General features: G+C 72.1%; 44 protein-coding genes and 2 pseudogenes. 29 read left to right on the plus strand and 17 right to left on the minus strand.

Going from position 1 to position 49,115, the window contains the following annotated elements; genetic code table 11:
• Positions 1–72: 72 nt before the first annotated feature.
• Positions 73–1,278, plus strand: a complete 1,206-nt coding sequence (locus tag PV350_RS12440; RefSeq protein WP_500333773.1) for a glycoside hydrolase family 10-like protein — start codon at positions 73–75, stop codon at positions 1,276–1,278.
• A gap of 76 nt (positions 1,279–1,354) precedes the next feature.
• Here the strand turns inward: PV350_RS12440 and PV350_RS12445 are convergent, their stop codons facing one another.
• The 4 genes and pseudogenes from PV350_RS12445 to PV350_RS12460 form a co-directional block, all read right to left on the minus strand.
• Positions 1,355–1,558 (minus strand): DUF1918 domain-containing protein, encoded by a 204-nt coding sequence (locus PV350_RS12445; protein WP_499510881.1) that lies wholly within the window; start codon positions 1,556–1,558, stop codon positions 1,355–1,357.
• Positions 1,559–1,653: 95 nt separating this feature from the next.
• Positions 1,654–2,397 carry a nucleotidyltransferase domain-containing protein gene (locus tag PV350_RS12450; RefSeq protein WP_499510880.1) on the minus strand — a complete coding sequence of 248 codons (744 nt, stop codon included), beginning with the start codon at positions 2,395–2,397 and terminating at the stop codon, positions 1,654–1,656.
• Positions 2,398–2,429: 32 nt separating this feature from the next.
• A pseudogene (locus tag PV350_RS12455) lies at positions 2,430–3,888 on the minus strand (aldehyde dehydrogenase family protein).
• 427 nt (positions 3,889–4,315) lie between these two features.
• Positions 4,316–4,711, minus strand: coding sequence for a DUF5997 family protein (locus PV350_RS12460; RefSeq protein WP_499510878.1), 396 nt, complete (start codon positions 4,709–4,711; stop codon positions 4,316–4,318).
• A gap of 59 nt (positions 4,712–4,770) precedes the next feature.
• Here PV350_RS12460 and PV350_RS12465 point away from each other — a divergent pair, with 59 nt between their 5' ends.
• Entirely contained in the window at positions 4,771–5,529 is a 759-nt protein-coding gene (locus PV350_RS12465) for a LysR family transcriptional regulator substrate-binding protein (protein ID WP_500333750.1), read from the plus strand.
• Positions 5,530–5,937: 408 nt separating this feature from the next.
• Here the strand turns inward: PV350_RS12465 and PV350_RS12470 are convergent, their stop codons facing one another.
• Positions 5,938–6,315, minus strand: coding sequence for a nuclear transport factor 2 family protein (locus PV350_RS12470; protein WP_499510876.1), 378 nt, complete (start codon positions 6,313–6,315; stop codon positions 5,938–5,940).
• Between the two features lie 329 nt (positions 6,316–6,644).
• On the opposite strand from PV350_RS12470, the gene PV350_RS12475 reads away from it, so the two are divergent.
• The 5 genes from PV350_RS12475 (at position 6,645) to PV350_RS12495 (ending at position 11,511) form a co-directional block, all read left to right on the plus strand.
• Complete coding sequence (locus tag PV350_RS12475; RefSeq protein ID WP_499510875.1) at positions 6,645–7,487, plus strand: alpha/beta fold hydrolase; 843 nt, start codon at positions 6,645–6,647, stop codon at positions 7,485–7,487.
• A gap of 208 nt (positions 7,488–7,695) precedes the next feature.
• Positions 7,696–9,243: an MFS transporter gene (locus PV350_RS12480; protein ID WP_500333752.1), complete on the plus strand. Its 1,548-nt coding sequence runs from the start codon at positions 7,696–7,698 to the stop codon at positions 9,241–9,243.
• Between the two features lie 166 nt (positions 9,244–9,409).
• Positions 9,410–9,811, plus strand: a complete 402-nt coding sequence (locus tag PV350_RS12485) for a MerR family transcriptional regulator (protein ID WP_499510873.1) — start codon at positions 9,410–9,412, stop codon at positions 9,809–9,811.
• A gap of 75 nt (positions 9,812–9,886) precedes the next feature.
• Positions 9,887–10,636, plus strand: a complete 750-nt coding sequence (locus PV350_RS12490) for an SDR family NAD(P)-dependent oxidoreductase (protein WP_499510872.1) — start codon at positions 9,887–9,889, stop codon at positions 10,634–10,636.
• A 545-nt stretch (positions 10,637–11,181) separates the two neighbouring features.
• Complete coding sequence (locus PV350_RS12495) at positions 11,182–11,511, plus strand: winged helix-turn-helix transcriptional regulator (RefSeq protein WP_499516775.1); 330 nt, start codon at positions 11,182–11,184, stop codon at positions 11,509–11,511.
• Positions 11,512–11,742: 231 nt separating this feature from the next.
• On the opposite strand, the gene PV350_RS12500 is transcribed toward PV350_RS12495, so the two are convergent.
• Complete coding sequence (locus PV350_RS12500) at positions 11,743–12,333, minus strand: TetR/AcrR family transcriptional regulator (protein WP_499510871.1); 591 nt, start codon at positions 12,331–12,333, stop codon at positions 11,743–11,745.
• A 315-nt stretch (positions 12,334–12,648) separates the two neighbouring features.
• On the opposite strand from PV350_RS12500, the gene PV350_RS12505 reads away from it, so the two are divergent.
• Positions 12,649–13,242 carry a TetR family transcriptional regulator gene (locus PV350_RS12505; RefSeq protein ID WP_499510870.1) on the plus strand — a complete coding sequence of 198 codons (594 nt, stop codon included), beginning with the start codon at positions 12,649–12,651 and terminating at the stop codon, positions 13,240–13,242.
• A gap of 207 nt (positions 13,243–13,449) precedes the next feature.
• Here PV350_RS12505 and PV350_RS12510 read toward each other — a convergent pair whose 3' ends face one another.
• The gene (locus PV350_RS12510; protein ID WP_499510869.1) at positions 13,450–14,292 is read right to left on the minus strand and encodes an alpha/beta fold hydrolase; all 843 of its coding nucleotides are present in this window, start codon (positions 14,290–14,292) and stop codon (positions 13,450–13,452) included.
• A 517-nt stretch (positions 14,293–14,809) separates the two neighbouring features.
• On the opposite strand from PV350_RS12510, the gene PV350_RS12515 reads away from it, so the two are divergent.
• The 7 genes from PV350_RS12515 to PV350_RS12545 all read left to right on the plus strand — a co-directional run bounded on the left by PV350_RS12515 (position 14,810) and on the right by PV350_RS12545 (position 20,787).
• The gene (locus PV350_RS12515) at positions 14,810–15,415 is read left to right on the plus strand and encodes a class I SAM-dependent methyltransferase (protein WP_499516774.1); all 606 of its coding nucleotides are present in this window, start codon (positions 14,810–14,812) and stop codon (positions 15,413–15,415) included.
• A 323-nt stretch (positions 15,416–15,738) separates the two neighbouring features.
• Complete coding sequence (argC, locus tag PV350_RS12520; protein WP_500333755.1) at positions 15,739–16,767, plus strand: N-acetyl-gamma-glutamyl-phosphate reductase; 1,029 nt, start codon at positions 15,739–15,741, stop codon at positions 16,765–16,767.
• A complete protein-coding gene (locus tag PV350_RS12525; RefSeq protein WP_499510867.1) occupies positions 16,764–16,952 on the plus strand; it encodes a hypothetical protein in 189 nt (62 codons plus the stop codon). The genes argC and PV350_RS12525 overlap by 4 nt, the downstream gene beginning before the upstream one ends.
• A complete protein-coding gene (argJ, locus tag PV350_RS12530; RefSeq protein WP_499510866.1) occupies positions 16,949–18,100 on the plus strand; it encodes a bifunctional glutamate N-acetyltransferase/amino-acid acetyltransferase ArgJ in 1,152 nt (383 codons plus the stop codon). The genes PV350_RS12525 and argJ overlap by 4 nt, the downstream gene beginning before the upstream one ends.
• A complete protein-coding gene (argB, locus tag PV350_RS12535) occupies positions 18,097–19,029 on the plus strand; it encodes an acetylglutamate kinase (RefSeq protein ID WP_499510865.1) in 933 nt (310 codons plus the stop codon). The genes argJ and argB overlap by 4 nt, the downstream gene beginning before the upstream one ends.
• Positions 19,026–20,243, plus strand: a complete 1,218-nt coding sequence (locus PV350_RS12540) for an acetylornithine transaminase (RefSeq protein ID WP_500333757.1) — start codon at positions 19,026–19,028, stop codon at positions 20,241–20,243. The genes argB and PV350_RS12540 overlap by 4 nt, the downstream gene beginning before the upstream one ends.
• A 7-nt stretch (positions 20,244–20,250) precedes the next feature.
• A complete protein-coding gene (locus PV350_RS12545; protein ID WP_499510863.1) occupies positions 20,251–20,787 on the plus strand; it encodes an arginine repressor in 537 nt (178 codons plus the stop codon).
• Between the two features lie 18 nt (positions 20,788–20,805).
• Here the strand turns inward: PV350_RS12545 and PV350_RS12550 are convergent, their stop codons facing one another.
• From PV350_RS12550 to PV350_RS12565, 4 genes are read right to left on the minus strand one after another with little or no spacing between them, the layout of a single operon-like run.
• Positions 20,806–21,585: an SDR family oxidoreductase gene (locus PV350_RS12550; protein ID WP_499510862.1), complete on the minus strand. Its 780-nt coding sequence runs from the start codon at positions 21,583–21,585 to the stop codon at positions 20,806–20,808.
• 34 nt (positions 21,586–21,619) lie between these two features.
• Entirely contained in the window at positions 21,620–22,396 is a 777-nt protein-coding gene (locus PV350_RS12555; protein ID WP_499510861.1) for an FAD:protein FMN transferase, read from the minus strand.
• A 2-nt stretch (positions 22,397–22,398) separates the two neighbouring features.
• Complete coding sequence (locus tag PV350_RS12560) at positions 22,399–22,935, minus strand: FMN-binding protein (RefSeq protein WP_499510860.1); 537 nt, start codon at positions 22,933–22,935, stop codon at positions 22,399–22,401.
• Positions 22,936–22,942: 7 nt separating this feature from the next.
• Positions 22,943–24,328 carry a ferredoxin reductase family protein gene (locus PV350_RS12565; protein ID WP_499510859.1) on the minus strand — a complete coding sequence of 462 codons (1,386 nt, stop codon included), beginning with the start codon at positions 24,326–24,328 and terminating at the stop codon, positions 22,943–22,945.
• Between the two features lie 281 nt (positions 24,329–24,609).
• Here PV350_RS12565 and PV350_RS12570 point away from each other — a divergent pair, with 281 nt between their 5' ends.
• The 4 genes from PV350_RS12570 (at position 24,610) to PV350_RS12585 (ending at position 29,423) form a co-directional block, all read left to right on the plus strand.
• The gene (locus PV350_RS12570) at positions 24,610–25,803 is read left to right on the plus strand and encodes an argininosuccinate synthase (RefSeq protein ID WP_499510858.1); all 1,194 of its coding nucleotides are present in this window, start codon (positions 24,610–24,612) and stop codon (positions 25,801–25,803) included.
• A 90-nt stretch (positions 25,804–25,893) separates the two neighbouring features.
• Positions 25,894–27,321: an argininosuccinate lyase gene (gene argH / locus PV350_RS12575; protein WP_499510857.1), complete on the plus strand. Its 1,428-nt coding sequence runs from the start codon at positions 25,894–25,896 to the stop codon at positions 27,319–27,321.
• Positions 27,322–27,420: 99 nt separating this feature from the next.
• Positions 27,421–27,978: a TetR/AcrR family transcriptional regulator gene (locus PV350_RS12580; protein ID WP_500333759.1), complete on the plus strand. Its 558-nt coding sequence runs from the start codon at positions 27,421–27,423 to the stop codon at positions 27,976–27,978.
• A complete protein-coding gene (locus tag PV350_RS12585; RefSeq protein ID WP_500333761.1) occupies positions 27,975–29,423 on the plus strand; it encodes an MFS transporter in 1,449 nt (482 codons plus the stop codon). The genes PV350_RS12580 and PV350_RS12585 overlap by 4 nt, the downstream gene beginning before the upstream one ends.
• Before the next feature lie 39 nt (positions 29,424–29,462).
• Here PV350_RS12585 and PV350_RS12590 read toward each other — a convergent pair whose 3' ends face one another.
• Positions 29,463–30,137, minus strand: coding sequence for a hypothetical protein (locus tag PV350_RS12590; RefSeq protein ID WP_499510854.1), 675 nt, complete (start codon positions 30,135–30,137; stop codon positions 29,463–29,465).
• 209 nt (positions 30,138–30,346) lie between these two features.
• On the opposite strand from PV350_RS12590, the gene PV350_RS12595 reads away from it, so the two are divergent.
• Entirely contained in the window at positions 30,347–34,765 is a 4,419-nt protein-coding gene (locus tag PV350_RS12595) for a tetratricopeptide repeat protein (protein ID WP_500333763.1), read from the plus strand.
• A gap of 85 nt (positions 34,766–34,850) precedes the next feature.
• Here PV350_RS12595 and PV350_RS12600 read toward each other — a convergent pair whose 3' ends face one another.
• The gene (locus tag PV350_RS12600; RefSeq protein ID WP_499516773.1) at positions 34,851–35,507 is read right to left on the minus strand and encodes a lysophospholipid acyltransferase family protein; all 657 of its coding nucleotides are present in this window, start codon (positions 35,505–35,507) and stop codon (positions 34,851–34,853) included.
• Positions 35,508–35,808: 301 nt separating this feature from the next.
• Here PV350_RS12600 and PV350_RS12605 point away from each other — a divergent pair, with 301 nt between their 5' ends.
• The 3 genes from PV350_RS12605 to PV350_RS12615 all read left to right on the plus strand — a co-directional run bounded on the left by PV350_RS12605 (position 35,809) and on the right by PV350_RS12615 (position 38,249).
• Positions 35,809–37,002 carry a glycerophosphodiester phosphodiesterase gene (locus tag PV350_RS12605; RefSeq protein ID WP_500333764.1) on the plus strand — a complete coding sequence of 398 codons (1,194 nt, stop codon included), beginning with the start codon at positions 35,809–35,811 and terminating at the stop codon, positions 37,000–37,002.
• An 89-nt stretch (positions 37,003–37,091) separates the two neighbouring features.
• Positions 37,092–37,616 carry a sigma-70 family RNA polymerase sigma factor gene (locus PV350_RS12610; RefSeq protein ID WP_499510851.1) on the plus strand — a complete coding sequence of 175 codons (525 nt, stop codon included), beginning with the start codon at positions 37,092–37,094 and terminating at the stop codon, positions 37,614–37,616.
• A 123-nt stretch (positions 37,617–37,739) separates the two neighbouring features.
• The gene (locus PV350_RS12615; RefSeq protein ID WP_499510850.1) at positions 37,740–38,249 is read left to right on the plus strand and encodes a GNAT family N-acetyltransferase; all 510 of its coding nucleotides are present in this window, start codon (positions 37,740–37,742) and stop codon (positions 38,247–38,249) included.
• A gap of 7 nt (positions 38,250–38,256) precedes the next feature.
• On the opposite strand, the gene PV350_RS12620 is transcribed toward PV350_RS12615, so the two are convergent.
• Together PV350_RS12620 and PV350_RS12625 are read right to left on the minus strand one after the other, a co-directional pair.
• Positions 38,257–38,706 carry a hypothetical protein gene (locus tag PV350_RS12620; protein ID WP_499510849.1) on the minus strand — a complete coding sequence of 150 codons (450 nt, stop codon included), beginning with the start codon at positions 38,704–38,706 and terminating at the stop codon, positions 38,257–38,259.
• A complete protein-coding gene (locus PV350_RS12625; RefSeq protein WP_500333767.1) occupies positions 38,699–39,067 on the minus strand; it encodes a hypothetical protein in 369 nt (122 codons plus the stop codon). Before PV350_RS12625 ends, PV350_RS12620 begins: the two co-directional genes overlap by 8 nt.
• 452 nt (positions 39,068–39,519) lie before the next feature.
• Between PV350_RS12625 and PV350_RS12630 the strand changes: the two genes are divergently transcribed.
• The 3 genes from PV350_RS12630 to PV350_RS12640 are packed head-to-tail and all read left to right on the plus strand — an operon-like array spanning position 39,520 to position 42,141.
• Positions 39,520–40,557, plus strand: a complete 1,038-nt coding sequence (locus PV350_RS12630) for a methionine ABC transporter ATP-binding protein (RefSeq protein WP_500333769.1) — start codon at positions 39,520–39,522, stop codon at positions 40,555–40,557.
• Entirely contained in the window at positions 40,554–41,273 is a 720-nt protein-coding gene (locus tag PV350_RS12635) for a methionine ABC transporter permease (protein WP_499510846.1), read from the plus strand. Before PV350_RS12630 ends, PV350_RS12635 begins: the two co-directional genes overlap by 4 nt.
• A 37-nt stretch (positions 41,274–41,310) precedes the next feature.
• Entirely contained in the window at positions 41,311–42,141 is an 831-nt protein-coding gene (locus PV350_RS12640) for a MetQ/NlpA family ABC transporter substrate-binding protein (RefSeq protein WP_499510845.1), read from the plus strand.
• Positions 42,142–42,180: 39 nt separating this feature from the next.
• On the opposite strand, the pseudogene PV350_RS12645 reads toward PV350_RS12640, so the two are convergent.
• Both PV350_RS12645 and PV350_RS12650 read right to left on the minus strand, forming a co-directional pair.
• A pseudogene (locus PV350_RS12645) lies at positions 42,181–42,552 on the minus strand (MmcQ/YjbR family DNA-binding protein); the annotation flags it as partial.
• Positions 42,553–42,591: 39 nt separating this feature from the next.
• The gene (locus PV350_RS12650; RefSeq protein WP_500322380.1) at positions 42,592–43,359 is read right to left on the minus strand and encodes a class I SAM-dependent methyltransferase; all 768 of its coding nucleotides are present in this window, start codon (positions 43,357–43,359) and stop codon (positions 42,592–42,594) included.
• Between the two features lie 212 nt (positions 43,360–43,571).
• On the opposite strand from PV350_RS12650, the gene PV350_RS12655 reads away from it, so the two are divergent.
• From PV350_RS12655 to cobT, 3 genes are all read left to right on the plus strand, one after another.
• Positions 43,572–44,207 (plus strand): GNAT family N-acetyltransferase, encoded by a 636-nt coding sequence (locus tag PV350_RS12655; RefSeq protein ID WP_499510843.1) that lies wholly within the window; start codon positions 43,572–43,574, stop codon positions 44,205–44,207.
• Positions 44,208–44,307: 100 nt separating this feature from the next.
• Positions 44,308–45,531 (plus strand): precorrin-6y C5,15-methyltransferase (decarboxylating) subunit CbiE, encoded by a 1,224-nt coding sequence (gene cbiE / locus PV350_RS12660; protein WP_499510842.1) that lies wholly within the window; start codon positions 44,308–44,310, stop codon positions 45,529–45,531.
• A 251-nt stretch (positions 45,532–45,782) separates the two neighbouring features.
• Positions 45,783–48,947, plus strand: coding sequence for a nicotinate-nucleotide--dimethylbenzimidazole phosphoribosyltransferase (cobT, locus tag PV350_RS12665; protein ID WP_500333771.1), 3,165 nt, complete (start codon positions 45,783–45,785; stop codon positions 48,945–48,947).
• Positions 48,948–49,115 lie beyond the last annotated feature (168 nt).

Genomic DNA, 49,115 nt, shown 5'->3' on the forward strand with positions numbered 1-49,115 from the left:
CGTCCCCTCCGCCGCCCTCGCGTCCTCGCCGCGGGCGAGGTCGCGAGGGCGGCGGAGGGGACGGCCGGGGCGGTGGCCGGGGCGGCGACGGGCCCGGCCGGGGCGGCGACGGGCCCGGCCGGGGCGGCGACGGGCGGACCCGGCGCGCCGGGGCAGTTCCGCGGCATGTGGCTGGCGACGGTCGCCAACCGCGACTGGCCCTCGGCCCGCGGGCTGTCGGCCCGTCAGCAGCACGACGAACTCCTCGGCTACCTGGACCTCGCCGTCGAGCGGCGCCTCAACGCGGTCGTCATGCAGGTCCGGCCGACCGCCGACGCGCTGTGGCCGTCCCCGTACGAGCCCTGGTCGGAGTTCCTGACCGGTGTCCAGGGGCGGGATCCCGGCTGGGACCCGCTCGGCACGGCCGTGGCGGAGGCGCACGCACGCGGGCTGGAACTGCACGCCTGGTTCAACCCGTTCCGCGTCGCCACCCACGACGACCCGGAACGGCTCTCCCCGGACCACCCGGCCCGGGTCAACCCCGACTGGCTCGTCGCCTACGGCGGGAAGCTCTATTACAACCCGGGGATCCCCCAGGTGCGGCGCTTCGTGCAGGACGCCATGCTCGACGCCGTCCGCCGCTACCCCGTCGACGGGGTGCACTGGGACGACTACTTCTACCCCTATCCGGTCGCCGGCCGGCACTTCGCCGACGACGACGCCTTCACCCGCTACGGGGAGGGCTTCGACGACCTCGCGTCCTGGCGGCGTGGCAACATCGACCTGCTCGTCAGCGAGACCGCCGCCCGCATCCGGGCGCTCCGCCCCGCCGCCCGCTTCGGCGTCAGCCCCTTCGCCGTCTGGCGCAACCGCCGCACGGACCCGCGCGGCTCCGACACCCGCGGCGGGGTCCAGACGTACGACGACCTCTACGCCGACACGCGCGGCTGGGTCCGCAAGGGCTGGATCGACTACATCGTCCCGCAGGTGTACTGGCACATCGGCTTCGACGTCGCCGACTACGCCACGCTCGTGCCCTGGTGGGCCCAGGTCGTCGACGGCACCCGCGTCCAGCTCTACATCGGTGAGGCCCTGTACCGCGCGGGCGCCGCGGGCGAGGCCAAGCCCTGGCAGGACCCGGCCGAACTCTCCCGCCACCTCGAACTGGACCGGAAGCATCCCCAGGTGCTCGGCAACGTCTTCTTCTCCGCCAAGGAGGTCGCCGCCGACCCCATCGGGGCGATGTCCCGGGTCGTCGCCGACCACTACACGACGCGGGTCCGCACGCCCCGCCCCTGACCGGGGGCGCCATCGAGCGGGACCGCGGCCGCGTGGTGCGACGGCCGCGGTCCGGCACGATCCGGTGCGGAACGGTTCAGCGGGTCGGGGTCGCGCCCCGCCCGTGCTCCACCGTCGAGTCCGGTCCGGGGGACAGGATGCACTCGTGCCCGTCGTCGTACCGGACCCGGTACGGCGGCTCGCCCTCCTGCCCCATGACCTCGACGATCTCGGCCACCTTGTCGTGCTGGCCGACTACCCGCCCGTGCTGCCTGACCCGGTCACCCTTGTTCGCGTGCATCGGTAGACCTCCTGAGAACTCGGCGGTCCGCAGCCTTGCCCCTCCAGTCTAGGTTCGGGCGTCCGCTCCGCACCCTCTGGAACCCGGCCCGGGGCTCAGTCCGGCCGCAGGCCGAGTTCCGCCAGCATGCGCGGGTCGGGGGTGCGCCGGTAACCCGCCCACAGCGGGCCGCCACAGGCGTGCAGCACCGCGTCGACCGCCGCGGCGAAGGGCTCGCGCGGGCCGCCGCGGACGAGATCCCGGTAACCGCCGAGCAGGAGCCCCGCGAGCTCGGGCTCGGCCTCGCGCAGCCTGCGGGGCAGCCACTTGCCGCCACCGCGCCAGTGGCCGCGCGTGGCGAGCAGCAGCTCGGCGGAGCGGTCCAGCAGGGCGGCGGCCACGGCGAGGAGCTCCTCCTCGTCCCGGGCGCCGAGGAGGTCGTCGCGCAGGTCGGTGACGGCGTAGCGCCGGTGGTCGCGCTCGGCGTCCGGGACGGCGGGCGGGCCGGCGGCCAGGATGCGCTCCGCTGTGTCGCGCAGCCGGGCGGCGGTGCCGTCGCGGTCGAGCAGGACGACGCCCCGCGCGCACATGAACGCCATCGTGCCGCTGCCGCGGTCGCGGTCCCACCCCATGAAGGCACGCGCCGACTCGGAGGTGTGCACGAAGAGCTCGACCGGCCAGGAGCCCCAGGTGAACGATTCCGCGTGGCACCCGGCGGGCGGATCGAGGACGACGACCACGTCCAGGTCGGACGTCGCCGTCCCCTCACCGCGGGCCGTGGACCCGCCCAGGAAGCCGCCGAGGGCGTCGGGGAAGCGTTCTGCGAGCAGGGCGCGGGCCGCGCCGACCGGATCGTCCATGGCCGGACCCTACGCCCCGCTCGGCACGGGGTTCAGAACGGGTAGTGCGCCTGCTGCGTGGCCAGGGTGACCCAGCGGGTGTTGGAGAACGCCTCCAGGCCCCAGCGGCCGCCGAAGCGGCCGTAGCCGGAGGCCTTGAAGCCGCCGAACGGCGCCTGGTCGCCCGCCGGCTGCGCACCGGCATCGTGCACGTCAACGACCAGTCCGTGGCGGACGAACCGCGAGCCCGTGCGTGCCGTTCTCGGTGATGACGCCCGCGGTCAGACCGTGGTCGGTGTCGTTGGCCAGGGCCACGGCCTCGTCGTCGTCGGCGAAGGAGACCACGGTGACGACGGGGCCGAAGGCCTCCCCGTAGTAGACCTCCGCGTCCTTGGGCACGTCCCGCAGCACGGTGGCCGGGTGCACCGCGCCGTCCGGCTCACCGCCGCCGGTCAGCACGGTGGCGCCCTTGGCGACCGCGTCCCGCACCAGCTCCGCGACGCGCCGCGCGGAGGCGGAGCTCACCAGCGGGCCGATCACGGTGTGCGGGTGCGAGGGGTCGCCCGAGGGCAGCGTGCCGACCTTGGCGGCGAACTTGGCCGTGAACTCCTCGGCGAGGCTCTCGTGGACGAGGATCCGGTCGCCGGACATGCAGATCTGCCCGGAGTTGAGGAAGACGCCGAAGACGGCGGCGTCGACGGCGTAGTCCACGTCGGCGTCGTCCAGCACGACGATCGCGTTCTTGCCGCCGAGCTCCAGCACGGCGGGCTTGAGGTGGCGCGCGGCATGGGTGCCGATGATCCGCCCGACCTCGGTCGACCCGGTGAAGTTGACGATGCGGACCCTCGGGTCGGCGATGAGGGCCTCGGCGACCTCCGCCGCGTCCTCACGGGCGTTGGTCACCACGTTCAGCACCCCGTCGGGCAGCCCGGCCTCGCGCAGCACGTCCGCGACGAACAGGCCGCAGGCCACCGGGGCGTCCTCGCTCGGCTTCACCACCACCGTGTTGCCCGCCGCCAGCGGCGCGGCGACCGCGCGGACACCCAGGATGAGCGGGGCGTTCCACGGCGCGAAGGCGCCCACGACGCCGACCGGCTCGCGCACCGCCATGCCGAGGACGCCCTCCTCCTGCGCGCTCAGCACCTCACCGCGCGGCGCGGTGACGGCGGCGGCCACCTCGCGCAGGATGTTGGCGGCCAGCCCGACGTTGAAGTACGCCCAGGGGCGCGTGCCGCCGGCCTCGTGCGCCATGATCTCGGCGGCCTGCTCGGTGCGGGCCTCCAGCAGGTCGGCCGCTGTCAGGAAGATCTTGCGCCGTGCGAACGGGCTGAGCGCCGCCCACTCCGGGAACGCGGCCTCGGCCGCGTCCACCGCCCGGGTGATGTCCTCGGCATCCCCGGCGGCCACGGTCGCGTACACCTCCCCGGTGAAGGGGCTCACGTCCTCGGCCGTGCGTCCGGAGACGGCCGGGACGTCCTTGCCGCCGATCAGCAGTTCGCGGGTGATGGTCATGGCAGCCCCTGTCTGGCACGCGAACGCCTTCGTTCGCACAGTGAACTATCGTTCATTGAACGTTTGAGCACTGAGTCTGCGACGCACCCACCGCGCTGTCAACGGACCGGAACGTGCTTTGTGAGGGTGGCCGGAGCCCGCCCGCGCCGGGGTCCGGCCTTCGCTCCGCGAGGCCGCGGTGGCCTGCGCCCGGCCCGCCGGAAGGCCGGGACGGCGCTCGGGCCGCGGCTCCGGAAGGTGGGTCCCCGGCGCTTCGTGAACCCGACGCGGGGGGAGACGGCGCCTGCGAGGGCGCCGGTCGGCCGCCTGGCGGACGGCGCCGGTACCCCCAACGGTGCCCAAGCCGTCGGTGGGTCCGGGTGGCGTGCCGGAACGACGCCGCCCCGCGCGGTGGGCGCGGGGCGGCGTACGGCGGCGAGAGGGGGCGTCAGGCGTCGGCGCCGTCGGCGCGCTCCGCGTCGCGCTCCTTGAGGCGGGCGGCCTCCTTGCGGACCTCGGCCTGGGTGGCGCGCTCCTTCTGCAGCCACTCGGGCTCTTCCTGCTTCAGGGCCTCGATCTGCTCCGTGGTGAGCGCCTCGGTGACCCCGCCGCGGGCGAGGCCGGAGTTGGAGATGCCCAGCTTCGCCGCCACCACCGGGCGCGGGTGCGGGCCGTTGCGGCGCAGCTCCCGGAGCCACTCGGGCGGGTCGGCCTGCAGCGCGTTCAGCTCGTCGCGCGACACGACGCCCTCCCGGAACTCGGCGGGGGTGGCCTCGAGGTACACACCCAGCTTCTTCGCCGCCGTGGCGGGCTTCATGGTCTGGGCGGATTGGTGCGACGTCATGCCCCAAGGATATCGATCGCGGGAGCGGTCCCCGACCGGCGCCGGGGTAGCCTGGCCGGATGACCGGCTCGGAAGCTCCCCCCTCGTTCCGCCTCGCCTACGTCCCGGGCGTGACCCCCGCCAAATGGGTGCGGATCTGGCAGGAGCGGCTGCCGGACGTCCCGCTCGAGCTCGTCATGGTCACGGCCGCCGAGGTCCCCGGGATGCTCCGCGGCCTCGACGCGGACGCGGGCTTCGTACGGCTGCCGATCGACCGGACGGACCTCAGCGCCATCCCCCTCTACACGGAGACGACGGTCGTCGTCGTCCCCAAGGACCACCTCGTGGCGGCCGCCGAGGAGGTGTCGCTGGCGGACCTGGCCGACGACGTGGTGTTCCACCCCCTCGACGACACCCTGGAGTGGGAGCAACTCCCCGGGCGGCCCGCGATCGAGCGCCCGGCCACGACCGCGGACGCGGTCGAGCTCGTCGCGGCGGGCGTGGGGGTGCTCGTCGTGCCGCAGTCGCTGGCGCGTCTGCACCACCGCCGCGACCTCACCTACCGCACGGTCGTCGACGCCCCGCAGTCGCGGGTCGCCCTGTCGTGGCGCGAGGACACCACGACCGACCGGGTCGAGGACTTCATCGGCATCGTGCGCGGCCGCACCGTCAACAGCACCCGCGGTCGTACCCAGGCCCAGGCCCAGCCGCAGCCGAAGAAGCAGCGCCCCGAGGAGGGGGCGGCGCGGCGCAAGCCCGCGGCGGGCAGGTCGTCCGGCCGTACGTCCGCCAAGACCCCCCGCCCCGCGAAGCGCGGCAAGCCCCGCCGCCGGTCGTAGACGCGGTGAGGGCGGGCACGGACGATACGGCCCGGATCCCGCCGGAGCGGGGAGGCGCCGGGCCGGGCTCCGTCGCCCCGGCGGGCTGACCTGCGGAAAGTTCGCCCAGTGTCCGGAACCCTGAATGATCGTCTCGGTCGGCGTGTCAGGCCGGGGCCGCCAGCCTTCGCTCCGCAGATGGTGTTCTCTCCTTCGGGTCGGGGTTCTGTCGCACGCTTCACGGTTCCGGGCTCGTGGACGCCGCGCGCCCTGGTGCCGGGCGCGACGGTGGACCGCGCCGGCGAAGCCCAGCAGGGCGGTCTCACCCTGGTCCGCTGCCGTATGACAACGGCGAAGGGCCGCATCTCGCCCCCGGACCACCGAGTGGGAGTACGGCCCTTCGGGACGTAGGTCTGGCCGGCGTAGTGCCTACTGGCCGAAGACGACGTCGGACGGGCCGTTGTAGGCGTTCATGTGAGTGATCAGCCCGGACTCGTCGAACTCCATGACGTCTACCGACCGGACCTCGACGGGTGCGCCGTCGACGACGGCCCTGACGGTGAAGGCCATTGCCGCCGCGGAGCCGTGCGACGTACGGATCGGGGTGTCCAAGGTGAACGTCGACCCTGCAGGCACCTGGTCGAACATCTTGGGCAGGCGCTCGGCGGCATCGGCGACGCCGGTGCCGACAGGGTCCTCCAGCGTGGCGCCGTCCGCGAACAAGGCGACGGCGCCGGCGACGTCGTGGTTGTTGAGCGCGTCCAGATACCTCTGCAGGGCTGCGCGCATGTGCTCTTCGGTGGGCATGGTGCCTCTCCCTGGAACTCGTGTGGTCAAGTGCGAGTGAGCCTCGCCTTCAGCATCCTAACCGAGATTCAAACCTTGTTTGCAGGTTAGAGCTGCAATGGCTAGGCTGACACTCAGTATCAAGTAGGGTTGCCGGTGTCGCTCAGGGGTTTCCAGGTCAGGCCACGTCGCGGACGCGGCGAGGAATCCGGGCGGCAGCACCTGGCACGAAGACGCCGGGTCGTCGCCAGTGCGACGGACCGCCCAGGCAGTGGCATCGGCAGCAGAGCCGCGTCGTGCACGTCCTCAACCTCCGGCACGTTGCCGGGATCACAACAGGAGAACCAACCATGCTCGAAGGATTCGAACACGGCTACGCCGAGGTCAACGGAACCCGTCTTCACTACGTCATCGGCGGTGAAGGCGAACCCCTCGTCCTCATGGAGGGATGGCCCCGCACGACACACGCTCTTCGCGGGGTCATGGCCCCGCTGGCCCAGCACTTCCGTGTCATCGCCGTGGACATCCGGGGCATGGGCGAATCGGACAAGCCTGCCGACGGCTACGACAAGAAGAACATGGCCAAGGACGTCCACGAACTGGTCCGCAGCCTGGGATATGAGCAGGTCAACATAGCCGGCGGAGACATGGGCTCCACGGTCGCCTACAGCTTCGCTGCCAACCACCCCGAGGCCACCAAGAAGCTGGCCGTCTGGGAAGGTGCCACCTTCACTCCTGCCCACCTCGGGATCCCCGCATTCCCCCAGCCGGGCGGATGGAACCCCTGGTGGTACTCGCTGAGCCACATCGACGAACTGCCCGCGAAGCTCCTCGCCGGACGATTCCGGCACGTGATCGACTGGGCCATCGACCACTTCGCGGTCCACCCCGAGAAGATCAGCGAGGAAGACCGGGCCGTCTACGCGGCGGCCTACGACGACCCCGACGCGATCAGGGCGGCTTTCGCCTGGTACGGCGCGATCCACCAGGACCTGGCCGACAACGAGACCTACTCCAAGCTCACCATGCCTGTCCTGGCACTCGGCGGCCCGCTCGTCATCGGCGCCATCGAGGGAGCGGTGAAGGAACTCGCCATCGACACCCGCTTCGTCACCGTCCAGGACACCGGCCATTACATGGCAGAGGAGCAGCCCGAAACCCTTGCCGCCGAACTCCACAAATTCTTCGCCTGACAGCCGTTCCTACCCTGCGCGGCAGGACGGACCGGGCCGGGGTTCGCAGACCGGGGACCGTCGCTCCGGAGGATCCGCGGCACCCCTGACCACAGGCCAATGAGCCGGGGGCCGCGACACGGTCCCCTCTCCCGGACATCCGTGCGCACCCGCCCCTTCCGGCTCCAGCAGTTTCCTTCCGCAACGAAGTCCCGAAGTGGGTACTCCCATGTCACATGCAGTTACCAAGGCTCCCCGAGCCGCCGCGCCGAGCGGCAGTGACGCCGACCGCTGGAAGGCGCTGATCTTCATCGCGCTCGCCCAGCTGATGGTCATCCTCGACGCCACGATCGTGAACATCGCGCTGCCCTCAGCCCAGGGCGACCTGGGGATATCGGACGGCAACCGGCAGTGGGTCATCACGGCCTACGCTCTTGCCTTCGGCGGCCTGCTCCTCTTCGGCGGCCGTATCGCCGACCTGTGGGGCCGCAAGCGCGCCTTCGTGTTCGGCCTGATCGGCTTCGCCCTCGCCTCCGTGCTCGGCGGGGCGGCTACCTCGGGCCCGATGATGTTCGGCGCTCGTGCTCTGCAGGGCGTCTTCGGTGCCCTGCTGGCCCCCGCCGCGCTCTCCCTGCTCTCGGTGATGTTCACCGACGCCAAGGAGCGCGCCAAGGCGTTCGGCATCTTCGGCGCCATCTCCGGTGGTGGCAGCGCGGTCGGCCTGCTCCTCGGCGGTTTCCTCACGGAGTACCTGGACTGGCGCTGGACGTTCTTCGTCAACGTCCCCTTCGCCGTCGTCGCCTGCGCAGGTGCCTACTTCGTCATCCGTGAGCCCGAGGGCGGCAGCAACCGCTCCCCTCTGGACATGCCCGGAGTCGTCCTTTCTGCCCTTGGCCTGGTCTCCCTCGTCTACGGTTTCACCCGCGCCGAGTCCGCCGGCTGGGGCGACGCCGTCACCATCTCGATGTTCGTGGCGGCCCTGGTGTCGCTGAGCGCTTTCACGCTGATCGAGTCCAAGGTCAGGGCGCCACTGCTGCCACTGCGCGTGGTCACTGACCGCAACCGGGGTGCCGTCTACATCTCGCTCGGCCTCGCTGTCATCGGCCTGTTCGGCCTGTCCCTCTTCCTGACCTACTACCTGCAGGTCGTGAAGGGCTACACCCCGATCAAGACTGGTTTCGCGTTCATCCCCATGGTGGCCGGCATGATCACGGGTTCGACCCAAATCGGCGCCCGCCTGATGACCCGCGTCCGGCCCCGTCTGCTCATGGGCCCCGGCTTCCTGGTCGCCGGCATCGGCATGCTGCTGCTCACCCGGTTGGAGACCGGATCGACGTATGCCGCTCTGCTGCTGCCTGCGACAGTCTTGCTCGGCCTCGGCATCGGTACGGCGTTCATGCCCGCCATGTCCCTCGCCACACAGGGCATCCAGCCTCAAGACGCCGGCGTCGCCTCCGCCATGGTCAACACCTCGCAGCAGGTCGGCGGCGCGATCGGCACAGCCCTGCTGAACACGATCGCCGCCTCCGCAACGACATCGTTCGTCAAGGACCACGCTGCCAGCGCAACCTCAAAACCGCAGGCGCAACTGGTCCAGCTCCAGGGCATGGTGCACGGCTACACCTCGGCGATCTGGTTTGCCGTCGGCATCCTGGCGCTCGCCTCACTGATCGCCTTCGCTTTCGTCAATGCCAACCGTCCGGGCTCCGCCTCGGCTTCTTCCGGTGACGGCGAGGACGCGCAGGATCAGCTCGTGGTGCCGGTCGTCGCGCACTGACCACCGGCCACTGGCTCAGCGGACGGCCGCCGCGTAGTCGCACTCGGGCAGGCGCTGTGATGGGCGAGCGCCGTGGAGGGCAGCCCGAAAGGGAATCCTGAGTTCGCGCAGGAAACGCTTTTGGCCATGCTGCCGGAACAGCGCATCTGGAGAGACGATCACCGTGATGACGATCGGCGAACTTGCCGAAAAAGCAGGAGTTACGCCACGCATGCTCCGCTATTACGAACAGCAAGGGCTGCTCACTCCGGGGCGTGGAAGCAACAGCTACCGGCTGTACGAGGATACGGCCGTGGAGCTGGTAGTGCAGATACGCGAGCTCATTGAGTCAGGACTTCCGTCGCGTCTTCTGCGCACCGTGCTGCCCTGGCTCGGACACCAGGATTGCAATGCTCAGGTCACCTGCGATGCCCTGAGCCACGAAGAGTTTGCCGCGCTGCGGGAGCACATCCGCAGCATAGACCGCCGCATCGAGGTGCTGTCACGCAACCGCACCGCCATCAGGGATTATCTCCGCCTCATGAGCGCGGACACGCGTGGTGACGGACGTCACAGCGGTCAAACTTGACCTTGACACTAGCGTCAATCTTTAGCCTCCAATGAGTACGCGCAAGCCATTTGAATTGCATAAGGAGATATCGTCATGCCCAAGGCATTGACAGGACGGACCGCGCTCGTGACCGGAGGGTCGCGCGGTATCGGTGCCGAGATCGCCCGTGGCCTGGCGCGCGAGGGGGCAAGTGTTGCCATCACTTACCGAAAGTCGCGCGAGCAGGCCGAAGGCGTCGTCGCCGAACTGGTTGCCCTGGGGGTGAAGGCATTCGCTCTGCAGGCGGACCAGTCCGCTCCCCAGGAAGCAGCGGCCGCCGTCCACCAGGCCGCCGAGCAGTTCGGCGGACGAATTGACGTCCTGGTGAACTCCGCCGGAATCGCCGTCACCGGCGGAGTCGGTCAGTTGGACGACCTCGAAGGAATCCAGCAGATGATGGCCACCAATATCATGGGAACCATCGCCACGACGCATACCGCGGCTCGCTATCTGTCCGACGGCGGGCGGGTCATCTTGCTGGGAAGCATCGTCGCCCACCGGATCGTCGTTCCTGGCGCTGCGGAGTACGCGGCCAGCAAGGCCGCGATCGACATGCTGGGACGCGGGTGGGCGCGTGACTTCGGCCCGCGTGGCATCACCGTCAACGTCATTCAGCCCGGAGCGACCGACACCGACATGAATCCTGCGGACGGCCCGTTCGCCGCAGCCCAGGTGGCAATGACGCCCCTCGGCCGCTTCGGTACGACCGACGACATCGCCAAGGCGGTCGTCTTCCTCGCGAGCGGGAACGCCGCGTTCATCACGGGCGCGCGATTGACCGTCGACGGCGGAGCCAGCATCTAGCCCGGGAGCAGCAAGCCCAGCGTGCGGGGCTCCGGTGCCCCAAGGACGGCCCATGGCACCGGAGTCCCGCCGTAGCCGAGTCTGTCCATACATCCGTCCTCGGCCTGCTCCAGGCCCAGCGCGACGACTTCGGCGCCCACACCTACCGCCACAACATCCCGACGTCCCACAAGGGCCACTCCGCGAGTGGCCTCCCGGACCGGGGCCGCATGAGCGGAGACGGCCCCGATCGCGCTCATCCCGTGGGGACGAGGATGCGGCGCGACCCCGGGTCCGGCGGCCGGAAGACCCCGCGCCGCCGGACCCGAGGACATCGGTGAAGCCAGGCCGGCGACTGCACTCCGCGGCCGACCGGCCACGCCCGGCCTGGTCACCGGCAAGCGCAACACCACCTACTCGCACTGCAGCGAGCTGAGCGCGTCCGACATGCGACGGCCCGCACGCTCTCGTACTCCGTCAACAGCACGCTCACTTGCAGGAAGGCATACGTCGTGGGACACACGGAGCGCACCGCGCATCAGTGCGCGGCTGTCAGCTCGGGCCTGATGCGCAGCTTCGAGCTACTCGGAAAACGATGGAACGGGCTGATCATGGCGGCACTCATGCAGCACCCTGCACACTTCGCTGCGTTGCGCCGTTCGATCCCCGGCATCAGCGAGCGCATGCTCTCCGACCGGCTCACCGAGCTCGGAGAGGCGGGCTTGCTCGTCCGCGAGGTCGACCCTGGTCCCCCGCTACACGTGAGCTACCGACTTACCCAGGCCGGCGAAGCACTCCGTCCGGCCCTTCGGGAACTGCGCTCCTGGGCGAAGGAGTATCTGTTCGACGATGAGGACGCCGCCCGAGCCGACGGCGAACTGGCCCTTTGCCGCTGACCGGCGCGACGACAGGACGCCGCTCTCGCAGCGATACGCCACGTCGTCCCGGTCCTCCGGCGCCGTGGAAGCGCCCGCACCCGCGCCAAGGGCCAAGGCCGTCGGGCGAGGGCGGCCTCTGCGGCTGGGGGGGCGATCAACACCGTGGTGGCGCTGGCCGCGACGGTGTTGGCCATCGCGGAGGCGACACCGGCGTTACGCGGCTTGCTGGGAAGGGGTCACTTCACAGTGTCACGCGGAGGTGAGCGCTGCGAAGGCGTCGTCGGTGAGGGTGTCGAGCGCGACTCGTGTGTCGACCTCGACCCATTGCTCCAACGCGACCGTCACGCACTCCATGGCTGCCGCAACACGCACGTGCGCGGCCAGGGGGGACATGCCCTCGGAGGCGGAACGCTCGACGAGTACTTCTGCCAGGGCGGGGCGCCAGCCGAGCTGCTTCTCTCGGAGGCGGGCAACGAGCGCGGGTGTGTTCTGTACCAGGCGCAGCAGCGCGAGTGTGTCGGCGGGATTCTTGTCGAAGTACTTGATGGCGGGATCGACAGCCCGCCGTAGCGACGTCCAGCTGTCCTCGTCGGCGGGCCGGGTCCGCAGGGCGTCGGCCATTTGGTCGCCGAGGGGATCGAAGCCGCTGAGGACGACCTCCTCCTTGGTCCCGAAGTAGCGGAGGAAGGTGCTGCGGGACACCCCGGCCGCCGCGGCCAGGTCGTCGAAGGTCACCTTCTCGAAGGATTCGCGGTGGAACAGGCGGAACGCCACCTGGGCCAGCTCGCTACGAACGGCATTGCGCGCGATGTCCCGTGTCTTTGCCCGCGTCGTATCCATCCCACCATCGTACTTCACAACAGCCACTCGCTTGCCAGACTGGACCTTGATGGCTTGACTGATACTTAGTCGCAGATACGGGCATGGGTTTTTCCTGTGCATTTGCGGTTGCCTGTTTGTGGGTGACGCCCGCGCTTTCCTGGGACCCCTCGGTGAACATGAGGTCCTCCCGCAGGTCGGTTCCGGAGGCGGGGTGTCGCCGGTGACAACCGCCGGCTTCCCGGATCGCCAAAATTGAGTGTGATACTGAGCGTCAAAATAGCTATTGGAGGGCACACTTGCAAGTGAGTGGCTGCCGCGGGCTAAAATCATCACGTGAACACGACACGGGACATCGCGCGCAACGCTGTTCGCCTCGAGCTGGCCGAGGTGGCGATCGGGTTGTTCTGCAGCCGCGGCTTCGAGGAGGCCACCTTCGACGATCTGGCCGCGGCGGCCTGCGTGTCCCGCAGCACCTTTCTGCGCTACTTCGGGACCAAGGAGGACGTCGTCCTCAGCGTCCTGGACCCCTTGGGTGATCTGATGTCCGAGGAATTGCGTTCGCGGCCCGCCGACGAAGAGGAGTGGACGTCGCTGCGACGGGCCGTCGATCCCGCCATCGAGTACTTCTCCCGCAACCCCGCCGACAGTCTCGTGCTGCTTCGCCTCACTCAGACCACACCTGCCCTGGCCGGTCGCCTGTGCGAGAAGCAGGCCAACTGGCGCCCGGCCCTGGCGGAGATCCTTGCCGCACGCACATCCCCAGGGAACGCGACGCTCCTGGCCTCGCACGTGCGCGCAGCGGCCGCCCTGCACTGCCTGGGCATCGCGGCAGAGCATTGGACCAACGCCGAAGCGCGCCTCCCCCTCGGAACCCTCGTCGATCAAGCCTTCGCCACCTTCACTGCTCCGCGCCCTGTCACGGCGTGAACTCTCGGGACGCCGCAACGTTGCCGTGCAGGCGGCGAGGGGTCATGGCGCCGGCCGATCCGCTCCGTGGCCAACAGCGGGCCGACCAACGCCGGACCCTGGAAGCCATCGCGTGGAAGTACCGTGCCTGCTCACCCCGGCGGGAGCTCCCAGACTGTCGAGTCGTCCTCGCGGTGCCCGGGAGCACCGCGAGGACGAATCCGGTTGTCAGCCGAAGAACTTCTGCAGTTCGGCGGCGAGTGCCTCCGGCTGCTCCTCTGCCAGGTAGTGGCCGGTGTCCTCGATGGTGACGAAGCGGGTGTCGGTGGCCCTGGCCCGCACTGCCCCCTCGATGGCGCCGATGACAAGCGGGCCGCCCAGTCCGAGGACGGGCATGGTCAACTTCGGGTAGGTTTCGCCGTCGGCGAGATCCTGATGGATCGCGGCGTACGTGGCGAAGGACGCCCTCACCGCTTCGGGGTCGTCGTACGCCGCCGCGTAAATGGCGCGGTCCTCCTCGCTGATCTTCTCGGGGTGGACCGCGAAGTGGTCGATCGCCCAGTCGATCACGTGCCGGAACCGCCCCGCGAGGAGCTTCGCGGGCAGGTCCTCGACGTGGCTCAGCGAGTACCACCAGGCGTTCCACCCACCCGGCTGAGGGAAGGCGGTGATGGCGAGGTGGTCCGACGTGAACGTCGCCCCCTCCCACACCGCCAGCTTCTTGGTCGCCTCCGGGTAGTTCGCGGCGAAGCTGTAGGCGACGGTTGAGCCCATGTCTCCGCCGGCGATGTTGATCTGCTCGTATCCCAGGCCGCGAACGAGTTCGTAGACGTCCTTCGCCATGTTCTTCTTGTCGTAGCCGCCAGCGGGCTTGTCCGATCCGCCCATACCGCGGTAATCGACGGCGATGACCCGGAAGTGCCGGGCCAAGGGGGCCATGATCCCCTTGAGGGCGTGCGTGGTGCGGGGCCAACCCTCCATCAGGACGAGCGGCTCCCCTTCGCCGCCGATGACGTAGTGAAGGCGGGTTCCGTTCACCTCGGCGTAGCCGTCTTCGAATCCTTCAAGCATGGTCGGTTCTCCTGTCGTGGTACCGGCAATGTGCCGAGAAGGTGATAAATGCGCTGATAAGACGCTGCCGAGCACGGACTTCCGGCAGTGCGGTTGACGTGCAGCCGACCTGGCTGCGCGGCCTTGGGGGCAGGCGGCATCGGTACCGACGTGGCCCCGGTGTCGCTGGCTGCGGCCCTTGATCGTTCGCTGCGCCCGCGGAGTGGCGCGGTATCGCATGGCGACACTGGCGTCGACTGGGAAGCTCGATGGGAACCGACTCCCTCATCTGACGCTGAGTGTCACTATAGCCATCAAGACACAATGTTGTAAATGGGTGCCGGATGCAGGCTAAGATACCCATCGAGAGTCTTACTCTCACATGATCGCTTGAGTCTCAAGAAGGGGCGACATGCCTACCGAAGAGCCGTACCCGGACGCGCTCAACGGGACTTCGCCGCGGGAACTCGGCGTCGGCTTTCCCTGGCATTCGAGGGCGATGGCAGAGCGATCGTTCCGCTTCATTAGCCTTGCCGTCATGAATCGCTGGGAAGAGCTGACGGGTGGGAGCTCCGGAGAGGACTACGCCGCGCGTCTTGCGGTCGTGGCCGACAGCGGCAAGGACATGCATGGTGAGGCGCGATTCTGCGCCGCGCTCGTGCCCGCGGGAGCGCGGGTGCTGGACGCCGGGTGCGGTACCGGACGGGTCATGATCCGGCTCGCGGAGCTCGGGTATGACTGTGTCGGGGTGGACCTCGACGAGTCCATGCTGGCGGTGGCCCGCAGGGAAGCGCCGGAGCTGACGTGGATCCGGGCCGACTTGACCGATTTCGCCCCGGCTGATGTTCATGCCGCTGCGGGCTTCGACCTCGTGGTCGCCGCCGGCAACATCTTCCCGCTTCTCGCCACCGGTACCGAAGCGGCGGCCGTCAGCCGACTGGCCGCGGTGCTGCGCCCGGGAGGTCTGTTCGTCTCCGGATTTGGCTTGGACGAGGGCCACCTGCCGGTGCCGCCGAGCATCACGCTGCCGGAGTACGACACCTACTGCGCTGCGGCGAGCCTCGCCTTCGTCGACCGCTTCGCCACCTGGGACGCCGACCCTTATGAGGGCGGTGGCTACGCAGTCAGCGTCCACCGGCGCTGAAAGCTCCCGGAGATGTCGGTGGTGCACAATCCGGCGTTGCCCCGCGCCGGTGGTGGTGGCCGGTCCGGATGGCGACTTGCCGTGGCCCTGATCCTCACCGGATAGGACACGGTCCGGGGCGAGCGCCTGTGCCCAGTGTTCCCGGCCACACGAGTCGTCTCGGCATGTTCACGTGGTAGTGCCGGGTTCGGAGTGAGGGCCAACTATCGTCCTGACGGGCCAGGCATAGATCCTCGGCACGGGCGGCGGGGCCGGAACGGGCGGAAATGCTTTGCATAAAACTTCCGGGCGCCGTATAGTCATGCCATCGAAGAGGAGGGTCCATGGCATTCCGGGCAGCGGTGGCGGGAGCAAGCGGGTACGCGGGCGGGGAGATCCTGCGCCTGTTGCTGAACCACCCCGAGATCGAGATCGGCGCGCTCACCGGGAACACCAACGCCGGGCAGCGCCTTGGCGGCCTGCAGCCGCATCTGCTGCCGCTGGCCGACCGCGTCCTGGAGGCGACCGACGTGGAGGCGCTGGCCGGACACGACGTCGTCTTCCTCGCGCTGCCGCACGGGCAGTCGGCCGCCGTCGCCGAGCAGCTCGGTGACACGGCCCTCGTCGTCGACTGCGGCGCCGACTTCCGGCTCGAGGACGCCGCGGACTGGGAGCGGTTCTACGGCACCCCGCACGCCGGCACATGGCCGTACGGCCTTCCGGAGCTGCCGGGTGCGCGCGCTGCGCTGGCGGGCTCCCGGCGCATCGCGGTGCCCGGTTGCTACCCCACCGCGGTCACGCTCGCGCTCTTCCCCGCGTACGCGGCGGGCCTGGTGGAGCCCGAGGCCGTCGTCGTCGCCGCGTCCGGCACCTCCGGTGCGGGCAAGGCCGCCAAGCCGCACCTGCTGGGCAGCGAGGTCATGGGAAACATGACCCCGTACGGCGTCGGCGGTACGCACCGGCACACCCCCGAGATGATCCAGAACCTCTCCGGCGTGGCCGGGGAGCGGGTCTGCGTCTCCTTCACCCCGACGCTGGCGCCGATGCCCCGCGGCATCCTCGCCACCTGCAGCGCCAAGGCCAGGCCCGGCACCACCGCCGACGCCGTACGGGGCGCCTACGAGAAGGCGCTGGCCGACGAACCGTTCGCGCACCTGCTGCCGGAGGGTCAGTGGCCCGCCACCGCCGCCGTGTACGGCTCGAACGCCGCGCTGATCCAGGTCGCCTACGACGAGGCCGCCGGCCGGGTCGTCGTCGTCAGCGCCATCGACAACCTCACCAAGGGGACCGCCGGCGGCGCCGTGCAGAGCATGAACATCGCGCTCGGCCTGCCCGAGGGACTGGGCCTGAGCACCGCGGGGGTCGCACCATGACCCCCCGTCCCGCCGCCCGTGCCCGCCGTGCCGTCGCCGAGCTGCTCACCCGGGCGGCGCCCTGCGGCGCGGGGGCCGACGCGCCCGGCACGGCCCCGGTGACCGGGCCGTACACCGACATCACGGCGAAGGCCGCGCCCCTGCGGTGCGTCGGCCCAGAAGCGGACAAGGAGACGACACAGTGAGCGTCACGGCAGCACAGGGATTCACGGCGGCGGGCATCGCCGCCGGGATCAAGGAGAACGGCAACCCGGACCTCGCCCTCGTGGTGAACAACGGTCCGCGGCTCGCCGCGGCCGGCGTCTTCACCTCCAACCGCGTCAAGGCCGCCCCCGTCCTGTGGTCGGAGCAGGTCCTGAGAGGAGGTCAGGTATCCGCCGTCGTCCTCAACTCCGGTGGCGCCAACGCCTGTACGGGCCCCCTGGGCTTCCAGGACACCCACGCCACCGCCGAGGCGGTCGCCGACGCCCTCGGGCAGAGCGCGGGGGAGGTCGCCGTCTGCTCCACCGGGCTGATCGGCGTCCGGTTGCCGATGGACAAGCTGCTGCCGGGCGTCGCCAAGGCGGCGGCCGAGCTCTCCGCCCACGGCGGCGAGAAGGCCGCCATCGCCATCAAGACCACCGACACCGTGCACAAGACCGCCGTCTACGAGGGCGAGGGCTGGACGGTCGGCGGCATGGCCAAGGGCGCGGGCATGCTCGCACCGGGCCTGGCCACCATGCTGGTCGTCCTCACCACCGACGCCGACCTGGACTCCGCCGCCCTCGACGGGGCGCTGCGCGCCGCCACCCGCACCACCTTCGACCGGGCCGACTCCGACGGCTGCATGTCGACCAACGACACGGTGCTGCTGCTCGGCTCCGGCGCCTCCGGCGTCACCCCCGCACCGGAGCCCTTCGCCGCCGCCGTCGAGCAGGTCTGCGCCGACCTCGCCCGCCAGCTGATCCGCGACGCCGAAGGCGCCTCCAAGGACATCAAGATCGAGGTCGTCAACGCCGCGACCGAGGACGACGCCGTGGAGGTGGGCCGCTCCATCGCCCGCAACAACCTCCTCAAGTGCGCGATCCACGGCGAGGACCCCAACTGGGGCCGGGTGCTCTCGGCGATCGGCACCACCTCCGCCGCCTTCGAGCCGGACCGCCTCAACGTCGCGATCAACGGCGTGTGGGTCTGCAAGTCCGGCTCCGTCGGCGAGGACCGCGAACTGGTCGACATGCGCTACCGCGAGGTCCACATCACCGCCGACCTCGCCGCCGGCACCGAGACCGCGACCATCTGGACCAACGACCTGACCGCCGAGTACGTCCACGAGAACAGCGCCTACAGCTCATGAGCGCCCGCAAGCACACGGCCCTGCCCAAGGCGCAGATCCTGATCGAGGCGCTGCCCTGGCTGACCCGGCACCACGGCAAGACGGTCGTCATCAAGTTCGGCGGCAACGCCATGGTCGACGAGGAACTGAAGGCGGCCTTCGCCCAGGACGTCGTCTTCCTGCGGCACGCCGGCCTCAAGCCGGTCGTGGTGCACGGCGGCGGCCCGCAGATCAGCGCGCAGCTCGACAAGCAGGGCCTGGTCAGCGAGTTCAAGGCGGGGCTGCGGGTCACCACCCCGGAGGCCATGGACGTCGTCCGCATGGTGCTCGCCGGGCAGGTGCAGCGCGAGCTGGTCAACCTGCTCAACCAGCACGGCCCGCTCGCCGTCGGCCTGACCGGCGAGGACGCCCACACCATCAGCGCGACCCGGCACCGCCCGATGATCGACGGCGAGGCCGTCGACATCGGCCGGGTCGGGCAGATCACCGAGATCGACACCGGCGCCATCCGGGCCCTGCTGGACGACGGCCGCATCCCGGTCGTCTCCTCCATCGCCCGCAGCGCCGACGACGGCCACATCTACAACGTCAACGCCGACACCGCCGCGGCGGCGCTCGCGGCCGCGCTCGGCGCGGAGACCCTGATGGTCCTCACGGACGTCGAGGGCCTGTACGAGGACTGGCCGAACAGCGACGAGGTGATCAGCCGGCTCACGGCGAGCGAGCTGGAGAAACTGCTGCCCGAGCTGTCCAGCGGCATGGTGCCCAAGATGGAGGGGTGCCTGCACGCGGTGCGCAACGGCGTCCACACCGCCCGGGTCATCGACGGGCGGGTCCAGCACTCGATCCTGCTGGAGATCTTCACCGACGAGGGAATCGGCACGATGGTGGTACCCGACGGCGTCGACACGGCGGGCGGCACATCGCGGAACGAAGGGGAACGGGCATGACCGGGACCGGCGACCAGGGGAACGAGGCTCTCACACGGCGCTGGCAGGGCTCCCTGATGGACAACTACGGCACCCCGCGGCTGCCCCTGGTCCGCGGCGAGGGCGCCCGGTACTGGGACGCCGACGGCAACGAGTACCTGGACTTCCTCGGCGGCATCGCGGTCAACGCCCTCGGCACCGCCCACCCCGCCGTCGTCCGCGCGGTCTCCGAGCAGATCGCGACCCTCGGCCACGTCTCCAACTTCTTCATCGCCGAGCCCACGGTCGCCCTCGCCGAGCGGTTGCTCCAGCTGTCCGGACGGCCCGGCCGCGTGCTGTTCTGCAACTCCGGCGCCGAGGCCAACGAAGCCGCCTTCAAGATCGGCCGGCTGACGGGCCGTACGCACATGGTGGCCACCGACGGCGGTTTCCACGGCCGCACCATGGGCGCGCTCGCGCTCACCGGGCAGCCGGGGAAGCAGGAGTCCTTCCGCCCGCTGCCCGGTGACGTCACCCATGTGCCGTACGGCGACGCCGACGCGTTGCGCGCCGCCGTCACCGAGCGGACCGCGCTGGTGATGCTCGAGCCCGTCCAGGGCGAGAACGGCGTCATCGTGCCCCCGGCCGGATACCTGGCCGCCGCCCGGGAGATCACCCGCGCCACCGGCACCCTGCTCGTCATGGACGAGGTGCAGACCGGCATCGGCCGCACCGGCCACTGGTTCGAGCACCAGGCGCAGGGCGTCGAGCCGGACGTCGTCACCCTCGCCAAGGCGCTCGGCGGCGGACTGCCCATCGGCGCCACCCTCGCCTTCGGCCCCGCGGCCGAGCTGCTGACCCCCGGTCAGCACGGCACCACCTTCGGCGGCAACCCGGTGGCCTGCGCCGCGGCGCTCGCCGTCCTGGACACCATCGCCCAGGAGGGCGTGCTGGACAACGTCAAGCGCCAGGGCGAGAAACTGCGCCAGGGCGTCGATGCGCTGGACCACCCTCTGGTCGATCACGTGCGCGGTGCGGGCCTCCTGCTGGGTATCGTGCTCACCGAGCCGCTCTCCGCGCAGGTGCAGAAGGCGGCTCAGGACGCCGGACTCCTGGTGAACGCCGCCGTACCCGACACGGTGCGGCTCGCCCCGCCGCTGATCCTCGGTGACGCCGAGGTGGACGCGTTCCTGGGGGCGCTGCCGGGTGTCCTCGACGCCGTACATGCCGCAGAGGGACACCGATCCGGAGAATGACACGACGATGAGCGAGGCGCAGCAGCAGGCCGGCGGGGGAGCCGCCGCCGTACCGCAGACCCGGATGGCACGCCACCGGCGGATCGTCGACATCCTCAACCGGCTGCCGGTGCGGTCCCAGAGCCAGCTCGCCAAGCTGCTCTCCGACGACGGGCTGAGCGTCACCCAGGCGACGCTCTCCCGTGACCTCGACGAACTGGGCGCGGTGAAGATCCGCACCAACAACGGCGAACTCATCTACGCCGTGCCCAGCGAGGGCGGTTTCCGCACTCCCATGGCGCCGCTGGGGGAGTCGGTGAAGGAGGAGCGGATGAGCCGCCTCGCCGGCGAACTGCTGATCTCCGCGGAGGCCTCGGCCAACCTCGTCGTCGTCCGCACCCCGCCCGGCGCGGCGCAGTTCTTCGCCTCCGCGATCGACCAGGCCGAGGTGTACGACATCCTCGGCACGATCGCGGGCGACGACACGGTCATGCTGATCAGCCGCGACCCGGCCGGCGGGCAGGCGGTCGCAGACCACCTGCTGCGCCTGGCCGCGGGCGGTTAGGACCGGGCCCGGGCCCGGTCAGACGACGGGGCTCAGGCCCCCGTCGAAGTTGATGCCGGTGCCGGTGACGTAGCCGGCCCGGCCGGACAGCAGGAAGGCCACCAGGTCCGCGAACTCCTCGGCGCGGCCCACCCGGCCCAGGGGGATGCCGGACTCGCGGCCCATCGTGGCGTACAGCTCCTCGACGGTGATCCCGCGCTCCTCGGCCTGCCGGGTCCACTGGCCGCTCTCGACCAGGCCGACGAGCACGGCGTTGACCCGGATGTTGTCGGGCCCGAGCTCCTTGGACAGCGCCTTGGTCAGCGCGAGGCCGGCCGCGCGGGAGACCGAGGTCGGGGTGCTGCCCGCGCCGGGGGCCTTGGCGGAGACGGCGAGGGTGTTGACGACGCCGCCGCCCCCCGCGGCGCGCAGGTGGGGGAGGGCCAGCCGGGTCAGCCGCACCGCGGCGTGCAGCTTCAGCTGCAGGTCCTCCTCCCACACCGAGTCGTCCTGGCGCTCGAAGAAGCCGGCCGCGCTGCGCCCGGCGTTGTTGACCACGGCGTCGATCCGTCCCCAGCGCCCGTCGGCGGCGGCGACGAAGCGCTCGAGGTCCTCGGGGCGGGTGACGTCGGCCGGCACGCCCAGCACGTCGGCGCCGGTGGCGCCCAGTTCCTTCACCACGTGCTCGATGCGCTCGGGGTCACGTCCGCACAGCGCCACCTTGGCGCCCTCGGCGGTCAGCCGCCGGACAAGGGCCGCGCCGAGTCCGTCGGACCCTCCGGTGACCAGCACGACCTTGCCGTTCAGTTGCAGATCCATGTGACGCATTCTTGCCACCTGGAACAGCTGATCGTCAAGCGCTCAACTTGGCGACGAAACGCCCGAATCCCGAGGTGTGCCAGGTCGTGCCGTCGGGGGCGACGGCGAAGGCCTCCACATCGGGGAGTCCTTCCAGCCATTCCCGGGCCCGGCCGCCCATGGCGTAGCCGGCCGTCGCCCAGGTGTCCGCCTCGGTCAGGGAGGCGCACACCACGGTGAGCGACGCGAGTCCCCCGGCGGGCGGCGCACCCGTGTGCGGGTCGAGGATGTGGCAGCCGCGTTCGGCGGGACCGGAGGTGGCGACGGCCAGCTCGCCGTCCGCCTCGACGACGGTGGCCAGCCCCCCGGGCCGCAGCGGATCGGCGATGCCGACCCGCCAGGGGCCGCCCGTCAGCTGGACGTCGCCGCCGCCGTTGAGGCAGACCTTCCCGGCGCCCGCCGCCGCGATCGTCCTGGCGGCCCGCTCGACCGCCCAGCCCTTGACCAGGCCGGTGGGGTCGAGCGCGGTGCCGGGGCCCGCGTAGCGCGGGGTGAACCAGCCGTCGGTGCGGCGCTCGGCGTCCTCGCACAGCCCCAGGACCTCGCGCACCTCGGATGAGCACTGCGCGAGGGCGAGTTCACCACGGCCCAGCCGGCTGATCTCGCTGTCGGCGCGGAAGGTGGAGAACACCGCGTCGACCTGGTGCAGGTCCGCCACCGCCTCGTCCAGGGCCGTCCGGACGCGCGGCTCGCGGGCACCGCGCACGTCGAAGGAGAACACCGTCCCCATGCAGTGCTCCACGTGCCGCAGGCGCGGGGGGTTGTCGGACATCGTCAGGCACCGGCCTTGTCCAGGGCGCTCTGCAGCGACTTCCGGTAGCCCTCGCTGGTGAAGGAGGCACCGGAGACGGTGTCGATCTGCGCGCTCTGGGCGGTGACCGCGGCCTGGTCGAGCTGCGGGACGGCGGTGGCGGTGAGCTGGTCGCTGGTGGGGGTGCCCGCGGGCGCCTGGACGGCCGCGGCCGAGACGATCCGCCCCCCGTCGACCGTGATCTTGACCTGGACGGGGCCGTAGCTGGTCTGCGCGACGTCTCCGGTGACGGTCTTCCGCGCGGGCGCGCCGCCCTGCTTCCCCGGGGCCTTCGCCCCGCCGGTGCCGCGTCCGTCCGCGGGGGCCGAGGCCACCGGCACCGACGGGTCCGGGCCGGCGGGGGAGGGGGCCGCGGAGACCGGCGGCACCTGCTGTGCCGGGGCCCCGGCCTGCGAGGTGAAGGGCGCCGTCGTCGGCTTCAGGGCGAGCAGCAGCACGACCCCGGAGACGGTCGTCACGCTGCTCAGGAGGATCCGGCGCAGCGGGTGCTTCTTCTTCACTCGGACCTCACATCTCGAAGGACTCGTGGTGGATACGGCGTTCGGGCACTCCCGCCTCGCGCAGCGCGGAGTACGACTCCTCGGCCAGCCCCGGAGGGCCGCACAGGTACACGTCGTGCCGGTCGATGTCCGGCAGCATCCGCCGCAGTCCCTGCGCGGTGATCTCCGGGCGCGCGCCGCCGGGTCCGTTCACCGCGTACACCAGGCGTGCGCCGCGTTCGGCGGCGATCTCCTCCAGCTCCGCCCACAGCGCGAGGTCCTGCCTGCTGCGCGCCCGGTACAGCAGCGTGAGGTCGCCGGGCGCGGCCGGCAGCGTCTCGAACAGCGCCCGCAGCGGGGTGATCCCGGCGCCGCCCGCCAGCAGCAGCACCTTGCCGCCGCGGCGGCGGGCGGCCGTCATGGCGCCGTAGGGGCCCTCGGCCCACACCCGCGTGCCGGGTTCGAGCGAGGCCAGCGCGGAGCTGTGGCCGCCCACCGCCTTGACGGTGATCCGCAGCAGGTCCGGCCGGGGCGGCGCCGACAGCGAGTACGGGTTGGCGCTCCACCGCAGTCCCGGGGCGAGGAAGCGCCAGCGGAAGAACTGGCCGGGCTGGGCGCCCAGGCGGTGCAGCCTGCGTCCCGTGATCAGCACCGAGACCACGCCCGGCGCCTCCTCGACGGTCTCCGCGACCCGCATGCGGTGCCTCATGTTGAGCCGGACCGGCACCAGCACCCGGTACCAGAGGACCAGCCCCGTCACCGAGCCGTACAGCGCGTACCAGATGCCGCGCGCGGTGGCGCTGCCCGCGAACTCGGCGCCGGTGGCCAACTGGTGCCAGAAGGTCAGGTAGACCGCTGCGTAGGTCAGCAGGTGGACGTAGTACCAGGTCTCGTAGCGCAGCCGGCGGCGCAGGGCGCCCGCCGAGACGAAGCCGATGACCAGCAGCAGCACGGTGCCGGCCGTCGCCTCGATCATCCGCGGGTAGTCCAGGACCACGGAGACCGACTGCTGCACGAGCGGCTGCCCGGACTGCTCGGAGTAACCCCACAGGATGAGCGCGACGTGGACGACGACCAGGCAGACGGCGTACCGGCCGCTCATCGCGTGCCAGCGGGCCACCCGGTCGCTGCCCACGCGCCGCTCCAGCGCGGGGACGCGCGCCATCTGCAGGACGACCAGGGCGATGGCGTAGCCGCCGAGCAGGCCGGTGATCCGGCCCGCCGCGGTGAGCCAGCCGGCCGTGGTCGGCTGGATGTAGGGGGTGTTGCCCCACCACAGCCACACGACCCCGGCGGCGCCCGCCCAGGCCAGGAGGAGCAGCGGGATCGCGGGGGAACGGCGGGGCCGGATCCGGCGCATGGCCTGCCGCCTGCCCGCCCTGCTGTTGTGGATCATCGTGGTCGTGGCCGCCATGCGCATGGGTACGCGCGGCTCCGCGCCCCTGCTCAAAGCCCGGTTTCCCACCACGCGCCGTACCGCGATGTGGTATTGCCGTGCGCTCCGCGGGGCGGCCGGGTGCGGGCGGTCCGATTGTCCGGGGCGCGGCTGCCGCGGGGAGCGGCCGACACGCCTGTGAGCTGCGACGACACGGTCGATTGACGAATCATGCGGGGGAGTGCATACTTATACCCATCAGCGTATGCATCACCACCGCCGCCATACGCACCGGACCTCGCGCACCAAAGGAGAGACCCGTGACCGAGCGCGTCGTACTCGCCTACTCGGGCGGACTGGACACCTCCGTCGCCATCGGATGGATCGCCGAGGAGACCGGCGCCGAGGTCATCGCCGTGGCCGTGGACGTCGGCCAGGGCGGCGAGGACCTGGACGTCATCCGCAAGCGCGCGCTCGCCTGCGGCGCGGTGGAGGCCGAGGTGGCCGACGCCAAGGACGAGTTCGCCGACGAGTACTGCCTCCCGGCGATCAAGGCCAACGCCCTCTACATGGACCGCTACCCGCTGGTCTCCGCGCTCTCCCGGCCGACCATCGTCAAGCACCTGGTGGCCGCCGCCAAGAAGCACGGCGCCTCGATCGTCGCCCACGGCTGCACCGGCAAGGGCAACGACCAGGTCCGCTTCGAGGCCGGCATCTCCTCCCTCGCCCCCGAGCTGACCTGCATCGCGCCGGTCCGCGACTACGCGATGACCCGGGACAAGGCGATCGCCTTCTGCGAGGAGAAGAACCTCCCCATCGCCACCACCAAGAAGTCCCCCTACTCGATCGACCAGAACGTCTTCGGGCGGGCCGTCGAGACCGGCTTCCTCGAGGACATCTGGAACGCCCCGATCGAGGACGTCTACGAGTACACCCAGAACCCGGCCGGGCCCCGCGAGGCCGACGAGGTGGTCATCACCTTCAAGCAGGGCGTCCCGGTCGCCATCGACGGCAAGCCGGTCACCGTCCTGCAGGCCATCCAGCAGCTCAACGAGCGTGCGGGCGCCCAGGGCGTCGGCCGGATCGACATGGTCGAGGACCGCCTGGTCGGCATCAAGTCCCGCGAGGTGTACGAGGCTCCGGGTGCGATCGCCCTGATCACCGCCCACCAGGAGCTGGAGAACGTCACCGTCGAGCGCGAACTGGCCCGCTACAAGCGTCAGGTCGAGCAGCGCTGGGGCGAGCTGGTCTACGACGGCCTGTGGTTCTCCCCGCTCAAGCGGGCCCTGGACGGCTTCATCGACGAGGCCAACCAGCACGTCACCGGCGACATCCGGATGACCCTGCACGGCGGCCGCGCCGTCGTCACCGGCCGGAAGTCCGACCAGTCCCTGTACGACTTCAACCTGGCGACCTACGACACCGGCGACACGTTCGACCAGTCGCTCTCGAAGGGCTTCATCGAGATCTTCGGCATGTCGTCGAAGATCGCGGCCAAGCGCGACCTGGCCTAGTCAGTAGCCTCGACCACGGCAGCCCGCCTCCCCGCCCCTGCCGGCGGGGAGGCGGCCGCACATCCACCCCCGAGGGAAGCGAGCAGACCAGTGAGCACCAACAGCGGCGACGTCCGGCTCTGGGGCGGCCGTTTCGCCGACGGTCCCGCGGAGGCGCTGGCCAAACTCTCCGCGTCCGTCCACTTCGACTGGCGGCTCGCGCCGTACGACATCGCCGGCTCCCGCGCCCACGCGCGCGTGCTGCACAAGGCGGGCCTGCTGAGCGACGTCGAGCTGACCCGCATGCTCGCCGGCCTCGACCAGCTGGAGTCCGACGTCGCCGACGGCTCCTTCACCGGGACCATCGCCGACGAGGACGTCCACACCGCCCTGGAGCGCGGCCTGCTGGAGCGGCTCGGCCCCGACCTCGGGGGCAAGCTGCGGGCCGGCCGGTCCCGCAACGACCAGGTCGCCACGCTCTTCCGGATGTACCTGCGCGACCACGCCCGGATCATCGGCGGCCTGATCGCCGAGCTGCAGCACGCCCTGGTCCGGCTCGCCGAGACGCACTTCGACGTCGCCATGCCCGGCCGCACCCACCTCCAGCACGCCCAGCCGGTGCTCTTCGCCCACCATGTGCTCGCCCACGTCCAGGCGCTGTCCCGGGACGCCGAGCGGCTGCGCCAGTGGGACGAACGCACGGCGGTGTCCCCGTACGGTTCCGGCGCGCTGGCCGGTTCCTCGCTCGGGCTCGACCCGGAGGCGGTCGCCAGGGACCTCGGCTTCGAGCACGGCTCGGTGGCCAACTCCATCGACGGCACGGCCTCGCGCGACTTCGTCGCCGAGTTCGCCTTCATCACCGCCATGATCGGCGTCGACCTCTCGCGGATCGCGGAGGAGGTCATCATCTGGAACACGAAGGAGTTCTCCTTCGTCACCCTCCACGACGCCTTCTCCACCGGCTCGTCGATCATGCCGCAGAAGAAGAACCCGGACATCGCGGAACTCGCCCGCGGCAAGTCAGGGCGGCTCATCGGCAACCTGACCGGCCTGCTCGCCACGCTGAAGGCGCTGCCCCTGGCGTACAACCGCGACCTGCAGGAGGACAAGGAGCCGGTCTTCGACTCCTGCGACACCCTCGAGGTCCTGCTGCCCGCCTTCACGGGCATGATGGCCACGCTCACCGTCAACCGGGAGCGCATGGAGGAGCTCGCCCCGGCCGGCTTCTCGCTCGCAACGGACATCGCCGAGTGGCTGGTGAAGCGGGGCGTGCCCTTCCGTGTCGCGCACGAGGTCGCGGGGGAGTGCGTCAAGGTCTGCGAGGCCGAGGACATCGAGCTGGACCAGCTGACCGACGAGCAGTTCGCCAAGATCTCCCCGCACCTCGCTCCCGAGGTGCGCACCGTGCTGAACGTGCCCGGCGCGCTGGCCGCCCGCGACGGCCGCGGCGGGACCGCGCCGTCGGCGGTGGTGGTCCAGCTCGCCGAGGTCAAGCGGGACCTCGCCGTCCAGTTGGCGTGGGCGCAGGCCAAGGGCTGATCCCGCGAGCAGGGAGCCCGGCCGGGTCCGTCCACCCGGCCGGGCTTCTTCGTCGTCGCGCATGAGACACTGATGTCTCATCTGGGCTACCCTTGTCTCATGAGCTTCGATCGTGAGCAGGTCCTGCGGGACGCGGCCGACCTGCTGTCGCGGCGTGCCACCGCCTCCATGGACGAGATCGCCAAGGCCGCCGGCATCAGCCGGGCCACGCTCCACCGGCACTTCCCCGGCCGGGACGCGCTGGTGCGGGCCCTCGGCCTGCTCGGCATCGCGCAGACCGAGGAGCGCCTGGACGCCGCGCGGATCGAGGAGGGCGACCCCGTCGAGGCCGTCCGCCGGCTCATCACCGAGGCCGTGCCCGTCTCCGGTTTCCTGGCCTTCCTCTACGGCGAGAACCAGATCTACGACGTCGCCGAGATCAACGAGGGCTGGGCGCGCATCGACGCCCGGGTCGCCGCCCTCTTCCGGCGCGGCCAGGAAGCCGGCGTGTTCCGCTACGACCTGACCCCCGCCTGGCTCGTCGAGGCGCTGTACGCGCTCATCGCCGCTTCGGCCTGGTCCGTCCAGGACGGCCGCATGGCCCGCCTCGACTCCGCCCGCATGGTCACCGAACTGCTGCTCGGCGGCATGCTGCGCGACCCCCGGAGCGGGTCGTGACCACCGCCGCACCCGTCACCACCCCGCGCCACGACGACCGCGGCCACCCCGGGCGCTGGCTCGCCCTCGGCGTCCTCACCCTCGCGCTGCTGCTCATCGCCGTCGACGCCACCGTGCTCGGCCTGGCCGTGCCCTTCCTCAGCGCGGACCTGAGCCCCACCTCCACCCAACTGCTGTGGATCGGCGACGTCTACTCCTTCGTCATCGCCGGCCTGCTCGTCTCCATGGGCGGCCTCGGCGACCGCGTCGGACGCAAGCGGCTGCTGCTCACCGGCACCGCCGCCTTCGGCGCGCTCTCCGTGCTCGCCGCGTACGCCACCACCCCCGGCATGCTCATCACCGCCCGCGCCCTCATGGGCGTCGCGGGCGCCACCCTCATGCCGTCCACGCTCGCCCTGATCCGCACCCTCTTCCCCGACCCGCGCGAGCGGAGCTTCGCCATCGGCGTCTGGGGCGCCGTCTCGACCGCGGGCGCCGCCCTCGGCCCGGTCGTCGGCGGGATCCTCCTCGAGCACTTCTGGTGGGGCTCGGTCTTCCTCATCAACCTGCCCGTCATGGCCCTGCTGCTCGTCGTGGGCGCCCGGTCGCTGCCCGAGTCCCGTGACCCGGCGCCCGGCCCCTGGGACCCGGCCAGCATCCTGCTCTCGCTGCTCGGCATGTTCGGCGTCGTCTACTGCATCAAGCAGCTCGCCGTGCACGGACCCGGACCCGGCGCGGCCGGTGCCGGTGTCCTCGGCGCGGTCTGCCTGTACACCTTCGTCCGCAGGCAACTCGCCCTGCCCAAGCCGCTGCTGGACATGCGTCTGTTCCGGCACCGGGGCTTCTCCGGCGCGGTGCTGGCGGACCTGCTCACCGTGCTCGGGCTCGCCGGGAGCGTCTTCTTCCTCTCCCAGTTCCTCCAGCTCGTCCAGGGCCGCTCCCCGCTCCAGGCGGGACTGTGCGAACTCCCGGCGACCCTCGGCGCCGCGGCCACCGGGCTCGTCGCGGGCGCCGCCGCGCGCCGCTGGTCGGTCAGGGTCGCCGTCACGGGCGGCCTCGGCGCCACCGGACTCGCCCTGATCGCCCTCCTGGCCCTGCGCCCCGGCACGGGCTACCTCTTCCTCGGCGCGGCCCTCCTGGTCGTCGGCGCCGGAGCCGGGCTGTCGTTCACCGTCACGGCCGACGTCATCCTCTCCAGCGTCCCGCCGCAGCAGGCCGGTGCCGCCTCCGGCGTCTCCGAGACCGCGTACGAACTCGGCGCCGCCCTCGGCATCGCCCTCCTGGGCTCCGTGGTCACCGGCATCTCCGGCGGCCCGGCCTCGGCCGACCCCGCCGCCTTCACCGACGGCCTGCGCGCGGCCTCCGCCGCCGGGGGCGCCGTCCTGCTGCTGGCGGCCACCGCCGCCTGGCGTCTGCTGCGCGGCCAGCGGCTCGCGGACGGCCGGGTCACCCCGGTGGGCCCCTGACGGCCTGACGGCCCGACGGCCCGACGGTTCTGGGCAGGGTCAGCCGGCCCCGGGGTCGTCGAGGGTGAAGACCGTCAGCCACTGCGAGCCGGCGGGCTTGTAGCCCAGGTCCATCAGCGCCGTGGTCACCGCGCGCATGTGCCCCGCGCCGTACAGGATCCCGGCGGTGAACGGCTCGGGAGCGCCGGCGCGGGCGTGGTGCACATGCGTCACCGCGTCGATCAGCAGGCGGTCGCGCCGGTGCACCACCAGGTCGTCCGTCCCCGTCCAGAATTCCGCGGCCGCCTCCTCGTCGTCGCCGGGCAGGTCCTCGAGTTGCAGATGCCGGGCGAGGAACCGGCGCGTACCGAGCAGCCGCATGCCCGCGACGTAGACGGGGATGAGCGCGGCCAGCGTCGCGCGCTCCCTGAGCGGCACCCGCCGCCACCTGTCGTCGAACTCCTCACCGGTCATGTCCGGACACACCACGGGCACGCCCAGCGTGTCGAAGTCGATGTCCTGGACGACCAGTCCCAGACGCTCGTGGCCCGCGAGGCTGCGGTACGACCGCGTGAGCGCCAGCGCCGCCGTACCGCCCCGGACGCCCTCGGCGATCACCAGGTCGCACGAGGCGCGCAGACGGGCCGTCACCTCCGCGTAGAACGCCGGCTCCGCCAGGTGGACCATCGGGTACAGCTCGAAGGCCAGCGCCGTCCCACGGCTGCGGAAGCGCATGACCGCCGAGCGTACCCCTGCCAGCTCCGTGACCTCTATGTACTGCACGCGTCCCCCCGCCCCCGGCGGATCCGTCAATCGCGAGGACGCGCCACGAGGGCCGGCGGGTTGCACCGGCGCCCGCGCCGACCACCGACGTCAACTCCCGGCGTACGAGACCGGTTTGCAGTCCGTATGCTGCCGGTACCCGCCGCGGGGGAGGGAGCGCCATGAGCACGGACGCACAGTCCGGCCAGGACACCGATGTCCTGGCCGTCCTGAGGGAGCACACCCTCGACTGCCGCTACGAGGAGGCCGAGGCCCTCATCAGTGCCGAACTCGCCCGGGCGGAAGGCGACCCGGAGCGAACGGCCCGACTGCACGTCGCGCGGGGCCGGTTGCGGCTGCGGCAGTACGAACATTCGGCGGCGCTCGCGGAGTTCGCCACGGCCCTGCGCCATGACCCGGAATGCGGCCCGGCGGCGGGGTGGCGCCTGGCGGCCCTCGACCGCATGGGCCGCCGCGACGAGGCCCTGGCCGAGGGCACGGCGGCCGCGGAGCGGCTCCCGGAAGCCGTGGACGTCCACACCGCGCTGGGCTGGCTGCACCACAACGCCTGCCGCTGGGACGAGGCACTGGCGGCCTTCGAGCGGGCCACCGCCATCGGACCGCGCCACGCGGAGGGCTGGATCGGCTCCGCGTGGACGCGTGTCGAACTGGGCGACACCGCGGCCGCGCTGCGGGGCCTGGAGGACGCCGAGCGCGGCCTCGCCGACCCCGTCGAGGTCCGCTGCGCGGCCGTACGGATCGCGGTGAGCCGGGGCGAGACCGATCTCGCCCGCACCAAGCTGGTCTCCGCCCGCTCCCTGGACCGCGACGACATCGCCGTGCTGTCGGCGGAGGCCAGGTACGAGAGCGGCCGGGGGACGGGCCGGGCCGCACTGGCGGCCGCCGAGCGCCTCGTGGCCCGGTACGGCCGCCGGCCCGACGCGCACGTCGAACACGCCCGTTGCCTCCTGGACCTGCGGCGATGGGACGAGGCGATCGCGGCCTGCGACCGGGCGCTGGCGATCGAACCGCGCTGGGCCGACGCATGGGGGTGCAAGGCGCAGGCACAGCGGCAGCGCGGCGACCTGGCGGAAGCCCTCTCCACGGGACGGCACGCGGCGCGGACGTGCCGGTACTCCCCGGGCATCAGGCTGGAACTGGCCGCCGCCGAACTGGCCGACGGGGCACTCGACCGTGCCCTGGCCCGTACCGAGGAGGCTCTGGCGCTCAACCCCACGGACGAATGGGGACTGTCCGCCCGGGCCGGGCTGCTGCTGTGCACCGGCGACGTGACGGGGGCGATCACGACCGCCGAGCGCGGCGCCGCCCTGCGCCCCGCCGAACCCGCGGCGCTCACCACCCTCGCCCGTGCCCTGCGCACGGCCGCCCGGCACGACGAGGCGCTCGCCGCCCTGACGCGCGCCAGGGAGAGCGCACCCGGCGACACCGACCTCGTGGAGGAGACCCTGGCCCTGCTGCGCTCGACCCACCGCTGGGACGAGGCGGGGCGACTGATCGACTCGCTGCGTGCGGGCGACAGCACGGGGCGACTGGAGGCGTTCCTCCTGGAGCAGGAGGGTTGCGTCTCCTACGGGCGGGAGATGTACGTCCGGGCGCTGGGGGAGCTGGAGGCCTCGCTGCGCGCGGACCCGGGGCGCCGCCTCGCCGCCCGGGTGCGCGTCCAGTCGCTGGAGATGCTCGGACGTCTGGCCGACGCGGAGGCCGCCGCCCGGCAGGACGCCGAGGACGCCGCCGACGACCCGGACGCCCACGTGGTGCTGGCCAAGGTCCTGTTCGTCGCGGGGCGCGACGACGAGGCGCTCGCGGCGATCGACCACGCCCTGCGGCTCGAGGTCACCTCCACGGAGGCTCACTTGGCGCGGCTCGACGGCCTCCGCGGGGCGGAACGGTGGGGCGAGGCCGCCGCCGCTTTGGAGGAGGCCGCCCGCCACGGTGTGCCGGCGGAGGAAGTGGCCGTCCAGCGGGCCTGGGTGCACCTCGGAGCGCAGGACCACGAAGCGGCCCTCGCCGCGGCGGAGGAATGCCTGCGCCTGCGCCCGGACGCCGTGGGGGCGCTGCACGTGCTCACCCTCGCGCACGCGGGCCGCGAGGAGTGGGCGGCGGCCGAGTCGGCCGCGCGCCGGGCCGCCGCCGTGTCGCCCCGTTCGGCGGCGGGCCTCTGCCTGCTCGCCACGTGCTTCGGCGAGCAGGACCGCCGGGCCGAGGAGTGCGAGGCGTACGAGGAAGCGCTGCGGCGCGAGCCGGACCACCGCGACGCAATTCTCGGCAGGCTCTCCGTCCTGCAGACGCTCGGGCGCTGGGAGGAGGCCGAGACGGCCGCCGAGCACGCCGTCGGGCTCCGGCCCGACGACCCTGAGGTGCTGATCGCGGCGGGACGGTTGTACTCGGCGATGGAACGGCCGCACGACGGCCTGCCCCTCGCCCGGCGTGCGGACGCGCTGACCGGGGGCGACGCCGACGCCGCGGGCCTGCTGGCCTGGCTCCTGCGTCGTACGCGGCGCTGGAACGAGGCGGAGGACGTGCTGCGCGGCTACATCGGCCGTCATCCGGAGGAGGCGAACGCCCACGTCGATCTCGCGTACTGCCTCTGGGACCAGGACAAGGACGAGGAGTGTCTCGCGAGCATCGACCGCGCCCTGGCCCTGGACCCGGACCGCGTGCGCACGCTCACCTTCAAGGCGGAGGTGCTCAGCTGGCTGCGGCGGTGGCCGGAGGCCGAGGCGGCGGCCCGGCAGGCGCTGACCCGTCACCCGGAGATCGCCTCCGGCCACGTCGCCATGGCGTACGTCCTCGGTGACACCTACCGCTACGAAGAGGCCCTGCCGCATCTGCGCCGGGCACTGCAACTCGATCCCGAGCACGAGTGGGCCTGCCGTCTCCAGATCGACACCCTCCTCGCGCTCGGCCGTTTCGACGAGGCCGAACGGGCCGCGGAGGCCGTGCTCGGCCGGGTACCCCACGCTGTCTCGGTCCGGTGCCGCCTCGCCCACGTCCTGCGCGAGCAGCGCCGGTTCGGCGAGGCCCTGGCGCAGTGCGACCGCGCCCTGGCCGACGACCCGTACAGCGTGGCCGCCCACGACCAGCGGGTGAACACCCTGCGCCAGTCGGGATGCCTCGACGAGGCGGAAGCCGTCGTCGAGGAGTTCACACGGTCGCGGCCGCACCTGACCTCCATCCGGTACCAGCTCGCCGCGGTGCACACCGAGCGCGGCGACCACGCGGCGGCACAGGCGATCATCGACGAGCTGCTGGCGGCGGCCGCGGGCCCGGCCGACCGCGCCGACGCCCGCGCCACCGCCGCGTGGTCCGCCCTGCTGGACCGGCGCCCGGTGGACGCCGCCCGGACCTTCGGCGAGATCCTGCGGCAGTGGCCGCACAACCACGACTTCCGGGTCGGCCGCGCATGGTCGCTGGTGCGCCTGGCGGACCTCGCCCCCGGCGGCCCGCAGGCGGACGAGCGCCTCGCCGAGGCGGCCGCCCACTGCCGTGCCGTCAGCCGTGAGGACCCGCGCAACGCCGTTGCCCACACCTGCCTCGGGCTGATCGCGCACCGGCGTGGGGAGCCCGCCGCCGCCGAGCGGCACTTGGCCCGGGCCGTGGAACTGGACCCGTACGGGCGCTCCCACACCGAACTGGGCGCGCTGCACGTGCAGCTCGGCCGGTACGCGGAGGCCGAGACCGTGCTGCGGCGGGCCGTGGAACTGGACTGGTACGACGTGCAGGCCCACGTCGAATTGGGCAGCCTGGCACTGCACCGGGCGCGGGAGGGCGGAGGCGCCGCCACGCTGGCGGAGGCGGCCGGGGAGTTCCGCCGGGCCGTCGCGGTGGACCCGGACAGCGGCAGCGCGGCCCTCGGGCTCGCGGTGGCGCTGGCGGAGGGCGCGGGGGACCTCGGCGCCGCCGAGGAGGAACTGCGGCGTGTGCTGGGCCGGCGCGGGGTGCGGGACCAGCCGCAGTGGCAGCTGCGGCTCGCGCTCGCGCGCCTGCTGGTGCAGGCCGGCGACGCCGAGCAGAGCGCCGACCGCTACCACGACGCGGGCGTGGAGGCCCGGGCCGCGATCCGGCTGGCCGAGCGCGAGGCCGAACCGCACTTCGTGGCCGGTGTCGTGGAGCAGCGCCTGGGCACGCAGACCGTCGACGTCCGGCTGAAACTGCTCCACCGGAGCCGGGCCCGGCGTTTCCTGACCCGCTGCCGCCGCCTCGACCCGGCGCACCAGGACGCGGAGCGGGCGCTGCGGCTGCTGGAGGAGGACGCCCGGGCCGCCCGGGGGAGCCGGCTGAGCAGCGCGGTGCTGGTGCTCGTGGCGACCGCCGTCCTCGCCGCGGCCTGGGTGGACTTCCTGTGGAAGCACCACGTCACCGCCGTGATGCTCACGACGCTGACGCCGGTGCTGGCCGGGCTCATCGCGGTCGGGTTCCTGCTGCCGGTGCTGATCCGGCTCAAACTCCCCGGGGGGATGGAGGCCGACCTGTCGGCGAGCATCGGCCAGATCTCCCGCGGCCCGCGCGGCGAGGTCGTGCTCGCCTCGGCACGGACGCCCGCCGGCAACGGGCCGGTCGGCCGGATGCCGCGCCTGTGAGCGGGGAGGGGTACGGGGGTGCTGGGCCGTGTCGTCAAAGGAGCGCCGGCCGCCCCGAGGGCGGGCGGGACTTTGACGACACGGCCTACGCCGCCGTCGCGTGGTCCGTGGCCTTGGACGCCTTCGCCTTCGTGGCGTAGATGTCGACGTACTCCTGGCCGGACAGCCGCATCACGTGGCTCATCACCTCGTCGGTGACGGCGCGCAGCACGTACCGGTCGCGGTCCATGCCCTCGTAGCGGGAGAACTCCAGCGGCTTGCCGAAGCGGACGGTGAAGCGGTGCACCCGCGGGACGCCGGCGCCACCCGGCTGGATCCGCTCGGTGCCCACCATCGCGAACGGGACGACCGGCGCCCCGGTCATCAGTGCCAGCCGCGACACGCCCGTGCGGCCGCGGTAGAGACGGCCGTCGGGGGAACGGGTGCCCTCGGGGTAGATGCCGAAGACCCTGCCCTCGTCCAGGATGCGACGACCGGTCATGAGCGCGGCGACGCCGCCGTGACCGCCGTCGCGGTCCACGGGGATCATGCCGACGGAGGTGAAGAAGGCCGCCATCAGCCGGCCCTTGATCCCGGGGGTGGTGACGTATTCGTCCTTGCCGATGAAGAAGACCTGACGCTTCACGACCAGGGACAGGAACATCGAGTCGATGAACGTGACGTGGTTGCCGGCGAGGATCACGGGACCGTCGCCCGGGATGTGCTCCGCGCCCTCGACCCTGGGGCGGAACAGGACGCGCATCAGTGCTCCGAGCAGTGCCTTGAGGATGATGCGGAACAACGGGTCCTCCGGTCGTGGTCGGCGGGAGTCCGGCCGGACGCCCGCGGGGGCTCGCCCACCAGTGTGCGCCTCCCCCGGTGAGGACGATACTTCCGCCACGTCGCGACACGCACACCGGGTTCACACGACCGGTACGCATTGTTGATCTGCGTTTCCGCCGCGTTCCGTCGCTCGCCGCCCGACGGCAACACCGGCCCGCCTACGATGCGCGCGTCGCTTGGCAGGATCCGGACAGACGTTCGGCCGACACGAGGGAGCGCACATGACGCACGAGCAGCAGGGCGGCCCGGAGCAGCGCAGGGGGCCCGGGCGCCGGGCAGTGATCGGGGCCGCGGCGCTCGGCGCCGGCGTCACCGTGCTCGGCGGCACGGGCACCGCCGTGGCCGGCGAGCGGGACTCCTCGCACGGCTCCTCGCACGGTTCCGTCCCCGTCCTCCCGCTGCCGGTCCCGACCGTCGTCGGCCACCGCGGTGCGAGCGGCTACCGCCCCGAGCACACCCTGGGTTCGTACCAGCTCGCCCTGGACCTCGGCGCCGACGTCATCGAGCAGGACGTCGTCCCCACCAGGGACGGGCACCTCGTCTGCCGCCACGAGCCGGAGATCGGCGGCACCACGGACGTCGCCGACCACCCCGAGTTCGCCTCCCGCAGGACCACCAAGACCATCGACGGGGTCGCCACCACCGGCTGGTTCACCGAGGACTTCACCCTCGCCGAGCTCAAGACCCTGCGCGCGGTCGAGCGCCTGCCCGCACAGCGGCAGCGCAACACCCTCTACGACGGCCACTGGGAGGTGCCCACCTTCGAGGAGGTGCTGCGCTGGGCCGACGAGCAGGGCCGCAAGCGAGGCAAGGCGGTCTGGCTGCACGTCGAGACCAAGCACCCCACCTACTTCCGCGGCATCGGCCTGGGCCTGGAGGAGCGGCTCGCCAAGCTGCTGCGCCGCTACGGCCGCGACAAGCGCAACTCCCCGCTGTTCCTGCAGTCCTTCGAGCCCGGCAGCATCCAGCGGCTCGGCGCGCTCGGCCTGCGCAACCCCAAGGTCGTCCTGCTGGACGCGGCGACCACCCGTCCGTACGACTTCGTCGCCGCCGGGGACCCGCGCACGGTCGCCGACCTCGTCACCCCGGCCGGCCTGAAGTGGATCGCCGGCTTCGCCCAGGGCATCGGCCCCACCCTGAACCTGATCATCCCGCGTGACGCGGCCGGCAAGCTCGGCACGCCCACCACGCTGGTGCGCGACGCCCACAAGGCCGGGCTGATCCTGCACCCCTACACGATGCGCAACGAGAACAGCTTCCTGCCCGCCGACTTCCGGGTCGGTACGGACCCCAACTCCTACGGCGACGCCTTCGGCGCCTTCAAGGTCTACTTCGAGCAGGGCATCGACGGCATCTTCTCGGACAACTGCGACACCGCGCTCCTGGCCCGCGCGGACTTCCTCGACCGGAAGTGACCGTCAACGCGAGGTGATCCCCTCCCGCGCACGGGTGGTTCCCCCGCCAGGGGGCAACCACCCGGCGCGGCACGGGTGTCCCGGCGGGCATGACCCCGCGCGTACGACACGAAGAACTGGCCGCCATCCGGCCGCTGCTCGCCGCCGAGGCCGCGGCCGAGTCGGTCCCCGCCTGCATCGAGGCGGCCGACCTCGAACAGTCCGTGTGGCTGCGGTTGCTGGAGCTCCCCGAGCCGCCCGCCGACCCCGCCCGCTGGCTGCGCCGTGCGGTGCGGGCCGAGGCCCGCCTCGCCGTGCGCCGGGCCCGCAGGGAGACGCCGTACGGCCCCGGCCGCCACCCCGCCGCCGCGGCCCTGCCGAGCACCGAACAGCAGGTGCTCGCCGCCGAGCAGCGACGCACCCTGCTGGCCGCCGCACGCCGGCTGCCCGGGCGCTGTCCCGAGCTGGTATCCGCCCTGATCTCCCGTTCCGACCCCACTTACCGGGAAATCTCCCGGGAGTTGGGAATCTCACAGGGCAGCCTCGGGCCGATGCGTTCCCGGTGCCTGAGTTGCCTGCGTACGATCCTCGCAACCGGGGTTGCATCACCCGTACGACGGGGTAATGCACCGTAAACAGTCGGCGTACGGACGCTTGTGCACGGCCGCGCCGCCTTCCGGAAACGATTCAGGGCAACGTCCCGCGCCGCACCCTCACCCCCCGCGGCCCGGGCGGACTCGAAGGAGAGGCCAGCGCACATGGGCATGAGCGTGACCATCTCTGCGGCGACCGGCGACGACGCCGAGAAGATCCTCAAACTGCAGTACCTCTGCTACCAGGACGAAGCCGCACTGTACGGGGACTACGGCATAGAACCGCTGACCCAGACCCTCGACGCGCTGCGCGCCGAACTCGAGGGCGGGGTCGTGGTGGTGGCCCGGCTCGGCGAGGAGGTGGTGGGTTCGGTCCGCGGTTCCGTGGACGAGGACGGCACCGCGCGGATCGCCAAGCTGATCGTCCACCCCCGCATGCAGCGGCACGGACTCGGCGGCCGTCTGCTGCGGGCCATCGAGGAGCGGCTGGCCGCGGAGAGCGAGGCCAAGCGCTACCGGCTCTTCACCGGTCACCGCAGCGAGTTCAACCTGCGGCTGTACCGCAAGCTGGGCTACGCGCAGGTGGGCAGCGTCGAACCGGTCACCCGGCAACTGAGCCTGGTGCACATGGAGAAGCCGGCCGACCGGCCCGAGACCTACGCCGCGAGCGCCTGAGCCCGCGTCAGGATGAGGAGTCCTGCTGTGGCCGTGCCTGCCGGCGCAGCCACAGCAGGCCGGTCACCGGCACGACGACGGGCAGGAACAGGTAGCCCATGCCGTAGTCGGACCACACGGTCTGGTCCGGGAAGGCCCCGGAGTCGACCAGCGTCAGCGTGCCCACGGTCAGCACGCCGACCAGTTCGAGGGTGCAGCTGACCAGCGCCACCTTCCGCGCGCCCTCGCCGCCCCTCCACAGGGCCACCGTGATCACCGCGTAGAGGACGCCCGCCAGCAGCGAGAGCAGGTAGGCCAGCGGCGCCTCGTCGAACTGCAGGCTGATCTGCACGACCGCGCGGGAGAGCGCGGCGACGGTGAAGACCCCGTACAGGGAGAGCAGCAGCCTGCCCGGCCCGCGGCCGATCCCGCGCTCGGCGGCGGCCGGCGCAGTGGTGCCCTTCGCGGTCTCAGGCACTGACGCCTCCCCAGATGTCGTGGAGCCGCACCTCGAGCACGGCCAGGACCACCCCGCCCGCGGCCACGATCGCCGAGCCCCAGCGGGTCCGCTCGGTCAGCGACATGAAGCCCGCCGCCGGGACGGTGCAGGCCGCGCCGATCAGGTACGCCACGAAGATCGTCGTACCGTCCACCGGCTTCTCGCCACCGGTGAGCTTGACCACACCTATCACCAGCTGGGCCAGCGCCAGCACCGCCACCAGGGCCATGCCGATGAAGTGCCAGTCCTTGGTGGGCTGGTCGCGGAAGGCCGCGTAACCGCACCAGGAGGCCAGGAGCAGCGCCGTGGCCGAAACCACGATCGTGAGCGCGTCGAGCATGGCGCGACTCTATTACGGGCGGGAATCGCCGGGTCCCCACCCCCTGGGTGTCCACATTCCGGACTGAAGGATCGGATATTGGTACGCCGTACGGGCGTCTGCTTTACTGGGGCACATGACCACGACGAACCGCCGCTGCCGCGCGACCGAGGCGATGACGCCCGGTGTTCGTCGTACGTGTCGAATGTGTGCACGCTGAGGGCCCACGCCATCTGAGTCTCGCGCCCCGAAGCGAGACCCGCCCCTCCTGCCACGGATCGCACCTCCCCATGGACCTGGAACTGCAGCAGACCATCCGCCGCTGCCGGCTGGCGCACGACCCCCAGCCGCCCGGCACCCACTGCTGACCTTTCTCCCACGCCCTCCGAAGGGCGCAGCCATGCCATGTCCGCGGTCCATACGCCCCGTGTGCGGCTTTCGTCCGCCGCGCACTCGACAGTGACGGAAATCCAGTGATCACCACAACGGGCCTGACCAAGGTCTACCGTTCCCGTGACCGGGAGACGGTGGCCCTCGACGGCGTCGACCTGCACGTCCGCGAGGGTGAGGTGTACGGCGTCGTCGGTCGCAGCGGCGCCGGCAAGAGCACGCTCATCCGCTGCGTCAACCTGCTGGAGCGGCCCACGTCGGGCACCGTCGAGGTGGGCGGCCGGGACCTGACCGCGCTCGCCGGCCGCTCCGACCGCGCGGGCTCCGCCCTGCGGACCGCCCGCACCGGCATCGGCATGGTCTTCCAGCACTTCAACCTGCTGTCCTCGCGCACCGTCCGGGACAACGTCGAGCTGCCGCTGGAGATCCTCGGCGTCTCCGGCCGCGAGCGCCGCCGCAAGGCCCTCGAACTGCTCGACCTGGTCGGCCTCGCCGACAAGGCCCGCGCCTTCCCGGCGCAGCTGTCCGGCGGCCAGAAGCAGCGCGTCGGGATCGCCCGCGCCTTGGCCGGCGACCCCAAGGTGCTCCTCTCCGACGAGGCCACCTCGGCGCTCGACCCCGAGACCACCCGCTCGATCCTGCAACTGCTGCGCGAACTCAACCAGCAGCTCGGCCTGACCGTCCTGCTCATCACCCACGAGATGGACGTGGTCAAGGCCATCTGCGACTCCGCCGCGCTGATGAAGGGAGGCCGCATCGTGGAATCCGGCAAGGTCACCGACCTGCTCGCCACGCCCGGCTCCGAACTGGCCCACGAACTCTTCCCGGTCGGCGGTGAGCCGTCCGGCGAGGGCCGCACCGTGGTCGACCTGACCTTCCACGGTGAGGCCGCCACCGAGCCCGTCATCTCCCAGCTCTCCCGCACCTACAACATCGACATCTCCGTGCTCGGCGCCGCCCTGGAGACCATCGGCGGCCGCCAGGTCGGCCGGATGCGGATCGAGCTGCCCGGCGCCTTCGAGGACAACGTGGTGCCGATCGGCTTCCTCCGTGAGAAGGGCCTCCAGGTCGACGTCGCCCCGGTCGGCGGCGACGAGCTGGTCCAGGAGGGCGCGAAGTGAGCTGGTCGGAAATGCAGCCGCTGCTGTCGCAGGCCTGTTGGGAAACCCTGATCATGGTCGGCTGGTCCACCCTGATCGCGGTGGCCGGGGGACTCCCGCTGGGCGTCCTGCTGGTGCTGACCGACCGCGGCGGGCTGCTGCGCAACGCCACGGTCAACAAGGTCGTCGGCGTGGTCGTGAACCTCGGCCGCTCGCTGCCCTTCCTCATCCTGATGATCTCGGTGCTGCCCTTCACCCGTTGGGTGATCGGCACCACCATCGGCGCCGAGGCCATGGTCGTCCCGCTCTCCATCGGCGCCATCCCGTTCCTCGCGCGGCTGGTGGAGACCTCCGTCCGCGAGGTCGACGACGGACTCGTCGAAGCCGTCCAGGCCATGGGCGGCAGCACCTGGACGGTCGTCCGCAAGGCCCTGCTGCCCGAGTCGCTGCCCTCCCTGATCGCCGGGCTCACCACCACGGTGATCGCGCTCGTCGGCTACTCCGCCATGGCCGGCACCATCGGCGGCGGAGGTCTCGGCGACCTGGCCATCCGCTACGGCTACCAGCGTTTCGAGACCTCCCTGATGCTCGTCACGATCGGCGTGCTGATCGTCATCGTGACCGCCGTCCAGCTCGCCGGCGACCTCGCCGCCCGCAGCGCCTCGCACCGCGGCCGCACCTCCACCGCGCCCCGGCTGCGCCTGCTGCGCCCGGCCGCGACCCCCGAAGCCTCCTGACACCGCAAGGCAACACCGTTCCAGAAAGGCACTTTTCGTGCGTACCAGCATCAAGATCACGACCGCCGTCCTCGCCTCCGCCGGCCTCACCCTCGGTTTGACCGCCTGCGGCGCGGACTCCGGCTCCGAGAAGGACAGCGCGAGCGACCCGCTCGTCGTCGCCGCGAGCCCCGTCCCGCACGCGGAGATCCTCAACTTCGTCAGGGACAACCTGGCGGCCAAGGCCGGGCTCAAGCTCGAGGTGAAGGAGTTCAGCGACTACGTGACGCCGAACACCGCCACCGAGGACGGCTCCGTCGACGCCAACTACTTCCAGAACCAGCCCTACCTGGACGACTTCAACAAGAAGAAGGGCACCCACATCGTGCCCGTCGTCACGGTGCACCTGGAGCCGCTGGGCCTGTACTCCGACAAGCTGAAGTCGGCCGACGCGATCAAGAACGGTGCCACGATAGCCGTCGCCAACGACGCGGTGAACGAGGCCCGCGGCCTCAAGCTGCTCGCCGCAGGCGGCCTGATCACCCTCAAGGAGGGCGTCGGCAACGAGGCCACCCCCGCCGACATCACCGCCAACCCCAAGAACCTGAAGTTCAAGGAGCTGGAGGCCGCCCAGCTGCCGCGCTCCCTGCAGGACGTCGACGCCGCCGTCATCAACGGCAACTACGCCATCTCCGCGGGCCTCAAGCCCGCCGAGGACGCCCTGGTTCTGGAGTCCGCCGACAACAACCCCTACGGCAACTTCCTCGCCGTCAAGGAGGGCGAGGAGAAGGACCCGCGCGTGCTGAAGCTCAAGAAGCTGCTCACCTCGCCCGAGGTGAAGAAGTTCATCGAGGACAAGTACGCCGGTTCCGTCATCCCCTCCTTCTGACCCGCCGGGCCCGGGCGGGGGGCGGGCAGCGCGTTCACCGCGCCCCGCCCCCGGCCAGTCCAGCAGCAGCTGCTGCGCGCGCGGCAGCCGTGCCACGACCAGGTCGTACGAGTCCTCGACCAGCTCGCAGACCATCGCGTCGGGCAGCGAGCCGTCCAGCGTCACCGTGTTCCAGTGGCGCTTGTTCAGGTGCCAACCGGGCGCGACCGCCGCATGCTCCGCCCGCAGCCGCACCGCCAGGTCGGGCTCGCACTTCAGGCTCACCTTCAGCGGCTCGCCCCCCAGCGCGCTGATCGCGAAGATCCTCCCGCCGACCTTGAAGACGGTCACCTCCGGGTCACGCGGGAAGGGGTTCTCCTCCACCGCGCCGCTGAAACCGAGGCAGAAGCCCCTCATCCCGTCCGCGTCCATGCGCCCATTCAACAGGGCGCCACCGACAGACCCGGGGGATCAGCGCCGCCGCACCCAGTACACGTCCGTCGTGTAGGGCATGTCCACGGCGTCCTTGCCGCGCGTGGCGTCGTGCCCTGCCAGCACCGCCTCCACCTCGGCCAGCACCCGTTCCTGCTCCGCCGGGTCCATCACCGCGATGTGGCTGGAGGACGTCATCCGCTCCACCACGTCCGAGACCGTCGTGGAGTGCAGGTTCGGCCAGTGCCGCTCGTGCACCCGCGACCAGCCCCGGCGGCCGGTGAAGGCCTTGCGCCAGCCGTCGTCCAGCGGGCTCGGCAGATCACGCGGCGCGAGCCGGAAGACGATGTCCTGGTAGTCCCGCACCCAGGGGACCGAGGTGTCGTAGGTGTTCCACACCAGGGCCAGCGAACCGCCCGGCCGCAGCAGGCGCTCGACCTCCGCCAGGGCCTCCTCCTCCTGGAACCAGTGCCAGGACTGCGCGGCCACCACCGCGTCCGCGCACCCGTCCGGCAGGCCCGTGGCCTCGGCCGTCCCGGCCGACACCCGCACCCCCGGCAGCAGCTCCGCGAGCCGCTCCCGCATCTCCGTCACCGGCTCGACCGCGATCACCTCGGCGCCGGTCAGCGCCAGCAGACGGGTGAACTTGCCGGTGCCGGCACCCAGGTCGACCACCGTGCGGCCCGCCTCGAGGGGCAGCGCGTCCGCCAACTCGGCCAGGGCCGCCATGGGGTACGAGGGTCGCGACCGCTCGTACACACCCGCGGCCCGCTGATATCCGACTCCTGCTGCGTGGTGCACCGTCACGCGGGCAGACGCTAGCAGGACCGTATGACCACAGGCGTAGCGGACCTGCGGAAAAGCCGGGGAACAGCACACCAACTGCTCCCGTCGTGCCGATGGTTGGACGTACGCTGGGGCGACGGCCGCGCAGGCCCCCGCGGCGACCCGGTCCTGCGGTGACCCGGTGGATGTTGCATGCTGTGCACTTCACACATGCCCTGGCTACGGAGCGTCGAATGACCAGCTTCCCGGAGATCTCCATCAGTACGGAGCGGCTGGTGCTGCGCACGTACGAGGAGTCCGACGTCCCCGCCCTGGCGGAGATGATGAACGACGAGTCCGTCATCGCCTGGACCTCCGTGCCGTATCCCTACACCGAGGCGGACGCCCGCTCCTTCATCGCAGGGTTCGCCCCCGCCGAGCGCGCGGAAGGCCGCGGCATCGTGCTCGCCGTCACGGAGTTCCTCACCCAGCGGCTGGTCGGCACCGTCCACCTGCAGCGCACCGACTGGCGCATCCGCAGCAGCGAGGCGGGCTACATGATCGCCCCCTGGGCGCGCGGCGAGGGCTACGCGGCGGAGGCCGTCCAGGCCACCGCCCAGTGGCTCTTCGACGACCAGAAGTTCGAGCGCCTGGAACTGCGCACCGCCGCGGACAACGCCGCCTCGCAGCAGGTCGCGCAGAAGATCGGCTGCATCAGCGAGGGCGTGCTCCGCAACGCCGGCCTGGTCCGCACGCAGACGGAGGGCGGCCGCTGGGAGGAGATCCGCACCGACCTGATCGTCTGGAGCCTGCTCCCGGAGGACCTCGACGGCCTCGCGGAGGAGTCCGCCGACGGCTCCGACTACGCGGCGTACGCCGACTGGCAGTGAGCACCCGCTAGCGCAAGATCCTGGCCGGGGTACTGTGCACACCCCGGGATCACCTCCCCCCGGGCACCACACCGCGACGCGCCCAGGAGGCAGGACGACGATGGCCGACCGTGTCACCGTGATCGGGTGGGACGGCTCACCACCGGGCGAGGCAGCGCGCTCCGCGCTGTCGGCCGCCACCCTGGTGGCCGGGACCCGGCACCACCTGGCACTGCCGTTCGTGCCGGAGGACGCCGAGCGGATCGTACTGGGCAGCATCGACCTGGCCGCCCGCCGCATCGCGCGGCACCGCGGCACCGCGGTCGTCCTCGCCGACGGCGACCCCGGCTTCTTCGGCGTCGTCCGCGCCCTGCGCACCCCCGAGTACGGGCTGGAGGTCGAGGTCGTCCCCGGCGTCTCCTCGGTCGCCCAGGCCTTCGCCCGGGCCGGGATGCCCTGGGACGACGCCCGGGTGGTCGTGGCGCACACCCGCACCCTGCGGCGGGCCGTCAACGTCTGCCGCGCCCATCCCAAGGTCGCCGTGCTCACGGCCCCCGGCGCCGGGCCGGCCGAACTCGCCCTGCTGCTCGGCGACGAGCACCGCACCTTCGTGATCTGCGAAGCCCTCGGCACCGAGCACGAGCAGGTCACCGTGCTCACCTCCGACAAGGTCGCCGACCACACCTGGCGGGACCCCAACGTCGTCCTCGTCGTCGGTGCCGCCCCGGCCGCCGCCCCCGCCCATGTTCCGGTTCCGGCCGCCGCCGCGCAGGCCGGCTGGCTCGCCGGCGGGGACCCCGACTCGTCCGACCGCGTACGGGGCTGGGCGCTGCCCGCCGAGCGGTACGTGCCCGGGGACGGCCCGGCGCACCTGCGCGCCCTGCAACTGGCCCGGCTCGGACCGCGGGCTGGCGACCTGCTCTGGGACATCGGCGCCGGCGGCGGGGCCGTCGCCGTGGAGGCGGCGCGGTTCGGCGCGGCCGTCATCGCGGTGGAGGCCGACGCCGCGGCGTGCGACCGGATCGAGGACACCGCACGGGACTTCGGGGTCCAGGTCCGGGTCGTCCACGGCCAGGCCCCGCACGTGCTGGAGGACCTTCCGGAACCGGACATCGTGCGCATCGGAGGCGGCGGACCGGAGGTCGTCGCCGCCTGCGCCGCGCGCCGGCCGGAGCGAATCGCCGCGAGCGCGGCGAACCGGGACGAGGCCGAAGCCGTCAGCCGCGCCCTCGACGAGGGCGGATACACCGTGGAACGCGCGTTGTTGCAGGCAGTCGAGCTGGACGACGAGTGGTCCGAGCGGGAGCGCACGGTGGTCTTCGCGCTCCTCGGACACCGCAGGTGAGCCAGTGGGTTGCGCCCGCATTGGCACCGGTTTGAGGTGAACCCCCCTGAGCACGCGCGGGCACACGCACGGTAGGCTGACGGACCGCTGTGCCGTTGTCGCGCATTGACGTCGCGTGAGGGCTGATCAGTAATGGTCAGTACCGGTCAATCGCCGTCGTCGTGCCGGTTGCCGCCCACGCTCGTTCTCTCTGTGGGCAGTGTGCTCGGCGCAGCGATGGAAGGAGCGAAACCGATGGGCGAGGGGCACGCATGACTGACACCGGCCAGGTCCCGGGTGAGGGGCTGCCGGAGAACGCAGGCGAAGAAGCGGTTCTGCAGCCGCACGCCGACCTTCCCGGCAGTGGCGCGCAGCAGCAGTCCGTCCCCTCGTGGGATGTCGATCCGCTCACCGCGCCGGTTCCTCCCGAGTACCACTACCTCGACCAGCCTTCCGGCCCGGTGCCGGTGGAGGAGGACGAGGAGATGCTGCTGATGCCCGGTCTGCAGGGGTCCTGGGGCGACCCGCAGCCCGTGCCGCCGCAGCCGGCGCCGGTCGCCGCCGTACCCGTTCCGGCGCCCGCTCCCGTGATCCCGGCCGCGCCGGTCCCGGCGCAGGCCCCCGCCCCCACCCCCGTGCCGGTCGAGCACACCCCGCACGGGGTTCCGGTGGCGCCGCAGGGCATCGAGCACGACGCCCACGAGAGCGGCGGCCGCGACTCCGTCTCCCTCGACTACTCCGCCGTCCGCACGGAGATGCAGGTCGCACCGGGCGTGCCGGCCCCGGAACCGGTCCCGGCCGAGCAGGCCGTGCCGCCGCAGCCCGCCCCGTTCGTGATCGAGCACGCGGTGCCGGAGCAGGCCGTGCCCGTGGCCGCGGAGCCCGTCGCGCAGCCCGGGCCCGCGGAGGAGGCCGTCCAGGTCCGCGCGGCCGAGCCGGCCCCGCAGCCCCATGTGCCCGCGCAGGCGCAGCTGCAGGAGACCGCTCCCGTACCGCCGCGGCGCCCGCTCCACATGGGCCCCCCGATCCCGGACCCGTCCAACGGCGGCGGCATCGTGCGCTCCCTGGCCGACCGCGGCCCGGCCACGCCGCCGCCCGCGCCGCAGCCGGTCCCGGCGCCCATGCCCCAGTCCGGGCCGCCCACCATCGGACCGGAGTACCTGGACATCCCCCGCGACGAGGCCCCCGCCGAGACCCAGGCGCCGGTGCCGGCCCCCGCGTCCGGCGAGACCTGGACGGCCCCGGTGCCGGAGGCCGTCGTGGCCGCGCCCGCACCCGCACCGGAACCCGAGCCGGTGGCCGCCCCCGCGTCGCCGCTGGAAACCCCGGACGAGCCGCTGCCGTTCGGCATGGAGCCCGCCGCCGAGGTGCCCGTGGCACCGGTCGTACCGGAGGCGCCCGAGCCCGTCGCGGTGCCCGAAGCTGTCGCGGAGCCCGAGCCGGTCGCGGTCGTACCGGAGCCGGTCGTCGTCGTGCCGGAGCCGGAGCCGGAGCCGGTCGTCGAGGCCGTGGTGGAGCCCGAGCCCGAGCCCGAGCCTGTGCCCGTCGTGGAGCCGGAGGCGCCCGTCGCAGTCGAGCCGGTCGCCGAGCCCGCACCCGCCGCGGTCGTGCAGGAGGAGACCCCGGTCACCGTCGCCGAGCCGCAGGCGTCCGAGGAGCCCGAGGCGCCGGTCGCCGACGAAGAGGACCCGGAGCTGCTGCTGCCCGCCGCCGAGGGCTACGACCCCGCCGTACGGGACGCCGTGCACCGCGTCATCCGCGAGCGCCGGGACATCCGCAACGGCTTCCGCAAGGACCCGATCCCGCACGAGGTGCTGATCCGCGTGCTGGAGGCGGCGCACACCGCGCCGAGCGTCGGCCACTCCCAGCCGTGGGACTTCGTCGTCATCCGCTCCGCCAAGACCCGGGAGCGCATGCACGAGCTCGCCATGCAGCAGCGCGAGGCGTACGCCAAGTCCCTCCCCAAGGGCCGCGCCAAGCAGTTCCGCGAGCTGAAGATCGAGGCGATCCTCGACACCCCGGTCAACATCGTCGTCACCGCCGACCCCACCCGCGGCGGCCGCCACACGCTGGGCCGTTACACCCAGCCGCAGATGGCCCCGTACTCGTCGGCGCTCGCCGTGGAGAACCTCTGGCTCGCCGCGCGCGCCGAGGGCCTCGGCGTCGGCTGGGTCAGCTTCTTCGACGAACGCGAGATGGTCCGCGAACTCGGGCTGCCCGAGCACCTCGAGGTCGTCGCGTACCTCTGCGTCGGCTACGTCGACGAGTTCCCCGAGGACCCCGAACTGGTGCAGTCCGGCTGGTCCAAGCGGCGCCCGCTGGCCTGGGTCGTCCACGAGGAGGAGTACGGCAACCGGGCCCTGCCCGGCGAGGAGCCGCACGACCTCCTGGAGGAGACCCTCCGCGGCATCCGCCCGCTCGACGCGAAGGCGCTCGGCGAGGCCTGGGAGCGGCAGAAGCGGATGACCAAGCCGGCCGGCGCGCTCGGCATGCTGGAGATCATCTCCGCGCAGCTCAGCGGCCTGTCCCGGCAGTGCCCGCCGCCCATCCCGGAGCCCGCGGCCGTCGCGATCTTCGCCGGGGACCACGGGGTGCACGCCCAGGGCGTCACCGCCTGGCCCCAGGAGGTCACCGGCCAGATGGTCGCCAACTTCCTCGGCGGCGGGGCCGTGTGCAACGCCTTCGCCCACCAGGTGGGCGCCGAGGTGTGCGTGGTGGACGTCGGCGTCGCCTCCGACCTGCCCAGCACCCCCGGTCTGCTGCCCCGCAAGGTCCGTCCCGGCACCGCCGACATGACCGCCGGGCCCGCCATGTCGCGCGAGGAGGCACTGCGCGCGATCGAGGTCGGCATCGAGACCGCCCGCGACCTCGTCGCCGCGGGCAACAAGGCGCTGCTCACCGGGGAGATGGGGGTCGCCAACACCACCGTCTCCGCGGCCCTGATCTCCGTCTACACCGGGGTCGACCCGGCGGAGGTCACCGGCCGCGGCACCGGCATCAACGACGAGATGCACGCCCGCAAGATCGACGTCGTGCGGCGCGCCCTCGAACTCCACCGGCCCGACCCGTCCGACCCGATCGAGGTCCTCGCGGCGATCGGCGGCCTCGAGCACGCGGCCATGGTGGGCCTGCTGCTCGGCGCCGCGTCCCTGCGGACCCCGGTCATCCTCGACGGCGTCAGCGCGGGCGCGGCCGCCCTGGTGGCCCGCGCCATCGCCCCCGAGGTCCTCGCGGCCTGCATCGCCGGCCACCGCAGCGCGGAGCCCGGCCACCGCGCGGCGCTGACCAAGCTCGGCCTGCGCCCGCTCGTCGAACTCGACCTGCGCCTCGGCGAGGGCACCGGCGCGCTGCTGGCGCTGCCGCTGGTGCAGAGTGCTGCGCGAGCGATGCACGAGGTGGCGACGTTCGACTCTGCGGGGGTCACCGAGAAGTCCTGACGCGGGCGGTCGTGGTGGGCGGGGGATTTTCCCGCCGCCCTCCCTCCCCCCAGCCTTCGGCCGGGGGGACCCCCATGGGCCATGACGGCCGGTGGGGGGTCAGTGAGGCACTCGCGGCAACCCCGGACGGCCTTCTCACCCCCACCGGCCGTCCCCCACCGGCCGTTA

Origin of the sequence: Streptomyces sp. PA03-6a (genome assembly GCF_033792765.1) — a bacterium.
Classification (GTDB): Bacteria; Actinomycetota; Actinomycetes; order Streptomycetales; family Streptomycetaceae; genus Actinacidiphila.

What these genes read in the sequence shown, in the direction of transcription:
- PV350_RS12485 (WP_499510873.1), top strand. Translation starts at nt 9,410, where the DNA reads ATGACGATCGGCGAACTTGCCGAAAAAGCAGGAGTTACGCCACGCATG.
- PV350_RS12540 (WP_500333757.1), top strand. Translation starts at nt 19,026, where the DNA reads ATGACCGGGACCGGCGACCAGGGGAACGAGGCTCTCACACGGCGCTGG.
- PV350_RS12465 (WP_500333750.1), top strand. Translation starts at nt 4,771, where the DNA reads ATGACCGGCTCGGAAGCTCCCCCCTCGTTCCGCCTCGCCTACGTCCCG.
- PV350_RS12625 (WP_500333767.1), bottom strand. Translation starts at nt 39,067, where the DNA reads ATGCTCGACGCGCTCACGATCGTGGTTTCGGCCACGGCGCTGCTCCTG.
- PV350_RS12460 (WP_499510878.1), bottom strand. Translation starts at nt 4,711, where the DNA reads ATGACGTCGCACCAATCCGCCCAGACCATGAAGCCCGCCACGGCGGCG.
- PV350_RS12655 (WP_499510843.1), top strand. Translation starts at nt 43,572, where the DNA reads ATGACCAGCTTCCCGGAGATCTCCATCAGTACGGAGCGGCTGGTGCTG.
- PV350_RS12605 (WP_500333764.1), top strand. Translation starts at nt 35,809, where the DNA reads ATGACGCACGAGCAGCAGGGCGGCCCGGAGCAGCGCAGGGGGCCCGGG.
- PV350_RS12480 (WP_500333752.1), top strand. Translation starts at nt 7,696, where the DNA reads ATGTCACATGCAGTTACCAAGGCTCCCCGAGCCGCCGCGCCGAGCGGC.
- argC (WP_500333755.1), top strand. Translation starts at nt 15,739, where the DNA reads ATGGCATTCCGGGCAGCGGTGGCGGGAGCAAGCGGGTACGCGGGCGGG.
- PV350_RS12595 (WP_500333763.1), top strand. Translation starts at nt 30,347, where the DNA reads ATGAGCACGGACGCACAGTCCGGCCAGGACACCGATGTCCTGGCCGTC.
- PV350_RS12475 (WP_499510875.1), top strand. Translation starts at nt 6,645, where the DNA reads ATGCTCGAAGGATTCGAACACGGCTACGCCGAGGTCAACGGAACCCGT.
- PV350_RS12580 (WP_500333759.1), top strand. Translation starts at nt 27,421, where the DNA reads ATGAGCTTCGATCGTGAGCAGGTCCTGCGGGACGCGGCCGACCTGCTG.
- PV350_RS12610 (WP_499510851.1), top strand. Translation starts at nt 37,092, where the DNA reads ATGACCCCGCGCGTACGACACGAAGAACTGGCCGCCATCCGGCCGCTG.
- PV350_RS12445 (WP_499510881.1), bottom strand. Translation starts at nt 1,558, where the DNA reads ATGCACGCGAACAAGGGTGACCGGGTCAGGCAGCACGGGCGGGTAGTC.
- PV350_RS12615 (WP_499510850.1), top strand. Translation starts at nt 37,740, where the DNA reads ATGGGCATGAGCGTGACCATCTCTGCGGCGACCGGCGACGACGCCGAG.
- PV350_RS12515 (WP_499516774.1), top strand. Translation starts at nt 14,810, where the DNA reads ATGAATCGCTGGGAAGAGCTGACGGGTGGGAGCTCCGGAGAGGACTAC.
- PV350_RS12500 (WP_499510871.1), bottom strand. Translation starts at nt 12,333, where the DNA reads ATGGATACGACGCGGGCAAAGACACGGGACATCGCGCGCAATGCCGTT.
- PV350_RS12510 (WP_499510869.1), bottom strand. Translation starts at nt 14,292, where the DNA reads ATGCTTGAAGGATTCGAAGACGGCTACGCCGAGGTGAACGGAACCCGC.
- PV350_RS12555 (WP_499510861.1), bottom strand. Translation starts at nt 22,396, where the DNA reads ATGTCCGACAACCCCCCGCGCCTGCGGCACGTGGAGCACTGCATGGGG.
- PV350_RS12545 (WP_499510863.1), top strand. Translation starts at nt 20,251, where the DNA reads ATGAGCGAGGCGCAGCAGCAGGCCGGCGGGGGAGCCGCCGCCGTACCG.
- PV350_RS12450 (WP_499510880.1), bottom strand. Translation starts at nt 2,397, where the DNA reads ATGGACGATCCGGTCGGCGCGGCCCGCGCCCTGCTCGCAGAACGCTTC.
- PV350_RS12590 (WP_499510854.1), bottom strand. Translation starts at nt 30,137, where the DNA reads ATGCGCTTCCGCAGCCGTGGGACGGCGCTGGCCTTCGAGCTGTACCCG.
- PV350_RS12490 (WP_499510872.1), top strand. Translation starts at nt 9,887, where the DNA reads ATGCCCAAGGCATTGACAGGACGGACCGCGCTCGTGACCGGAGGGTCG.
- cbiE (WP_499510842.1), top strand. Translation starts at nt 44,308, where the DNA reads ATGGCCGACCGTGTCACCGTGATCGGGTGGGACGGCTCACCACCGGGC.
- cobT (WP_500333771.1), top strand. Translation starts at nt 45,783, where the DNA reads ATGACTGACACCGGCCAGGTCCCGGGTGAGGGGCTGCCGGAGAACGCA.
- PV350_RS12470 (WP_499510876.1), bottom strand. Translation starts at nt 6,315, where the DNA reads ATGCCCACCGAAGAGCACATGCGCGCAGCCCTGCAGAGGTATCTGGAC.
- PV350_RS12600 (WP_499516773.1), bottom strand. Translation starts at nt 35,507, where the DNA reads ATGCGCGTCCTGTTCCGCCCCAGGGTCGAGGGCGCGGAGCACATCCCG.
- PV350_RS12525 (WP_499510867.1), top strand. Translation starts at nt 16,764, where the DNA reads ATGACCCCCCGTCCCGCCGCCCGTGCCCGCCGTGCCGTCGCCGAGCTG.
- PV350_RS12495 (WP_499516775.1), top strand. Translation starts at nt 11,182, where the DNA reads ATGCGCAGCTTCGAGCTACTCGGAAAACGATGGAACGGGCTGATCATG.
- PV350_RS12565 (WP_499510859.1), bottom strand. Translation starts at nt 24,328, where the DNA reads ATGGCGGCCACGACCACGATGATCCACAACAGCAGGGCGGGCAGGCGG.
- PV350_RS12550 (WP_499510862.1), bottom strand. Translation starts at nt 21,585, where the DNA reads ATGGATCTGCAACTGAACGGCAAGGTCGTGCTGGTCACCGGAGGGTCC.
- argB (WP_499510865.1), top strand. Translation starts at nt 18,097, where the DNA reads ATGAGCGCCCGCAAGCACACGGCCCTGCCCAAGGCGCAGATCCTGATC.